The sequence below is a fragment of the Pseudomonas sp. GW821-FHT03A09 genome (assembly GCF_059421065.1).
Map to the genome: position 1 here is coordinate 186,176 of NZ_JBWKUX010000010.1, position 57,671 is coordinate 243,846.

Annotated in this window: 43 protein-coding genes and 1 pseudogene (2 of these 44 running past the window's edge); 20 read left to right on the forward strand and 24 right to left on the reverse strand. The window is 59.9% G+C overall.

Annotated elements, in window-relative coordinates; genetic code table 11:
- The 4 genes from AC07V4_RS19390 to AC07V4_RS19405 all read right to left on the reverse strand — a co-directional run.
- Nucleotides 1–961, reverse strand: the 5' portion of a protein-coding gene (locus AC07V4_RS19390) for an MFS transporter (protein WP_492636539.1). Its footprint begins 332 nt before the window's first position; 961 of the gene's 1,293 nt are visible here — the first part of the coding sequence; its start codon is at nt 959–961; its stop codon lies beyond the left edge, outside the window.
- Nucleotides 962–1,049: 88 nt separating this feature from the next.
- A complete protein-coding gene (locus AC07V4_RS19395; RefSeq protein WP_492636540.1) occupies nt 1,050–1,994 on the reverse strand; it encodes a sugar kinase in 945 nt (314 codons plus the stop codon).
- Entirely contained in the window at nt 1,987–2,769 is a 783-nt protein-coding gene (locus tag AC07V4_RS19400) for a sugar phosphate isomerase/epimerase family protein (RefSeq protein ID WP_492636541.1), read from the reverse strand. Before AC07V4_RS19400 ends, AC07V4_RS19395 begins: the two co-directional genes overlap by 8 nt.
- A gap of 85 nt (nt 2,770–2,854) precedes the next feature.
- Nucleotides 2,855–3,916, reverse strand: coding sequence for a LacI family DNA-binding transcriptional regulator (locus AC07V4_RS19405; protein ID WP_492636542.1), 1,062 nt, complete (start codon nt 3,914–3,916; stop codon nt 2,855–2,857).
- Nucleotides 3,917–4,163: 247 nt separating this feature from the next.
- Between AC07V4_RS19405 and AC07V4_RS19410 the strand changes: the two genes are divergently transcribed.
- The 3 genes from AC07V4_RS19410 to AC07V4_RS19420 all read left to right on the forward strand — a co-directional run bounded on the left by AC07V4_RS19410 (nt 4,164) and on the right by AC07V4_RS19420 (nt 10,111).
- Complete coding sequence (locus tag AC07V4_RS19410) at nt 4,164–5,447, forward strand: hypothetical protein (protein ID WP_492636543.1); 1,284 nt, start codon at nt 4,164–4,166, stop codon at nt 5,445–5,447.
- A gap of 69 nt (nt 5,448–5,516) precedes the next feature.
- Nucleotides 5,517–7,643, forward strand: a complete 2,127-nt coding sequence (locus tag AC07V4_RS19415) for a hypothetical protein (protein ID WP_492636544.1) — start codon at nt 5,517–5,519, stop codon at nt 7,641–7,643.
- A 218-nt stretch (nt 7,644–7,861) separates the two neighbouring features.
- Entirely contained in the window at nt 7,862–10,111 is a 2,250-nt protein-coding gene (locus AC07V4_RS19420) for an autotransporter outer membrane beta-barrel domain-containing protein (protein ID WP_492636545.1), read from the forward strand.
- Between the two features lie 53 nt (nt 10,112–10,164).
- Here AC07V4_RS19420 and AC07V4_RS19425 read toward each other — a convergent pair whose 3' ends face one another.
- The 4 genes from AC07V4_RS19425 to AC07V4_RS19440 all read right to left on the reverse strand — a co-directional run bounded on the left by AC07V4_RS19425 (nt 10,165) and on the right by AC07V4_RS19440 (nt 15,973).
- Nucleotides 10,165–10,626, reverse strand: coding sequence for a hypothetical protein (locus AC07V4_RS19425; protein WP_492636546.1), 462 nt, complete (start codon nt 10,624–10,626; stop codon nt 10,165–10,167).
- Nucleotides 10,627–10,832: 206 nt separating this feature from the next.
- Nucleotides 10,833–11,474 carry a DUF1345 domain-containing protein gene (locus AC07V4_RS19430; RefSeq protein ID WP_492636547.1) on the reverse strand — a complete coding sequence of 214 codons (642 nt, stop codon included), beginning with the start codon at nt 11,472–11,474 and terminating at the stop codon, nt 10,833–10,835.
- 245 nt (nt 11,475–11,719) lie between these two features.
- The gene (locus AC07V4_RS19435) at nt 11,720–14,812 is read right to left on the reverse strand and encodes a multidrug efflux RND transporter permease subunit (protein WP_492636548.1); all 3,093 of its coding nucleotides are present in this window, start codon (nt 14,810–14,812) and stop codon (nt 11,720–11,722) included.
- 6 nt (nt 14,813–14,818) lie between these two features.
- Nucleotides 14,819–15,973 carry an efflux RND transporter periplasmic adaptor subunit gene (locus AC07V4_RS19440; RefSeq protein ID WP_492636549.1) on the reverse strand — a complete coding sequence of 385 codons (1,155 nt, stop codon included), beginning with the start codon at nt 15,971–15,973 and terminating at the stop codon, nt 14,819–14,821.
- A 290-nt stretch (nt 15,974–16,263) separates the two neighbouring features.
- Here AC07V4_RS19440 and AC07V4_RS19445 point away from each other — a divergent pair, with 290 nt between their 5' ends.
- From AC07V4_RS19445 to AC07V4_RS19455, 3 genes are all read left to right on the forward strand, one after another.
- Nucleotides 16,264–16,965: a response regulator gene (locus AC07V4_RS19445; protein WP_016971864.1), complete on the forward strand. Its 702-nt coding sequence runs from the start codon at nt 16,264–16,266 to the stop codon at nt 16,963–16,965.
- A 3-nt stretch (nt 16,966–16,968) separates the two neighbouring features.
- Nucleotides 16,969–18,273, forward strand: coding sequence for an ATP-binding protein (locus AC07V4_RS19450; protein ID WP_431751175.1), 1,305 nt, complete (start codon nt 16,969–16,971; stop codon nt 18,271–18,273).
- Nucleotides 18,274–18,386: 113 nt separating this feature from the next.
- Nucleotides 18,387–19,172, forward strand: a complete 786-nt coding sequence (locus tag AC07V4_RS19455) for a sulfite exporter TauE/SafE family protein (RefSeq protein WP_492636550.1) — start codon at nt 18,387–18,389, stop codon at nt 19,170–19,172.
- On the opposite strand, the gene AC07V4_RS19460 is transcribed toward AC07V4_RS19455, so the two are convergent.
- Complete coding sequence (locus tag AC07V4_RS19460; protein WP_492636551.1) at nt 19,169–20,407, reverse strand: acyl-CoA dehydrogenase family protein; 1,239 nt, start codon at nt 20,405–20,407, stop codon at nt 19,169–19,171. The genes AC07V4_RS19455 and AC07V4_RS19460 overlap by 4 nt on opposite strands.
- A 268-nt stretch (nt 20,408–20,675) precedes the next feature.
- Between AC07V4_RS19460 and sfnG the strand changes: the two genes are divergently transcribed.
- Nucleotides 20,676–21,761, forward strand: coding sequence for a dimethylsulfone monooxygenase SfnG (gene sfnG / locus AC07V4_RS19465; protein WP_431751172.1), 1,086 nt, complete (start codon nt 20,676–20,678; stop codon nt 21,759–21,761).
- Nucleotides 21,762–21,803: 42 nt separating this feature from the next.
- On the opposite strand, the pseudogene AC07V4_RS19470 reads toward sfnG, so the two are convergent.
- A pseudogene (locus AC07V4_RS19470) lies at nt 21,804–22,241 on the reverse strand (GNAT family N-acetyltransferase); the annotation flags it as partial.
- A gap of 94 nt (nt 22,242–22,335) precedes the next feature.
- Between AC07V4_RS19470 and AC07V4_RS19475 the strand changes: the two are divergent.
- Together AC07V4_RS19475 and AC07V4_RS19480 are read left to right on the forward strand one after the other, a co-directional pair.
- Nucleotides 22,336–23,922, forward strand: coding sequence for a RimK family ATP-grasp domain-containing protein (locus AC07V4_RS19475; protein ID WP_492636552.1), 1,587 nt, complete (start codon nt 22,336–22,338; stop codon nt 23,920–23,922).
- Between the two features lie 7 nt (nt 23,923–23,929).
- A complete protein-coding gene (locus AC07V4_RS19480; protein WP_492636553.1) occupies nt 23,930–24,868 on the forward strand; it encodes a magnesium transporter CorA family protein in 939 nt (312 codons plus the stop codon).
- 34 nt (nt 24,869–24,902) lie between these two features.
- On the opposite strand, the gene map is transcribed toward AC07V4_RS19480, so the two are convergent.
- Both map and AC07V4_RS19490 read right to left on the reverse strand, forming a co-directional pair.
- Nucleotides 24,903–25,658, reverse strand: a complete 756-nt coding sequence (gene map / locus AC07V4_RS19485; RefSeq protein ID WP_492636554.1) for a type I methionyl aminopeptidase — start codon at nt 25,656–25,658, stop codon at nt 24,903–24,905.
- Nucleotides 25,658–25,819, reverse strand: a complete 162-nt coding sequence (locus AC07V4_RS19490) for a TA system antitoxin ParD family protein (protein ID WP_492636719.1) — start codon at nt 25,817–25,819, stop codon at nt 25,658–25,660. The genes map and AC07V4_RS19490 overlap by 1 nt, the downstream gene beginning before the upstream one ends.
- Before the next feature lie 289 nt (nt 25,820–26,108).
- Between AC07V4_RS19490 and ilvA the strand changes: the two genes are divergently transcribed.
- Together ilvA and AC07V4_RS19500 are read left to right on the forward strand one after the other, a co-directional pair.
- Nucleotides 26,109–27,119, forward strand: coding sequence for a threonine ammonia-lyase, biosynthetic (ilvA, locus tag AC07V4_RS19495; RefSeq protein WP_492636555.1), 1,011 nt, complete (start codon nt 26,109–26,111; stop codon nt 27,117–27,119).
- A gap of 244 nt (nt 27,120–27,363) precedes the next feature.
- Entirely contained in the window at nt 27,364–27,633 is a 270-nt protein-coding gene (locus AC07V4_RS19500) for a DUF1652 domain-containing protein (RefSeq protein WP_492636556.1), read from the forward strand.
- Nucleotides 27,634–27,706: 73 nt separating this feature from the next.
- Here AC07V4_RS19500 and AC07V4_RS19505 read toward each other — a convergent pair whose 3' ends face one another.
- The 10 genes from AC07V4_RS19505 to AC07V4_RS19550 all read right to left on the reverse strand — a co-directional run bounded on the left by AC07V4_RS19505 (nt 27,707) and on the right by AC07V4_RS19550 (nt 38,931).
- Nucleotides 27,707–27,976: a DUF2790 domain-containing protein gene (locus tag AC07V4_RS19505; protein ID WP_492636557.1), complete on the reverse strand. Its 270-nt coding sequence runs from the start codon at nt 27,974–27,976 to the stop codon at nt 27,707–27,709.
- An 83-nt stretch (nt 27,977–28,059) separates the two neighbouring features.
- Nucleotides 28,060–29,001, reverse strand: a complete 942-nt coding sequence (locus tag AC07V4_RS19510) for a carbohydrate kinase family protein (RefSeq protein ID WP_492636558.1) — start codon at nt 28,999–29,001, stop codon at nt 28,060–28,062.
- Between the two features lie 12 nt (nt 29,002–29,013).
- On the reverse strand, nt 29,014–30,495 hold the full coding sequence (gene xylB / locus AC07V4_RS19515) for a xylulokinase (protein ID WP_492636559.1): 1,482 nt from the start codon (nt 30,493–30,495) through the stop codon (nt 29,014–29,016).
- A 140-nt stretch (nt 30,496–30,635) separates the two neighbouring features.
- Nucleotides 30,636–32,111 carry a mannitol dehydrogenase family protein gene (locus AC07V4_RS19520; RefSeq protein WP_492636560.1) on the reverse strand — a complete coding sequence of 492 codons (1,476 nt, stop codon included), beginning with the start codon at nt 32,109–32,111 and terminating at the stop codon, nt 30,636–30,638.
- A 16-nt stretch (nt 32,112–32,127) separates the two neighbouring features.
- Entirely contained in the window at nt 32,128–33,231 is a 1,104-nt protein-coding gene (locus tag AC07V4_RS19525; RefSeq protein WP_492636561.1) for an ABC transporter ATP-binding protein, read from the reverse strand.
- Nucleotides 33,232–33,270: 39 nt separating this feature from the next.
- Complete coding sequence (locus AC07V4_RS19530; protein WP_016968929.1) at nt 33,271–34,101, reverse strand: carbohydrate ABC transporter permease; 831 nt, start codon at nt 34,099–34,101, stop codon at nt 33,271–33,273.
- Nucleotides 34,102–34,111: 10 nt separating this feature from the next.
- Nucleotides 34,112–35,002 carry a carbohydrate ABC transporter permease gene (locus AC07V4_RS19535; RefSeq protein WP_122305697.1) on the reverse strand — a complete coding sequence of 297 codons (891 nt, stop codon included), beginning with the start codon at nt 35,000–35,002 and terminating at the stop codon, nt 34,112–34,114.
- A 171-nt stretch (nt 35,003–35,173) separates the two neighbouring features.
- Nucleotides 35,174–36,484 (reverse strand): ABC transporter substrate-binding protein, encoded by a 1,311-nt coding sequence (locus AC07V4_RS19540; RefSeq protein WP_492636562.1) that lies wholly within the window; start codon nt 36,482–36,484, stop codon nt 35,174–35,176.
- Nucleotides 36,485–36,663: 179 nt separating this feature from the next.
- Nucleotides 36,664–37,569: a helix-turn-helix domain-containing protein gene (locus AC07V4_RS19545; RefSeq protein WP_492636563.1), complete on the reverse strand. Its 906-nt coding sequence runs from the start codon at nt 37,567–37,569 to the stop codon at nt 36,664–36,666.
- A 72-nt stretch (nt 37,570–37,641) separates the two neighbouring features.
- Complete coding sequence (locus AC07V4_RS19550; RefSeq protein WP_492636564.1) at nt 37,642–38,931, reverse strand: glycosyltransferase; 1,290 nt, start codon at nt 38,929–38,931, stop codon at nt 37,642–37,644.
- A gap of 158 nt (nt 38,932–39,089) precedes the next feature.
- On the opposite strand from AC07V4_RS19550, the gene tpx reads away from it, so the two are divergent.
- The 7 genes from tpx (at nt 39,090) to AC07V4_RS19585 (ending at nt 52,043) form a co-directional block, all read left to right on the forward strand.
- Nucleotides 39,090–39,590: a thiol peroxidase gene (gene tpx, locus AC07V4_RS19555; protein WP_492636565.1), complete on the forward strand. Its 501-nt coding sequence runs from the start codon at nt 39,090–39,092 to the stop codon at nt 39,588–39,590.
- 231 nt (nt 39,591–39,821) lie between these two features.
- Entirely contained in the window at nt 39,822–41,126 is a 1,305-nt protein-coding gene (locus AC07V4_RS19560) for an MdtA/MuxA family multidrug efflux RND transporter periplasmic adaptor subunit (protein WP_492636566.1), read from the forward strand.
- On the forward strand, nt 41,123–44,224 hold the full coding sequence (locus AC07V4_RS19565) for an MdtB/MuxB family multidrug efflux RND transporter permease subunit (RefSeq protein ID WP_492636567.1): 3,102 nt from the start codon (nt 41,123–41,125) through the stop codon (nt 44,222–44,224). Before AC07V4_RS19560 ends, AC07V4_RS19565 begins: the two co-directional genes overlap by 4 nt.
- On the forward strand, nt 44,221–47,328 hold the full coding sequence (locus AC07V4_RS19570; RefSeq protein WP_492636568.1) for an efflux RND transporter permease subunit: 3,108 nt from the start codon (nt 44,221–44,223) through the stop codon (nt 47,326–47,328). Before AC07V4_RS19565 ends, AC07V4_RS19570 begins: the two co-directional genes overlap by 4 nt.
- On the forward strand, nt 47,325–48,800 hold the full coding sequence (locus tag AC07V4_RS19575) for an efflux transporter outer membrane subunit (protein ID WP_492636569.1): 1,476 nt from the start codon (nt 47,325–47,327) through the stop codon (nt 48,798–48,800). Before AC07V4_RS19570 ends, AC07V4_RS19575 begins: the two co-directional genes overlap by 4 nt.
- Nucleotides 48,801–49,145: 345 nt before the next feature.
- On the forward strand, nt 49,146–51,242 hold the full coding sequence (locus AC07V4_RS19580) for a putative bifunctional diguanylate cyclase/phosphodiesterase (protein ID WP_492636570.1): 2,097 nt from the start codon (nt 49,146–49,148) through the stop codon (nt 51,240–51,242).
- Between the two features lie 54 nt (nt 51,243–51,296).
- On the forward strand, nt 51,297–52,043 hold the full coding sequence (locus AC07V4_RS19585; RefSeq protein ID WP_492636571.1) for an SDR family oxidoreductase: 747 nt from the start codon (nt 51,297–51,299) through the stop codon (nt 52,041–52,043).
- A 95-nt stretch (nt 52,044–52,138) separates the two neighbouring features.
- Here AC07V4_RS19585 and mapR read toward each other — a convergent pair whose 3' ends face one another.
- Complete coding sequence (gene mapR, locus AC07V4_RS19590) at nt 52,139–53,548, reverse strand: GntR family transcriptional regulator MpaR (RefSeq protein WP_492636572.1); 1,410 nt, start codon at nt 53,546–53,548, stop codon at nt 52,139–52,141.
- A gap of 102 nt (nt 53,549–53,650) precedes the next feature.
- Nucleotides 53,651–55,060 (reverse strand): cytochrome c oxidase accessory protein CcoG, encoded by a 1,410-nt coding sequence (ccoG, locus tag AC07V4_RS19595; protein ID WP_492636573.1) that lies wholly within the window; start codon nt 55,058–55,060, stop codon nt 53,651–53,653.
- A gap of 462 nt (nt 55,061–55,522) precedes the next feature.
- Between ccoG and AC07V4_RS19600 the strand changes: the two genes are divergently transcribed.
- Entirely contained in the window at nt 55,523–57,511 is a 1,989-nt protein-coding gene (locus AC07V4_RS19600) for an alpha-1,4-glucan--maltose-1-phosphate maltosyltransferase (protein WP_492636574.1), read from the forward strand.
- A gap of 153 nt (nt 57,512–57,664) precedes the next feature.
- A protein-coding gene (gene treS / locus AC07V4_RS19605) for a maltose alpha-D-glucosyltransferase (RefSeq protein ID WP_492636575.1) crosses the window boundary here: on the forward strand, nt 57,665–57,671 show its 5' portion. The gene runs 3,347 nt beyond the window's last position; the window shows 7 of its 3,354 coding nt (coding positions 1–7); the start codon lies at nt 57,665–57,667; its stop codon lies beyond the right edge, outside the window.

Consider the following 57,671-nt stretch of genomic DNA (forward strand, 5'->3'; position numbering starts at 1 on the left):
CGGCACCTAGCGCGTAGGAACCGTAGAACGCGATAGATGCAATCAGCAACGGCGGCCACACGAAGCGCTTGCGCTTTTGCAGCTTGTCCGAGCCCCAGGACACCACGAGCATGCCGATCACCGCCGCCAGGTATGGCAGGGCAGAGAGCCAGCCGGCCTCGACCATGTCCATCTGCAATCCGGCCTTGAGAATCGACGGCAACCACAGCACAAAGCCGTACACGCCGATGCTCCAGCAAAAGAACTGCAGCGCTAGCACGATCACCTTGGGCGAGCGGAAGGCCTCGGCGTAGTTCTTCACGGCCTTGATGCCCACCTGTTCGGCGGCCAGGGCGCTTTCTAGGTCCTGTTTCTCGCCGTCGCTGAGCCATTTGGCATCCTTGGGGCGCTCGTCGGCGAGCTTCCACCAGATAAACGCCCAGATCACTGCCGGCAAGCCTTCGATGATGAACATCCAGCGCCAGCTGAAGTGCTGCACCAGATAGCCCGAGACCACCGACATCCACAGCATGGTTACCGGGTTGCCGAGGATCAGGAACGTATTGGCGCGGGAACGTTCGGCACGGGTGAACCAGTGGCACAGGTACACCAGCATCGCCGGCATCACCGCCGCTTCCACCACGCCGAGCATGAAGCGGATGGCGATCAGCATGTAGGCGTTGGACACCACACCCGTCAGGGTCGCCAGGCCACCCCACAGGATCAGGCTGACAAAGATCAGCTTTTTAACGCTGCGCTTCTGCGCATAGATCGCCCCCGGCACCTGGAAGAAAAAGTAGCCGAGGAAAAACAGCGCGCCCAGCAACGACGACATGCCGGGGGTGATCATCAGGTCTTCGGCCATCCCGGAGGCGGCGGCGAAGCCGTAGTTGGCGCGGTCCAGATACGCCAGGCTGTAGGTGATAAAAACGATGGGCATGATGTACCACCAACGGCGGGTGGCGAGTTTCAAGGTGTCCATGGGGTTGCTCCTGAGCTTGTTGTAGTTGTGGCAACAGGTTGTAGTGAGCGGGCTTGCCCCGCGCTGGGCTGCGAAGCAGCCCCTTTGATTAGCCCGCTTTCTGTACCAAGGGCAGGTCTTCCCTCAATGGCAAACCTTCCATATCTCCACGGCTCTGCACGGCACGGCTGCCGATCCAGTTACCGCGCTGCACGGCTTCGGGAAAGCTGAGGTTTTCCAGCAGGGCACTGACCATGCCCACGGCAAAACCATCGCCGGCGCCCACGGTATCCACCACTTTTTCCACGGGGACTGCGGCGATAAAACCTTGGTCCATCTGGGTCCGGTAGTAAGCGCCATCCGCCCCGAGCTTGATCGCCACGGCCTCGGCGCCTTGGTCGAGGTAAAAGGCCGCGATGTCGGCCGGGTCATCGAAGCCGGTGAGCAAACGGCCTTCACTCAAACCTGGCAACACCCAGTCGGCCAGGGCGGCGAGGGCGTTGATTTCGCGGATCATCTGCGACTGGCTGGGCCACAGCGACGGGCGCAGGTTGGGGTCGAACGACACGCTGCGTCCGGCCTTGCGCATCTGCGTCATCAGCTCGTGGGACAGTTCACGGGTGACGTCGGACAGCGCGGGTGGAATGCCGGTGGCGTGCAGGTGACGCGCTTGCAGTAACGCGGGGCTGATGGCGGCGATGGACAAGTGGCTGGCGGCCGAACCTTTGCGGAAGTACTCGACCTGGGGATCGGCGCCCGTCTCTTCACGGGACTTGAACTGAAAGCCCGTAGGGTGCAGCGGATCGACCGTCACGTGGCGGCAGTCCAGGCCTTCCTTTTTCAATGTATCGACCACAAAGCGGCCCAGGGAATCATTGCCGACCCGGCTCAGCCAGGCCACCTTGAAGCCCAGGCGTGACAGGCCGATGGCCACATTGCTGTCGGCGCCGGCAATGCGTTTGTGAAACTGCGCCACTTGCGCCAGGTCGCCGGTCTGCTCGGCGACGAACATCGCCATGGTTTCACCAAACGACAGGATATCGATCTCAGACATGGGCATTCTCCATGCGGGGCTGGCCAAGGACGGCGAGGGCGGCGACCTGTTGCGTGGTGACCTGGATCAGGTCATCACCTTGCAGCGGGAATTCCACGGCCCGGGTAATACCTTGAGTCATGTGCTTGAGCAGTTGTTCCCACAGATGCAGGTCGGTGACGCCGGGTGGCAGGGCGACGAGTTTGCCGTCGGCACGACGGGCCACGGCCTTGCAATGCAGGTAGTCCACGTGTCGTCCGAGCAGGCGTGCCGCCGTGAGGGCGGACTGGTCCTGCCACTGCCAGTTGCCGATGTCGAAGGTCATCTTGACCGGCAGGCCCAGGCGCTCGACTTCGGTGAAGAAACGCTGCATGGGCTCGATACGCCCGCCGTGCAGGGTCTGGTCGTTTTCCACCAGCAGCTTGACCGAGTGACGGTTGAGCAGGGCGTGCAGGCTTTGCAGGTCGTTGGTATCAGTGAAGTAGCCCAGCGATACCTTGAGCCATTGCGAGCCAAACGCCTGGGCGCGGTCGAGGGTGGCGGCCAGCTCTGCATTGGGCTGGGCGCGTCCGGCGACCCAGAGTTCCAAGGGCGATGAGAACACCGATTCCAACTGGTGTTGCGCCGCTGCTTGAGCGAGTTCGACTGGTTGCTCGTGGGTCAACAGTTCTTCACGCCATTCGATGCGCTGGGCACCGGCAGCGGCGAGTAGCTCGACAAAACTCAATTGGCCTTGTTGGCGCACCAGGTCGGCGCCGTAGCTGGATAGGCTGATGGAGACGGGGTATTTATGCATTGTTGTGTACCTCTGAAACCGGTTTCATTTTTAAGCGAAAATCAAATCTGTGGGAGCTGGCTTGCCTGCGATAGCAGTTTCTCAGTCAATACACAGCTGACTGATCCACCGCCATCGCAGGCAAGCCAGCTCCCACATGGGATTGTGTGGAGCCTCGGATGATCAGTTCGGGCAGGAAATCCAGGGTGCGCGTTGGCTCGGTATCGCCACGCAAGCGCCTGAGCAGGCAGTCGAACGCGGTGGCGCCAATGGTGTCGGTAGGCTGGGCGAGTGCGGTGATGCCCGTGCCCACCAGCGGGTACCAATCCAGGTCATCCAGGGCGATCAGCCCTACATCCTCGAATAGGTTGCAGCCCAGCCGCTTGAGTGCGCGGGTACAGGCCAGCGCGGCAACACCGTTGGCGCAGAACAGCGCCTTGGGGCCGGGTTTGGCAATGAAGGTGTGCAGAGCGCTTTGCAGTTCGTCATCCAACGCCAGCACGGCGCCGGTCAACCCAGGGCGGCTGGCAATCTCGGCCTCGAAACTCGTCACACGTTCCAGTCGCGAACTGGTGCCATCGGTAGCTTCGCTCACCAGCATCACATCGCGATAACCCTGTTGTTCCAGGTGATCCATGGCCATGCGCACCGCCGCCGGGTTGTCCAACCCTACCAGGTCGCTGTGCAGCGGTTCGACCTTGCGGTCCACCAGTACCAGGGGCATTTCCCGTTGCAGTTCCAGCAGTTGGTCGAGGTGATGGCCGAGGGTGTTCACGATCAACCCTTCGATGTTGTACGAGCGCAATGCCGCCAGATGCTGGCGCTCTTGTTCATCATCGCGGTCGGTGTTGCACACCACCAGGCTGTAGCCGTGCTGGCGGCAGGCGGTTTCCACGCCGTGCATCACGGCAATGGAATAGGGGTTGCGGATATCCGCCACCAGCATGCCGATCAGGCGCGTGCGGCCACGTTTGAGGCCGCGGGCCATCTGGTTGGGGCGGTAGCCGAGTTCATCGATGGCTTGTTCGATGCGCAAGGCAATGGCATCGGAGAGCAGGGCGCGGTCATCGCCGATAAAACGCGAAACGCTGGCTTTGGACACACCGGCGTGTTGGGCCACGTCGAGCATGGTCACACGGCTGCGCTGGGCGGCGGAAAATGAAGTCACGGTGGAGCCTTTCTTATTGGAATTCGGATTGCACTGAAACCGGTTTCAGAAGACACCAGGCAGAGCCTGTCGTCAAGAAAATATTCGTCGGTTGATGCTGTGTTAATACCGGTTGCCCCGACGGGTGGCGAGCTTACCTGTCAGATCTGACAGTATCCGAGCGATCAGTCAGGGTGTTCAATTGCCCATAGGTAAAGCGCGTCACAGGCTTAAAACGCGTTGGACATTGGATCTACGGGAGGTTGCCATGAGCAAACTAAAGCCCATTAACTCAAAGCCTAAAAAGGCCAAGGCGGGTAGTGTTGCTTCTGGTTCAGGGACTGTCCTGGCTTTAGATGGCCCCCGGGTAATCCATGCACTGCCAGATGGGTTAGTGCCTGCACAGTACTATTTCAATGACCTTGAAGTGGAAATCGTAACGCCATGGAATTTTTTGCCCGGCATTGGCGACACTCACTATGTCGTATTTGTTTGGGATGACCACAGCGCTGCGCCTGTCGACGTGCTACCGCCCTTGCAACTGGATGGCCCGCTGACCCCGGCCGACTTCCCCATCCCTTTTTCGATTCCTCAGGCTTTCCTGTTGAACAGTGCGTTTGTCGATCTCTATTTTCGGATCCATGTCGACTCGCCCGCCTCTCCAAGTTTTGATACCTCTGAGGCGACATTGCTCAGAATCAAACGCGATGCTCCGGGGGCAGGCGGGCCGCTGCTACCGGCGATTTATCCGGTCGATCCGATCACCGACGCTTACCTGGCCGACACGCCCCTGGTGCCCATGGAAATCCCGAATGGTTATCTGGGGCGTGAGGTCGGTGATGAAATACTGATGTATTTTTCGGATATGAACACGTTGCCGACCGGTGCGCCCACTGTGATCTCACCGCCGCTGGTGAGTGCTACCGGGCAAATATTCGTCGATGTTCCCAATACGGTTTTCCAGAACTTCCCGGGTGCCGCGTTTATTTTTTGCTTCTACCGCCTGCGCGATCGCGCCTGCAATCTAAACCCGGAGTTTTCCCTGGTGGCGCAAGCTGCGTTGCAGGTGGGGCTGCCCACTCCGACGTACATACGGCCGCGCTTTCCGCAGGCTGACTCTGAGCCGCTACTGAATCCGAACCGATATATGACGTGTGCCTGTACACCCAGAATCTGGTTCGGCGTTGAAATTCGTATTGACCCGAATACAGGACCGGGCCCGGGTATCCAGCATGGGGAGTTGGTTGTGATGCACTTTCAGGGCTACCGCCAGGCCCCTGATGTGGACCCACTGCCTGGCATCGTCGATACACAAAGCCACATCTGGGACTCGGTAGCGGACGCCACGGGTTATTCCTTCTGGATTCAGGATGTTGAACGTCTGATCCGCCCGCTCAAGGAGCGTGCGGGTGGGGAGGCGAGTTACAGGGTGTACAGCGCAGGTGTACTGCAAGGCCGATCGGCCTCCAGGTTTGCACGGTTTGACCGTGTAGTGCCTTCGAGTCCGCCCACCCTGTATTGCTGGACTCACGGCAATGCGCCCGAGCCCTGAGTAAGGGCTCAGTTCACGGCATCGGGTGCGTCGAGGCCGCGTTCAGTTCAAGTAATACGAGTTTTGGCTATGCCGCTAATCAAGTGGCAGGGATGTGTGTTGCCGGGAAATGGGTACGAGGTCAATTGCACGGTTGCCGAATTCAGCCTGGCGGATGGGTGTTTTTTATCAGGAACCTACAGTGAACGAGTGTGGAGATCATCAAAAATGAGCAGCAATCCTAATGTGCCCTTGGCACCCTTGGCAAACCCGGCCGCCGTGACTATTGCGGAGGCACTCGATGATGCGACCGGAACGATTCCGGCCATTCTTGCGACTGGCCCCATCACCGCAGAATGTACAACGGGCGATATTTCAGATTACGACGACTGGTTTGAAGTCGAGATGGCGGACCTCGCACAACCGTTGTTGGTGTGGACTCGCGTAGCAGGGCCGAGGCAGTTGAGTGCGACGCCTATTCCCATCCCCGCCAAGTTCGATCTCACCATTGCGGCTCCTCCAGGCGGTTTCCGGCACGGCTTCTATCAGTTGCGCAGCCTTCAATATCGCGACTTTGGTGGTTTTCCGGGCGGGACGGCGGACATCTCGGACCCTGGCAATTTTACCGTTGACTTGATTCCACCGTATGGCGATCACAGCTTTCGTGATCAGCCTCATGCAGTACTGTGGCCCACAACGCTTCCTGCAGGTGCAGTGATCGACAATGCTTATTTGGTCATGCACGGCGGAGTGCAGTTCGGTATTCCCGATAACGACTTTGTGCCTGTACCTGGCAGGTGGGCACCTGGGGACTTTATTACTTTCTACTGGAGCCCGGTGATGTTCCCACGGCCAATGGACATCGTCAGTCCTCCCGGTGGGATTCCAATGTTGCCGACAGGCAATACGTTTTTCCTACCAGCAGCAATGATTGACGTGAGTGGGGACTACCACGCGATCTACACCATTACGGACCGGGCGGGGAATGTCAGTCGTCCTTCGTTCGTTGAAACCCGGCGTGTTGCCTTGATCGAAGATCCAGAGCGCGGAACCCCGTTTCTACCTCTGGCGCCTGCGCCCGAGAGCGGCAGTACAGACAACTTGATCGATATCGCAGATTACCTGTTGGACCCTGAGGTATGGGTCAGGACTTATAACCATCATGCCTCCTTGCTTGATCGATTGGAGGTGCAGTGGGATACGCAACCTTATGGCCCATTGGGGATGCCTTTCACGACGTTCCCGCAGGTATTCAACGGCATGCAGGCTGCAATCAGGGCAGCTTATACCCAGACCACGGTGGGGCCGCAGTCGGTGCCTGTACGCTATCGGATTTCCCGCAACGGCACGCTGTTCCCTTCCTTCGATAAAACCATCCTGCTCGATTTGTCGGTAGGGGGGGCAATCAACCCTGGTTTGCCGGGTACACCCAACATTAACCTCAACGAGGCTCACGTATTCGGTGATGGTTCGACGACTCCGGATGTGCTGCTGCCGGCTCATGCGAACCTACCGGTACGTGTGGACATCGTACTGTGGACCGTTGCAGTGGCACCGCATGTGGGGTTGTCGATCATCTTCCTTTGGGAGGATGAACGAGTCGGACCGTTTCCTATCGGTACTGCGGCGGGTGGCAGCACCTTCTCGTTCAATATCGACTGGGACGTCGTTGCTCGTCATGGCAACGACTTGAAGACCATCAAGTATCTGGTCCTCGACCCGGCGACAACCAACGAAAACGAGTCGCCATCTACCACGGTTGATGTGCAGAATGCTGTCACAGTGGAGCTGGCGAAAGCGCAGTATTTGAATCTGGTCGGGACCCGGTGGGGATGTGGGTCGTTGAAAACCCGGACACCGGGCACTCCACCTGTGCTGTTTGGCGAAGTGTATGTGCCAGGCGACCCGATGATGGCAGTTGGCGTGCCGCTGACGTTGACGCTGAGCCTTACCAATACACTGGCTGGTCGTCCACCAGGACCGTTCCCCTTGACGCTGACTCATCCAAGCTTGAGCGCAGCTGACATCGCGAACGGGATTACGTTTGAGGTCGATTACATGCCCTATCTGGCACAGGCGCCGACGGGCAATTGCGAGGCGACTTACTCGACGGTCTTGCAAAATGGTGTGACTGGACACGGGGAGCTGTCGGACGTACGTGTTCAGATGTCCAATCCTCATACCTACTGCGATGGGACCGTTCCTCCCTCACCTTGACCAAGCTTGAAACAGAAAAGGGGAGCGCAGCTCCCCTTTTCTTTGCGCAAGTATTTTCCCCCGCCCTGACCGCTGTCGGTTCACCCACATCAATAAGATAAGTCCTACAGAGCTTGGGATGTTTGATCCGTACTCTCTGCGCCGCACAGGTAAGGCTCCATTCCTTGGGAACGAGCCAAACCGTTTTCAGAGGCTCTACCCCCAGAGAGTGATCGACCATGTATGTACCAGCCAACTTCAAGCTCAAGCCCCTGAGCGCGATGATGAAAGTCCCGACCATGACCCTGCTTATGTTTGCAGCGGTTCATGGTGCTGCCCACGCCGATCAGCTGATTGGCGAAGGCAGGACCATTGATTCCTCGGAATCGTCCAAAGACTGGCAACTGGATCAGAAGTCCGAACTGACCCTTAACGGCGCCAGGGCTCAGAGTATCCTGGCCAATGATTCGGCCTTGATTGTGAACACTGGAAGTCGAGTCAATGACATCCGTGCAACGCAAGGTTCGAGCGTCAGCCTCACTGGCGCACATGTGGAGTCGAGCAACCCGACGTTCGGCGCTTTGCGTCTGGATGACAGTACTGCAACCATCACCGGCAGCACCCTGATCAGTCATACCAATTTTGGCTTGCAGGCGTTCCAGAGCGTGGGCTCCTCCAAAGGTGGCGTTGCCGAAGTATTCAACAGTGTAATCCAAGGTGTGGCTGCAGGAGCGGTTGCGCAGGGCAACAGCGAGTTGCATTTCAACCAAAATTCCTGGGTGGAAGGCACCGGTGCCGACAGTGCGGGTGTTCGGGTGGACAGTGGGGCACTCGTGACCGCCAGCCAAAGCACCCTGATCGGTGGCAAGAACGGTGTGGTCATGACCAACCAGTTGAACAGCACCGAAGCCGGCAAGCTGGTGCTGGATAACTCGCATGTCGCTGGTCGCACGGGGTCCGCGATTCTTGTGGAAGGCCGGCCGGGTCGAGTTCCGACCGTCGAGATCGATGTTCGCAATGGTTCGACCCTGACCGGTGGCAACGGCACGTTGCTCGAAGTCAACAGCGGCGCAACGGCGAACATGAATGTCGACAACAGCCGCTTGAATGGCAACGTTGTTGTCGAGGATGGCAGCACTGCGCATTTGAGCCTGCAAAACAATGCCGGCCTTATCACTAGCCTCAACGTGGGCGGCGCCTCTTTCTGGGAATTGACTGGCGACAGCCAGGTAGGCGCCTTGAGCCTGGCTGGTGGTACGGTGAAATTTGGTGATACTGATGCGTTCTATCGGTTGGACTTGGACACCCTGGAAGGTAATGGCACGTTTGTCATGGGCACCGATTTTGCCCGTGGCGTCACGGACTTCCTGAACATTGAAGGCGAAGCCAAGGGCAATCACAGCCTGTTGCTTGCGGCCAGCGGTGTTGAACCGATCAACCCTGAAGAAATCCGCATCGTGCACACCGGTGGTGGCGACGCTAACTTCTCCCTGGTAGGCGATGTGGTCGATGTGGGTGCTTACTCCTACGGCCTGAAAAAGGAAGGCACCGACTGGTTCCTTGACCCGAACAACCGTGTAATCAGCCCAGGCACCCGCTCCGTGCTGGCACTGTTCAACACCGCACCCACCGTATGGTACGGCGAGGCAACCTCATTGCGTACGCGTATGGGTGAATTGCGATTTGAACCAGGCCAGGCAGGCGTTTGGATTCGTGGTTATGGCAACAAATACAAGGTGTCCGACAGCACGGGTGTAGGCTACAGCCAGAACCAACAGGGCTTTACCCTGGGTGCCGACGCACCGCTGGCCGATAGCCAATGGCTGGTCGGTGTGATGGCCGGTCACAGTACATCGGATCTGAATCTCAAACGCGGTACGTCCGGTAACGTGAAAAGCTACTACCTGGGCGCGTATGCCACCTGGCTGGACGAGGAGAGTGGCCTGTATTTCGATGCGGTCGCCAAGGTCAACCGGTTCCACAACGAGTCCAAGGTCGGTTTGAGCGACGGCACCACGTCGAAAGGCAAGTACAACAACACCGGTGGTGGTTTGTCGGCCGAGTTCGGTCGCAACATCAAGCTCGATGACGGCTTCTTTGTTGAGCCGTATGCCCAGATGTCGACCGTGGTGATCCAGGGTGCCAATTACAACCTGGACAATGGCCTGCAAGCCAAGGGCGAGCGTACACGCTCCATCATGGCCAAGGCCGGTGCTACGGTTGGGCGTGACATCCAGCTCGACAGTGGCAGTGTGGTCCAGCCTTACCTGCGCGCGGCAATGGTGCACGAGTTTGCCAACAACAATAAGGTGTCGGTGAACAACAATGTGTTCAACAATGATCTGTCCGGCTCGCGTGCCGAGTTTGGTGCGGGTGTGGCGGTGAAGCTGTCGAAGAACCTGCAACTGCATGCTGACCTTGAACACAGCAGCGGCGGCACAGTTGAACAGCCTTGGGGTGCCAACGTGGGTGTTCGTTACACCTGGTAAATCTCGATTAGGAAAAAGCCCGTATCGCTAGATACGGGCTTTTTTTGTTTGCTTCAGGTGTGAATGTCGAAGTTAATGACCAAGGCGTGTACCTGTCCGTTCGGGTCGGTATCGGTGGTAGCAACGGCGGAGCCTTGTACCTTGATAAGCTGCGGGGAGATTTGTTGAATGGACAAGGTGCCGGTAATGCCGCGAACAGCATAGGCTTCGGTCGCTGTCTTGACCGATAGCCAAATTCTGGTGGAGGTGAATTCACTCTGCGCCAAATCGATCGTCGTGCCGGCCGGCGTGCGATCCGGAAACTGAATGTAGATTTCCCGCACTGTATCCTGGCCCTCGGTGTTGCGCCCGGTAATACCCAGAATGCGTTGGGAGGGGTCATTCACAATAGTGATGGTTTGGATGTCGATGACCTGGTTATCCAGGAACACAGAGAAGGTTCCCTCTGCCTCACGTGCCCGGGGGAACAATACGCTCTGTTGGTGGGGAGTCAGCGTTGCAGTTTGTGCTGGCATGATTGCGTCTCCATCTTTGATGAATAGGTCAACAACATGGAACGGTGCCTGGCTTTATCGACAACTGTCCTCGAATCAGCCAACGTACCTTGGTTTCAATTAGACGCGTTTTCTTGAATAAATCTACTGTCAGATATGACAGTTCAATAGGTCGGTTCTTTATTTCTTTTAGGCTTAAGCAAGTGCTCGGCACGAGGGGGTATCGCTTAGCCGAAGAGCCCTGCCGCAATATTGATCGAGAATCCCAGGATTGCTGTATTGAACAGAAACCCGATCAACGACTGCCCCAGCACCACCTTGCGCATGCTTCGCGTGGCCACACCCACATCCGAAGTCTGCACCGCCACGCCGATGGTGAACGAGAAGTACAGGAAGTCCCAATAGTTCGGCGTGAGCAGGCCTTCGGCAAAGCGCAGCGCCGGTTCCTTGCCATCCCAGGTGTAATAAAGGCGCGCGTAATGCACGCTGAAAATCACCCCGATCAGCAGCCACGAACCAATCACCGTCAACCCGGTAAAGCCGTAGTGCAATAGGCGCTCGGTGCTCGCTAGGTCTTTGCTGCCGATCAGCTCGAAGGTGATGGCGGCGAGGCTGGCGATGGCGGCGATGCACACCATGAACAGCACCAGGCCGGCGTTTTCATCCTCGATTTCAGCGATGCGTTGTACGTCCGGGGCTTTGGCGCGGATGGTCAGCCACAGCATCAAAACCAGATAGGTCCACACGCCAGCGTTCCAGCCGATGAGGATCTTGCTCAGAAGAGTGTCGGCCGGTACCAGGATGCCGACGGTAATGCCCAGCGCAGCGGCGGTGGAGAGGCGAGGGTGGGTGCGGGTGAAGAAGGGCATAGGTGCTCACGGCTGACGATGTGTCAGCAGACTCTACCTGATCATGGACGCGATCAATAACCCTGGTGGAAGTGAGCTTGTGTGGGAGCCGGGCTTGTCGAATCGTCGCACCGCCGCGATGCAGGCACCTCGGTGTGTTAGTCACACCGCGGTGATGCCATCGCAGCGGTGCGACGATTCGACAAGCCCAGCTCCCACACAAGCCAGCTCCCACATTTTTGACTGTATACCCCTCAAGAAGGGGTTTAGCGGGAGCGTTTCTTCACCAGCTTCATGACCACCACAAAGAACACCGGCACAAACACCACCGCCAGTGTGGCCGTGATCATTCCGCCAATCACCCCTGTACCAATCGCCTGCTGGCTCGCCGAACTGGCACCGGTGGCAATCGCCAACGGCACCACGCCGAGAATGAAGGCCAGCGACGTCATGATGATGGGGCGCAGGCGCAACCGTGCAGCTTTCAAGGTGGCGTCGATCAGGTCGTCCCCTTGCTGGTACAGATCCTTGGCGAACTCGATGATCAGAATCGCATTCTTCGCCGACAGGCCGATGATGGTGATCAGGCCCACCTTGAAAAACACATCGTTGGGCATACCGCGCAAGGCCACTGCCAGCACCGCGCCGAGCACGCCCAGCGGCACTACCAGCAAGACCGAGGTCGGGATCGACCAGCTTTCATACAGCGCCGCCAGGCACAGGAACACGATCAGCAGCGACAGGCCGAGTAGCAGCGGTGCCTGGGAGCCGGACAAGCGCTCCTGCAGTGACAGGCCGGTCCATTCCTGGCCCAGGCCGGCGGGCAGTTGGCTGACCAGGCGCTGGATTTCTTCCATCGCCTCGCCGGTACTGTGGCCGGGCGCCGCTTCGCCGGAAATGGCGATGGCCGGGTAGCCGTTGTAGCGCGTCAGTTGGGCCGGCCCTTGGGTCCACTTGGCTTCGACAAAGGCCGACAGTGGCACCATCTTCCCGGCGTTGTTGCGCACGTTGATTTTCATCAAGTCCGCCACTTGGCTGCGCTGGTCACCTTCAGCCTGCACCACCACGCGCTGCATGCGTCCCTGGTTGGGGAAGTCGTTGATGTAAGCCGAACCGATGGCTGAGGACAGCACGTTGCCAACGTCCGCAAAGGATACTCCCAGGGCGTTGGCTTGCTTGCGATCCACCTGCAGCTGCACTTGGGGCGCTTCGGCCAGGGCACTTTCGCGCACGTTGGCCAGGATCGGGCTTTTCGCGGCGGCTGCCAGCAATTCTGTACGTGCTGCCATCAACGCAGCATGACCGACACCACCACGGTCCTGCAGACGGAATTCGAAGCCGCTGGAGGTGCCCAGGCCGTCTACCGGTGGCGGCAGGATCGCATAGGCAACGGCGTCCTTGAGCTCGGTGAAGGCCATGTTGGCGCGGTCGGCGATCGACGCCGCCGAGTCATCGCTGCCCCGTTCCGACCAGTCCTTGAGCGTGGTAAATGCCAGTGCCGCGTTCTGCCCGGAACCGGAGAAGCTGAAGCCCATGATCATGGTGGTATCACCCACGCCAGGCTCCTCGGCGTTGTGCGCTTCGATCTGCTCGGCCACCTGCACCGTGCGGTTCTTGCTCGCACCCGGTGGCAGCTGGATATCGGTGATGGTATAGCCCTGGTCTTCCACTGGCAGGAACGAGGAGGGCAGGCGGCTGAACATCCATCCCAGGCCCACCAGCAATACCAGATAGATCAACAGGTACCGGCCGCTGCGCTTGAGGGCATAGGCCACCCAGCCTTCATAGCGATTGGTGAGGCTTTCAAAGCGCCGGTTGAACCAGCCGAAGAAACCGCCCTTGGCATGGTGTTCGCCCTTGGCAATCGGCTTGAGCAACGTGGCGCACAGGGCCGGGGTCAAGGTCAGGGCGAGAAACGCCGAGAACAGGATCGACGTGGCCATCGACAACGAGAACTGTTGGTAGATCACTCCCACCGAGCCTGGCATGAACGCCATCGGCAGGAACACCGCCACCAGCACCAACGTGATACCCACAATGGCCCCAGTGATCTGGCCCATGGCTTTCTTGGTTGCGTCCTTGGGCGACAGGCCTTCGGTGGCCATGATGCGCTCGACGTTCTCCACCACCACAATCGCATCGTCCACCAGGATACCGATGGCCAACACCATGCCGAACATGGTCAGCACGTTGATCGAGAAGCCCAGCAACAGCATGGTGGCGAAGGTGCCCATCAAGGCAATCGGCACCACCAGCGTCGGGATCAAGGTGTAGCGCACGTTCTGCAGGAACAGGAACATCACCGCAAACACCAGCGCCATCGCTTCCAGCAGGGTATAGACCACCTTGGTGATCGAGACCTTGACGAACGGCGAGGTGTCGTACGGGATCTTGTATTCCACGTTGGCCGGGAAGTAGCGCGACAGCTCGTCCATCTTCGCCCGCACCAGGGTCGCGGTGTTCAGCGCGTTGGCCCCCGGCGACAGTTGCACGCTGACGGCGGTGGACGGCTTGCCGTTCAGGCGCGTGGAAAACTGGTATTCCTGGCTGCCGACTTCTACCCGTGCCACATCACCGATGCGCACGGTGGAGCCATCCGGGTTGGCTTTGAGCACGATGTCAGCGAATTCCGCCGGCGTCGACAGTTGGCCCTTGACCAGGATCGCCGCGGTGATTTCCTGGGTCTTGGTGCCGGGCAAATCACCGATGCTGCCCGCCGAGACCTGGGCGTTCTGCGCGCTGATCGCGGCGTTGACGTCGGCCGGGGTGAGGTTGAAACCGATCAGCTTCTGTGGGTCGATCCAGATGCGCATGGCGCGCTCGGCGCCGTACAGCTGGGCCTTGCCCACACCGTCCAGGCGCTTGAGTTCGTTCATCACGTTGCGCGCCAGGTAGTCGCTGAGTGCCACGTCATCGAGCTTGCCGTCGTTGGACGTCAGGGTCACCAGCAACAGGAAGCCGGCGGAGACTTTCTCCACCTGCAAGCCTTGCTGGGTCACCGCCTGGGGCAGGCGTGGTTCCACCGCCTTGAGACGGTTTTGCACGTCCACCTGGGCCATTTCCGGGTTGGTGCCCGGCTGGAAGGTCGCGGTGATGGTGGCCGAGCCGAGGCTGCTCTGGGATTCGAAATACAGCAGGTGATCGGCACCGTTAAGCTCCTGCTCGATCAGGCTGACCACACTTTCGTCCAGGGTCTGGGCCGAGGCGCCCGGGTACACCGCGTAGATTTCCACCTTCGGCGGGGCGACGTTGGGGTACTGCGCCACCGGCAACTGCGGGATGGCGAGGGCGCCGGCCAGCAGGATGAACAGGGCGACCACCCAGGCAAAGATCGGGCGGTCAATAAAGAACTGCGGCATGGCGGGTTATTCCTTTACGAGATGGCCCGAGGCAGGGCTGTCATCCACTTCGACTTTTTCACCGGGGCGCGCGTGTTGCAGCCCTTCGACGACGATGCGATCGCCGGGCTTGAGGCCACTGCTGACGATCCAGCGGTCTTCGACCACGGCACCCAGCTCCACCGGTTGCTGGCTGACAGTCTGTTCGGCATCCAACAGCAGCACCATCGGTACACCGGCACTGTCGCGGGTAATGGCGCGTTGCGGCACGCTGATGCCTTGCTTGTCGACGGCCTGTTCCAGGCGCACCCGCACAAAGCTGCCGGGCAACAGGTCGAGGTCCGGGTTGGGGAACTCGCTGCGCAGGATGATCTGCCCGGTGCCCGGGTCGACGCTGATTTCGGCAAACAGCAATTTGCCCGGCAGCGGGTACAGGCTGCCGTCGTCCTGGATCAGCGTGGCCTTGGCCTGGTCCTGGCCGACCTGCTTCAAGCTGCCGGCGCGGAAAGCGCGACGCAGGTCATTCAGCTCGCGGGTCGATTGGGTCAGGTCCGCGTGGATCGGGTCCAACTGCTGGATGATCGCCAGTGGCGTGGCTTCGTTCTGCCCGACCAGTGCGCCCTCGGTCACCAAGGCGCGGCCAATACGCCCGGAAATCGGCGCAGTGACGGTGGCATAGCCCAGGTTCAGCTTGGCGCGTTCGACGGCGGCCTTGTTGGCGGCGACTTCGGCGTTGGTCTGGCGCAGGTTGGCGCGGGCGTTGTCGTAGTCCTGGGCGCTGATGGCGTTGCCCTCAACCAGTTGGCTGTAGCGTTGCTCTTGCAGGCGCGCCTGGAACGCATTGGCTTCGGCTTTGCTCAGGTTGGCCTGGGCGCTGTCCAGATCGGCCTTGAAAGGCGCCGGATCGATGCGGAACAGCACATCGCCTTGCTTGACGTCGTGACCTTCCTTGAACACCCGTTGCATCACAACACCGGCCACCCGTGCACGCACTTCGGCGATACGCGGCGCGGCAATACGCCCGCTCAGCTCGCTGGTGATGGAAAGGGGCTTGGCCTCAAGGGTTTCGATGCGGACTTTGGCCAGGGGCATTTCCGGCGCTTCGTCGGCCGATTTGCCGCAAGCGCTCAGGGCCAGCGTCAGGGCCAGCAGGCAAAACGGCGCAAACAGATTCTTCGACATGCTCATATCCCAATAATGACTGGTGCATCCTAAAGACACCTGCACCCTGGTGCTGTGAAGCTGTGTAGCTCGTCTGTGAAGAAATGTAAGGTGCGGCGCGCTGGGCGCCGAGGGCGTATATCCTTGCACAACCTTGCAGACACTGGAGATCCAATGTGGGAGGGGGCTTGCCCCCGATGGCGGTATATCAGTTGAAACACGCTTCACTGACCCACCGCTATCGGGGGCAAGCCCCCTCCCACATGGGATTTGTGTACGACCAATAACTGTATTTTCTGGAAACACCTTTTATGCCCAACATCCTCCTGGTGGAAGACGACGCCGCCCTTTCCGAGCTGATTGCCAGCTACCTGGAACGCAATGGCTACCACGTCAGCGTGCTCAGCCGTGGCGACCACGTGCGTGAGCGTGCACGCCTCAATCCGCCGGACCTGGTGATCCTCGACCTGATGTTGCCTGGCCTTGACGGCCTGCAAGTATGCCGTCTGTTGCGTGCCGACTCGGCAGGCCTGCCAATCCTGATGCTCACTGCCCGCGATGACAGCCACGACCAAGTGCTGGGCCTGGAGATGGGCGCCGACGACTACGTGACCAAGCCCTGCGAGCCACGTGTGCTGCTCGCCCGCGTGCGCACCTTGCTGCGTCGTAGCAGCTTGTCCGAGCCTCAGGTGGCCAACGACCAGATCATCATGGGCAACCTGTGCATTGACCTGTCTGAACGCACGGTGACCTGGCGCGAGCAGCCGGTGGAGTTGTCCAGCGGTGAATACAACCTGCTGGTGGTACTGGCTCGACATGCCGGGGAAGTACTCAGCCGAGACCAGATCCTGCAACGCCTGCGCGGTATCGAGTTCAATGGCACCGACCGCTCGGTGGACGTGGCCATCTCCAAGTTGCGCCGTAAATTCGATGACCATGCCGGTGAGGCCCGCAAGATCAAGACGGTGTGGGGCAAGGGTTACCTGTTCAGCCGTTCCGAGTGGGAATGCTGATTCATGTTTCGTGTGCTGATTCGTCTCTACCTGATCACCATCATCACCTACAGCGCGGCGATCTTCCTGATTCCCAAGCTGGTGATCCAACTGTTCGAACACCGCTATACGAACTACAACGTCGAACAGACCCGTGGCCAGCAGAAGCTGATAGTCAAACAGTACCTACGGGCGCCGGTGGAGCGTTGGTCCCAGGTCACCGAACAACTGAACCGCGACTTTGCTCCGCTCAAGGTGCAATTGCTGCTACGCCAGGACGCCAGCTATACGCCCGAAGAGGAGAAGCTGCTGGAGCAGGGCAAGCCAGTGATCCGCCTGGGGGAGTGGGGCTGGATGGAAGACATCAGTTCACCGATCAACCAGCAGTTCGTGGTCAAGTTGAGCGTACCGCCCGACCCGCTGGACATGAACCTGCTGTACTGGTCGATGAATGTGTTGATCGTCGGCGCATTGTTGGCCTGCCTGCTGGTGTGGCTGCGCCCGCACTGGCGTGACCTGGAACGCCTGAAAACCACTGCCGCGCAGTTGGGCAAGGGCAACCTGAGCGAGCGTACGCGCATCCCGGCCAGCTCCAGCATTGGCAGCCTGGGCGCTGTGTTCGACACCATGGCCGACGATGTCGAACACTTGCTCAACCAGCAACGCGACCTGCTCAATGCGGTCTCCCACGAGTTGCGCACGCCGCTCACGCGCCTGGATTTCGGCCTGGCGCTGGCCTTGTCCGAAGACTTGCCCCAGGCCAGTCGCGAGCGCCTGCAAAGCCTGGTGGCGCACATTCGCGAGCTGGACGAACTGGTGCTGGAATTACTCTCCTACAGTCGCCTGCAGAACCCGGCGCAATTGCCCGAGCAGGTGGACGTCGTGCTCGATGAGTTTGTCGACAGTGTATTGGGCAGCGTCGACGACGAGTTGGAAAACCCCGAGATTGTCATCGACGTGGCGCTTGACTGCGCCGTCGAGCGCTTCACCCTCGACCCACGGCTCACCGCCCGCGCTTTGCAGAACTTGCTGCGCAACGCCACGCGCTATTGCGACAAACGCATTCAGGTTGGGGTGAAGGTGTGCCCCAAGGGCTGTGAAATCTGCGTGGATGACGATGGCATCGGTATTCCGGTGGACCAGCGCGAGCGCATTTTCGAGCCGTTCTACCGCCTGGACCGCAGCCGTGACCGTGCCACCGGTGGTTTCGGCCTGGGGTTGGCCATCAGCCGTCGCGCAGTCGAAGCCCAAGGCGGTACGCTGACTGCGCTGGCGTCACCGTTGGGCGGCGCGCGGTTCCGGTTGTGGTTACCGGCGGCCGGGGCATGACCGAGTGCATGGTTCCAACCAAAAGGCATAAACTCAGATGATATTGGTATAAGTCGTTATAAGAAAAATCGCTATCCTGCCGCCAGAAATTTATAAGGCCGCAGGTAGTTGTAATGGATGTGGGTAATTTTGGTTTTGTGGTGGCTGGCCTGATCGTAGGTTTTATCGTCGGCATGACCGGTGTCGGCGGCGGTTCTTTGATGACGCCGATCCTGCTGTGGTTCGGCATCAACCCGGCGACCGCCGTAGGCACCGACCTGTTGTACGCCGCCATCACCAAATCCGGCGGCGTGCTGGTACACAGCAAGAACAAGAACATCGACTGGACCATCACCGGCTGGCTCACCCTGGGCAGCGTTCCGGCCGTGTTGATGACCTTGTGGTTCCTCGCCAGCCTGCACACCGACCCCAGCGCGATGAACGTGGTGATCAAACAAGCCCTCGGCGTGGTGTTGCTGCTGACCGCCCTGGCGATTCTGTTCAAGAAAAGCCTGCTGGCCTTCGCCCAGCGCCATGCGGGTGATGACTATCACATGAGCCCGCGCAACCTGAACGTACTGACGGTGGTCACCGGCGCGATCCTCGGCACCATGGTGGCCCTGACCTCCATCGGCGCCGGTGCCCTCGGTACCGTGGCGCTGTTCATCCTCTATCCCTTCCTGGCCACGCGCCGACTGGTCGGCACCGAGATTGCCCACGCCGTGCCCCTGACCCTGGTGGCGGGCCTGGGCCACGCCAGCATGGGCAACATGGACTGGCACCTGCTGGGCTTCCTGCTGATGGGCTCGTTGCCAGGTATTTACCTCGGCAGCCACATGACCGGCAAAGTCCCGGATGGCGTGCTGCGTCCGTGCCTGGCGATCATGTTGATGACCATCGGTTACAAGCTGGCCTTCTAAGCCTTGACCGGGCCGTTGCCGATCTGCCACACAAACGGCGGCTCCGTGCCATTGATCACCCAATCACCGACAATCCGTGCCTTGTAGATCACCGGGTTGTGGGACGACACCGTGCGAGCGTTGCGCCAATGCCGGTCAAGGGCCTTGCCTTGGCGCACATCCGACGCGCCCAGCGCGTTGAACAGTTCGGTGGTGGCACGCTGGATCAATGCCGACACCACCACCTGGGCCGTCGCCGATTCAATCTCCGCCGCCACATTGGCTTCCCGCTCCGCCACTTCATCTCCCGCAAAGCGCGCCAGGTAGGCCCGTTGCGCTGGTACGGCGGCTTTCAAGGCGCTGGCTTCGGCGGCATACACCAGCGCTGCGACGTCACCCACCACTTGCTGGACCTGCGCATCCTGGCTCACATGGGCCGCGTTGCCATGGCTATAGATTCGCTTGCGGTTGCGCACCTGCTGGGCCACGTCATTGAGCGCCGCTCGGCCGATCCCGGCCAGGCTCGCCAGCAGCACCAACTGGTAGAACGCGGTCTGGTATTTGAAACGGGTGGAAAAGTCGATGATGTTCTCGGCTTCCACCACGGCATCGGTAAAGCGCGTGGTGCCGCTGCCGGTGGTGCGTTGGCCAAAGCCGTCCCAGTCATCGCTTTGCACCACGCCAGGTTGGTGGGTGCGGGTAGCGGCGATCACATCGGCGCCGGTATCGCTGCGCTGGGCGTACACGTCGATCCAGTCCGAGAACAGGCTGCCGGTGCTGTAGAACTTTTCACCGTTGAGCTTCCACTGGTCGCCGTCGGGGCTGACCTGGGTGACCACATCGCCAATGGCCACATTGCCGATTTCGGTCCAGGCGCAGCCGACGATATCGCCGTCGACAAAGCGCTTGAACCATAGGTCGCGCCCGGCGCTCGGCGCGGCATTCAGGCGATCCTCGGCAAAGGCGAAATGCCCGCGCAAGGCTTGCGGCACGTTCGAATCGGCAGCGGCCAGTTCAATCAGCAGTTCAAACAGCTGGGGTAACGAAGCGCCGCCACCACCGTATTCCACCGGCACCCGCACGGCGCCAAAGCCGGCTTGCTTGAGCCACTGGATCGGCTCATAGGGCAGGGCGCGGGTGTGTTCGCGCTCAACCGAGCCCTCGGCGATACGCTGGAAAATCGGCCGGAAACGTGCGGCCAATGTGGGGTAGTCGACGCCGATGGACAGCGGGTTGATGACGTGTTGCTCAGTCATGGGGAACGGCTCCTTGGCAGTGATCAAGTCTTGAGGGGAATGCACAGTCCGTGCCGTGCCTTTTGGCCCGTGTTTACGGGGCAGGGGTGGCGGCTCGCTGTTGCTCCAGCAACAGCAGATCCGCAAATCGACGTGATCCCTCACATTAGCGGCCACGCATCCCAACCCTGTGTTTTGCGCCGTAATGCCTGTAGCGCGGGCCTTTGGTCCAGCCTGGCATGCTTGCTGCTCAAGCCTATGTACATCCTTTTGTGCGAGGTACAGCCAGATGAGTCAGCAAGCCGTGAAATTTGCCTATTGGGTGCCCAACGTCAGCGGTGGATTGGTGGTGAGCAAGATCGAGCAGCGCACCCATTGGGGTATCGACTACAACCGCAAACTCGCGCAACTGGCCGAAGCGGCCGGTTTTGAATATGGCCTCACGCAGATTCGCTTTACCGCCGGTTACGGCGCCGAGAATCAGCATGAATCCGTGGCATTCAGCCATGCGCTGCTTGCCGCGACGACCAAGCTCAAGGTGATTGCGGCGATCTTGCCTGGCCCCTGGCAACCGGCGCTGGCGGCCAAGCAATTGGCGACCATCGACCAGCTCACCAATGGCCGTATCGCGGTCAATATCGTCAGCGGTTGGTTCAAGGGGGAGTTTCAGGCCATCGGCGAACACTGGTTGGAGCACGATGAACGCTATCGTCGCTCGGAGGAGTTTATCCGTGCCTTGAAAGGCATCTGGACCCAGGACGATTTCACCTTCAAAGGCGATTTCTACCGCTTCAACAATTACACCCTCAAACCCAAGCCCCTGGGCCAGCCGGAAGTGTTCCAGGGCGGCAGCTCGCGGGCCGCACGGGACATGGCGGCGCGGGTGTCGGACTGGTACTTCACCAACGGCAATACCCCGGAAGGCATCAAGGCTCAGGTCGACGACATCCGCGCCAAGGCCGCCGCCAATCATCATTCGGTGAAAGTCGGCGTCAACGCCTTCGTGATCGCCCGTGACACCGAAGAAGAAGCCCGCGCCGTGCTGGCGGAGATCATCGACAAAGCCGATCCGGAAGCGGTGAATGCCTTTGGCGATGCGGCCAAACAGGCGGGTAAGGCTTCACCTGAAGGCGAGGGCAACTGGGCCAAATCCAGTTTCGAGGACCTGGTGCAGTACAACGACGGCTTCAAGACCAACCTCATCGGCACGCCACAGCAGATTGCCGAGCGCATCGTGGCGCTCAAGGCCGTAGGCGTGGACTTGGTGCTGGCGGGTTTCCTGCACTTCCAGGAAGAAGTCGAGTACTTCGGCAAACGTGTGCTGCCGCTGGTACGCGAACTGGAAGCCAAGGCGGCGATCAAGCAGGTGGCTTAACCTGATCTGTAGTGAGCGGGGCAAGCCCGCTCACTACAGATATTTCTCTAGGCGCAGGGCAGGGGTGTGGTCTTGGTAATAGTCGGTGATCAGGGCAAAACGTCGGTAGCCGTTGTGTTCGTACAGGGCGAGGGCGCCGGGGTTGTCGGTGCGTACTTCCAGGCGCAGGCGGGCACATTCATGTTCCAGGGCGCAGGCCTCGATACGCGCCAATAGCTGTTTACCCAGGCCTATGCCCCGTGCGTGCTCGGCGATGGCGATGGAGTACAGCCGCGCCAGCGAGGTGCCACGGCGAAACAGCACCAGCGCATAACCCAGCAATTGCTGCTCATTCTCCGCCACCAGCAACTGGCCATGGGCGTGGCTGACCATCCATTGGAAACTGCGCGGCGAGAGCCGGTCGGTGTTGAAACAGTGCTGTTCCAGTGCCATCAGTTCGGGCACATCAGCGGGGGTTGCAACGCGAAAGGAAAGAGCCATATGACCGCCGTAAAAGTGTCGTAACGAAACGGGACTTCTCTAAAAGATCGTGCTTAATAGAAAAGGTCGAGTTCTCTAAAGCGGATCAAATATTATGTCGGCGGTACAAAGTCATTGGCGTGAAGTATCCGAGCAAACTCTTGCGGCGACAATCACTAATAAAGGTTATTTTTCCGCGCCGCCAAAAGCCACCAGTCAAGTTGTGATCATTGTCGAGCGCAAGGAAGATTGGGCCTCTTACTTCCCCAGCGAAGACATCGTCACCGCCCAGGAATACCTGGAGCAGACCCGGGAAAACGAGAGTGGCAAGCGCGTGCAGGTGATCAACCTGTGCCGCAGCTACAAGTACCTGGGGCACGGCTACTACTGCTCGCTGCTGGCCGAAGCCCGTGGGCACAAGGTGATTCCGTCGGTGCGCACCATCAGCGAGCTGACAAGAAAGTCGCTGTACGGCCTGGCTCTGGACGACCTGGATAAAACCCTCGATAAAGCCTTGAGTCACCACCTTTACAGCAATACTGAAGGTTTTACCCTGACCCTTTACTTTGGCCGGACCAATATAGAGCCGTTGCAGGATCTGGCCCGCCAATTGTTTGAAACCTTCCCGTGTCCGATTCTGTTAGTTGATTTCAAAAAGAATAACGGTTGGCATATCGAAGGCGTTAAGTCGGGCGTGTTGCACAAGTTGCGCGATGACCAGGAAGATCAATTCGCCCACGCCCTGGACAACTTCAGCCGCAAGATCTGGCGCCAGCCGCGTTCACGTCGCCTGGCCCGTTATGACCTGGCCATCCTGCACGATCCCCTGGAGCAATTGCCGCCGTCCAACGCCAAGGCCCTGGATAATTTCATCCGTGTCGGCAAAGGCCTGGGCATTGATGTGGAGTTGATCGAACGCAAGGACTATTCGCGCTTGGCCGAGTACGACGCCTTGCTGATCCGCGAGACCACCAGCGTCGACAACCACACCTACCGCTTCGCCAAGAAAGCCGAAAGCGAGGGCCTGGTGGTGATGGACGACCCGGCGTCGATCCTGCGTTGCACCAACAAGGTCTACCTCACCGACCTGCTCAACAGCCACCAACTGGGCATGCCCGCCACCGAGATTCTCTATAAGGAACGACCGGAAGATTTCGAACGCGTCGGCGAGCGCCTGGGCTTTCCGCTGGTACTGAAAATTCCCGACGGCTGTTTCTCCCGTGGGGTGATCAAGGTGGAAAGCCAGGAAGCGCTGCTCAAGGCTACTGCCGAGCTGTTCGAACATTCGGTGCTGTTGCTGGCCCAGGAATTCTTCTACACCGAGTACGACTGGCGCATCGGCGTGCTCAACCGCAAGCCGATCTTTGCCTGCCAGTACTTCATGTCCAAAGGGCATTGGCAAATCTACAACCACAAGGCCATCGGCCAGGACATCAACGGCGAATGCCGCACCCTGGCGGTCCACGAAGCGCCCAAGGCTGTGGTGGAGCTGGCCGTGAAGACCGCCAACCTGATCGGCGATGGCCTCTACGGCGTCGACCTCAAGCAGTCCGGCGACAAGGTGGTGGTGATTGAAGTGAATGACAACCCCAACCTGGACGCAGGCATCGAAGATGCCTATCTGCAGGACGACCTCTATGGACTGGTACTGGAGGAGTTCGTGCGGCGCCTGGAGTTGAAGCGCCAGGGCCAGGTCTGGTGATCCGTCGATGATCCAGCGTTTCGATCTGATCGATGGAAAGCTGCACAGTGGGGAACATGACGATGCCCCGATCATGCTGTTCAACAACCCTGACCTGGCCGAACGAGAGTGGCTGCGTGACCACCACAAGCTGGACGAACACGCCCTGGCCTCGGCGCTGGACCCCGACGAGGTCTCGCGCATCGAGTTTCACCCCGACAACTTGTTCCTGATCTGGAAGCGTCCTGAAAACTACTCCGGCGGCGGCAATCTGGTGTTTGAGGTGTCTTCTTGCGGCCTGCTGTTTTCGCCCAGTCGCTTGTTGGTGATCGCTACCGACGAAACCCCTCTGACGGGGCTTGGCAAGCGGCACCCATTGCACACGCCGCTGGATGTGCTGCTCGACCTGTTGCTCAACAACATCCACCACTACTTGGGCCACCTGAAGGTGATCAAGTTGGTCGCACGGGAATTGCAGCAGCAGTTCAACGCGTCCATGAGCAACCACCACCTGATGCAGATGTTCAGCCTCAGCGAAAGCCTGATCTATTACATCAACGCGCTGCACAGCAACGGCGCTGTGCTGTCGCGGTTGCGCAACCACGCGCAGAAGGAGCATTTCAGCGCGCAGAGCCTGGCGCTGATCGACGACCTGATCATTGAGAACCATCAGTGCTACAAGCAGGCCGAGATCTATTCCAACGTGTTTTCCGGGTTGATCGACGCACGCGGCAACCTGATGAACAACAGCATGAACAACCTGTTGCGCAAACTCACCTTGATCAACGTGGTGTTCCTGCCGCTCAACCTGATTGCGAGCATTGGCGGCATGTCGGAGTTCAGCATGATGACGGCGGGGACACCGTGGTGGGTGTCGTACCCGTTGTTTCTGGCGGCGATAGGGCTGGGTGGGGGATTGATGGTGTTGGGCCTCAAGCGAATAGCCGGCGGCTCGAATGTCGTGTGAACACGGATCACCTGTGGGAGCGGGCTTGCGTCGCTCAGGTGGACGGTTGCAGTGTCAACACCTCAAAACCATCCGCCGTCACCGCCACGGTATGTTCCCACTGCGCCGACAGGCTGTTGTCCTTGGTCACTACCGTCCAGCCGTCCTTCAGGCTGCGTACTTTCGAGCTGCCCTGGTTGAGCATCGGCTCGATGGTAAACACCATGCCCTCACGCAATTCCAGCCCGGTGCCGGGGCGGCCGAAGTGCAGGACCTGCGGTTCTTCATGCATCTGTCGGCCGATGCCGTGGCCGCAATACTCGCGTACCACGCTGTAGCCGTTGGCTTGCGCATGGCTTTGGATAGCATGGCCAATATCGCCCAGGCGTGCGCCGGGCTTGACCTGGCGGATGCCGGCCCACATGGCTTCGAAGGTTTTTTCGACCAGGCGCTGGGCCTTGGGGGCGACGGTGCCAATCATGTACATCTTGCTGGAGTCGGCAATAAAGCCGCCTTTCTCCAGGGTGATGTCGATATTAATGATGTCGCCGTCCTTGAGGATCTCCTTGGCGCTGGGCATGCCATGGCACACCACCTCGTTGATCGAGGTGTTGATGCAAAAGGGGTAGTCGTATTGGCCCAGGCTGGCGGGGCGGGCCTTGAGGTCGTTACGGATGAAGGCTTCGACGGCGGCGTCCAGTTCCAGGGTGGAACGGCCGACGGTGACAAAACCGTCGAGCATGGTGAAGACCTGGGCCAGCAGGCGCCCGGATTCACGCATCACGGCCAGTTGTGCGGCAGTCTTGATCATCAACTGTGCCCTCGGATCAGGTCGGGCTTGTCCAGCAACAGTTTGTTGATCAACTCGTTGTAGGGCAGGTGGGGGTTGAGTTCGGCGAGCAGGCCGATCTTGATCCAGAATTCGGCCTGGGCGTTGATGGAGCGGTCCATCGCAGCGCTGGCCAGGCGCAGTTATTCGTGCAGTTGGTCGGTGATCTTGACGATGCCCATGGGGTTCACTGTATGAATTTAATATACAAAGCGTATATGTTTCGTATGTCATGAGTAAACCCCCATTGACTTGCCCCGCAACTGCCGGTTAATTTCGTCGCATGACATTTCAAACCTTTCGCAGCCAGCCGAGCATTATTACCGCCATTCCTCATTTGGCGGGATAGCACACGGCTGCACCCAAACCCGCCCTAGAGGCGGGTTTTGTTTTTCCGACTCCTGGGCCCCTGCAAAACACCAGGAGACACTCATGAGTACCCAAAACACCGACACGGGCCTGCTTGAGCACTACGTGAAAAAGATCCTCGCGGCTCCGGTCTATGACCTAGCGGTGCGTACGCCTTTGCAACTCGCGCCGGCGCTGTCGGCGTTGCTGGGCAACCAGGTGTTGCTCAAGCGCGAAGACCTGCAACCCACGTTTTCCTTCAAGATTCGGGGTGCCTACAACAAGCTGATGCAACTCACGGCGGAACAGAAAGCCCGGGGCGTGGTGACCGCGTCGGCGGGCAACCACGCCCAGGGTGTGGCGCTGGCAGCGCGGGAATTGGGGATCAAGGCGCGCATCGTCATGCCGTGCACCACGCCGGAGTTGAAGGTGCTGGGTGTGCGCTCCCGAGGCGCCGAAGCGGTGTTGCACGGGGAGAGTTTCCCGTTTGCCCTGGCCCATGCGCTGCAACTGGCCGAGATGTCGGGTAGCACGTTCGTGTCGCCCTTTGATGACCCCGATGTGATCGCCGGCCAAGGCACGGTCGGTATGGAAATATTGCGTCAGCAGCAGGGCCCTTTGGACGCGATTTTCGTGCCGGTGGGCGGCGGTGGCTTGATCGCCGGCATCGCGGCGTACGTGAAATACCTGCGGCCTGATGTGCGTATCGTCGGGGTCGAGCCCGAAGGCTCCAGTTGCCTGTTGGCAGCCCTGCGTGCAGGTGAGCGGGTGGTGCTACCCGGCGTCGACGGGTTTGCCGATGGCACCGCAGTGGCACAAATCGGCGCATATGGGTTTGAGATCTGCCGGGATTGGGTGGATGAGGTCATCACCGTGAGTAATGATGAACTGTGCAGTGCCATCAAGCTGATCTACGACGACACCCGTTCCATCACCGAACCTTCCGGTGCGTTGGCGGTGGCCGGTATCCGTCGATACGTCCTGCAGCGTGGCGTGCGCGAACAAACCCTGGTGGCGGTGAATTCAGGGGCGAATATCAACTTTGATAGTTTGCGACATGTTGCTGAAAGAGTCGCTGCACAAGGTGCCGTTTAATAAAATAACCATAATTAAACGTTTAATCGGCGCATTTCGCCGATGATTTACACGACGTAAGCGCAAGGCCGCCTAACTTATATAACTCACTGGAGTACTTATGAGGAAAGGTTACAACGAGACTGGAATTTGCCGAGTAGGCTCATGAGGGTAAGCGTCTTCCAGGGTCGGCAAGACGTGGCAGGCACGCGCCTGCCAGACACACAATAACCTGTTGGCAGTCTCATAAAAGGAGAGGTTGACCATGCTTTCGGAATTAGAACTTCGCAGCATTATTGAAGGAAGTTTCCTGCCCAAACGGTGCGAGTGCACCAAAGCCGAAGATGCTTCGCTGACGATCAAAGTCTTTGACGACCGCGACCGTGACCGGGTGGATTTGGAAGTCAAAGGGATAAACGCGGACAAGCTCGACAGCAGTCGAGCCATTTGCAACCTGATCAGCGGATTGCGCGAAGACCTCAAGCACTCCCACGCACCCGCGCTGCAACGCGCAGGTGGACGCGGCTATTACTAGGTTGACGCCTGAGGTTGTGTCACTGAAGACCTGTGGGCCTGGATGAGCGCCAGGCCCAATATCTCCCAACGGTTCAATTCTGGAAATCGCAGGCTTCGGACATTTTCCGGTAGCCGACGTCTTGCACTTTGCCGGCCTTGTCCACGAACTTGATATCCGCGTTGATGACCTTGCACTCGTTGGTGTCGGTTTCGTGCATTGCGATCACTTTGTCGATGTTCAACGGCATTCCGTATTGATAAGGCACGGGTTTGGTTGCCGCCTGTTGGGTATCGGCTTGTGCCAGACCTGAGAAAGCTGCCAAGGCCAGTGTGCCGGTGAGTAATAAGCTACGAAGTTTCATGATGGTGCTCCGCAAAGGGTTCGACTTCACTGTCGACCGACGCGATTAACCATCGATTAATTTTTCCCTGGCTGACAAAACCTTCATGAATCCAATTGGTGGCGGTAGGGCAGGTCCGGCCCGGTCTTGCTGCACGTCAGGGCAGCGGCGCGGATGGCAAAACCGAGCATGCTGTCGATCTGTGGGCGGGTCAGCTGTTGCAGGCCTTCCACCGAATCCAATTGCTGCTCGGTCAACCAGGCAATCAACGCCGCCTGGAAGGTATCTCCAGCACCCACCGTATCAGCCATCACCACCTTGACGGCCGGTTGCGACCAACTGCCGTGCTGGCGGCTGAACACACTGGCGCCGTTACCACCACGGGTGAGGAACACCAACTGGCAACGATGTTGCAGCCAGCCCTGCAGCACGCTTTCCGGCGACTGGTCGGGGTAGAGCAGGTGCAGGTCTTCGTCGCTGACCTTGATCAGGTCGGCATGCTTGACCAGCTCAGCCACGCGGTCGCGCCACAGCTGGATATCCGGCTGCGGGTTGAGCCGCACGTTGGGGTCGAGGCTGATCAGGCGCTTGCCGCTTTCGCGTTTGACCAGGCTCAGCAGGGTATCGCCGATGGGTTGTACCACCAGCGAGAACGAACCGATGTGCAGCCCGCGAATATCAGCGCTCAGCGCGGGCAGGTGGGCCATTTCCAGCAACCGGTCGGCACAGCCTTCACCGCGAAAGTTGTACTGCGGTGAGCCGTTGGCGCCCACGGCAACCATCGACAGGGTGGTGGGCGCGGCGAATTCCACCAGGAAGTCCTCGCGTACGCCTTCGTCCTTGAGTACCTGCAACAAGCGGCGCCCGAGGAAGTCGGTCGACAACCCGCCGAACAGCCCCGCCTCGATGCCGAGACGGCGCAGGCCCACCGCCACGTTGAACGGCGAGCCACCGGCAATCGCCTTGTAGTTGACCTTGGACGCCTGCCCGCTGGCCTCTTCTTCGCTGAAAAAATCGAACAGCGCTTCGCCACATACCAGATACATAGTCGTTCGCTCTTAAAGGGTTGCCACGAGTTGTTGATAGCGCTCGTAGGCGTGTTGATAGGCGCTCACACGGTCGGCTGACGGCTGCGTGCGGCTGGCCGGGTCGATGCTCACACATTTGTCGCACAGGCTGGCCAGGGATTCGCCGGACTGGCTCCACGCCGCCTGGATCGCCGCACCCAGCGCCGCCGCTTCGCTTTGTTCGGTACAGACCACTTCGGTGTTCATGATATCGGCGACCATCTGCCGCCACACCGGGCTTTTCGAGCCGCCGCCGATCAAGCGGATGCTTTGGCTTTGCAGACCAGTCTGGCGCAGCAGGTCCAGGCCATAACGCAAGCCGAAGGTGGTGCCTTCCACCACGGCCCGGCACAGGTTGGCGCGGGTCAGGTTGGTCATGTTCAGGCCATGCAGGCTGCCGGTGGCATGGGGCAGGGCGGGCACGCGTTCGCCGTTGAGGAACGGCAGCATGCTCACGCCGTCGGCGCCGATGGGGGCTTGGGCGACCAGGGCGTTGAACGCCGGCAAGTCGAGGTCGAACAACTCGCGAATCACACCGGTCGCGTTGGTCAGGTTCATGGTGCAGATCAAGGGCAACCAACCGCCACTCGATGAGCAGAACGTCGCGACCGCTGCCTGTGGGCTCACGTTCGGCTGGTCGGCAAATGCGTAGACGGTGCCCGATGAACCCAGGCTCATGGTGATCACGCCAGGGGCGATATTGCCGGTGCCGATGGCGCCCATCATATTGTCGCCGCCGCCGCTGGAGACCACTGCATGGGGGTTGATGCCCAGGCGTTCGGCGATGGCGGGCAAAATCGTGCCCACACTTTGATTCGCCTCGACCAACGCCGGCAGTGCAGCTTCCAGGCGACCGCTGGGGTCGATATGCCTGAGCAGTTCCACATCCCACTCACGGGTGCGCACATTGAAATAGCCGGTGCCCGAGGCGTCACCGTATTCCGCGACAGCGTGGCCGGTGAGCCAGTAGTTGAGGTAGTCATGGGGCAGCAGGACATGGGCGATGCGCGCGAACAGGTCTGGGTGTTGTTCGCGGGTCCATAGCAGTTTCGACACGGTGTAACCCGGTGCAATCGCCACGCCGAGGCGTTCCAGTGAGCCATGTTCGCCGCCCAGATACGCCAGCAGGCGGTCGTTCTCAGGCGTGGTTTCGGTGTCGCACCACAGCTTGGCCGGGCGCAGCACCTGGTCCTGTTCATCGAGCAATACCAGGCCATGCTGCTGGCCGGAGACGCCGATGCCGAGAATGTCCTGGCCGTCCACGCCGGCTTGTTGCAGGGCGCGATGGGTCGCTTCGGTAAAGGCATCCAGCCATTCCTGGGCGTGCTGCTCGCGACGGCCATTGGTGCCGCTGAGCAACGTGTGTGCAGCGGCGCCCAGGCCCAGCACCTTACCGCTGGAGGCATCGAGGACGATGGCCTTGGTGCCCTGGGTGCCGCAGTCGATGCCGAGGAACAGGTTTTGCTGGGTCATAGTGGGGTGCTCAGCAGTTTTATTGTTTGAATTGGCAATGCAGTCAAATGTGGGAGGGGGCTTGCCCCCGATAGCAGTGGGTCAGATAAGAATGTATTGACTGATGCGCCGCTATCGGGGGCAAGCCCCCTCCCACAGGTTTAAGCCAGTTTCTTCAGCAGGTTTTGCAGTGTTTGGGTGACGCCGTTATCGCGCAAACTCACAAAACACCGCTCAAACGCTGCCACAAACTCAGGCGAATTGGGAATGGCGGTGCCGAAAATCTCCTCCACGCCCAGCAACCGTTGGCCGATCAGCGCGTCATCACTCACCAGCCCCTGGCAGAATTCCGCCCGTGGGTCGGGAATCCTGTAGCTCACGCCGTTCTCATCCACGCCTTTCAAATAGAAGGCCCAGGCTGCAACCACCAGCGCTGCACGCTCAGTCTCGCGGCCATCGGCAATCAAGCGATTGATGGTCGGCACGGTGAACTTGGGAAACTTCGACGAGCCGTCGGAACACACGCGCTCCAATTGGTCGGCAATCGCCTGGTTGGAAAAACGATCCACCAGGGTCTGCTTGTAGTCGGTCAGGTCGATGCCCGGTACGGGAGCCAGGTTCGGCGTGACGTCCAGGTCCATGTACGCACGCATGTAGGCGACAAATACCGGGTCGTTCATGGTCTCGTGTACAAACCGATAACCCTTGAGGAAACCCAGGTAAGTCAGCGCCAGATGGCTGCCGTTGAGCAGGCCGATTTTCATTTCTTCATAGGGCGTCACGTCGTCGGTGAACTGCACGCCGACCTTCTCCCACGCCGGGCGTCCGTTGACGAACTTATCTTCCAGCACCCACTGCACAAAGGGTTCGCACACCACCGGCCAGGCATCGTCGATGCCATGTTCATCATGCAGTTGCAGGCGGTGGGCGGTGCTGGTCATGGGCGTGATGCGGTCGACCATGGCGTTGGGAAAGCTCACGTTGGCCTTGATCCAGTCATGCAGTTCGGCGTTGTGCAAGGCGGCAAACGCCAGCAGCGCCTTGCGGGTGACCGCGCCATTGTGCGGCAGGTTATCGCAAGACATGACGGTGAATGCCGCAATACCCGCCGCACGGCGTTTAGTCAGCGCCGCGCAGATAAAACCGAACACGGTTTTCGGCGCGTTCGGGTGCGCCAGGTCGTGCTGGATCTGCGGCAGGTGGGCCATGAACTCGCCGTTGCTGTCGTCGATGCAGTAGCCGCCTTCGGTGATGGTCAGCGAGACAATGCGAATCTCGGGGCTGGCCAGTTTGTCGATCAGTGCCTCGGCACTGTCCTCGGCCAGCAGCATGTCGCTGATCGAGCTGATCACCCGCACTTCGGTGTCGTCGGTGTCACCCAGTTCATACAGGGTGAACAGGTAGTCCTGGCCGGCCAGGTCGTCGCGGGCCTTGCGGTCCTCGGCACGCAGGCCGACGCCGCAGATACTCCAATCAAGGCCCACGCCCTTATTCATCAGCGCATCGGTGTAATACGCCTGATGCGCACGGTGAAAACCGCCGACGCCGATATGGGCAATGCCCTGGGAGGTGTGGGTGTAAGTCGGCAGCTGTACTTCGGGTGCCAACTGAGTGAGATTTTGTTTATTCAGTTTCATCACAGGTCTCGCGAAATCAGGCGGCAGCGCGCAGTGGGCGGGCCACGGCTACACCGTCGGTGTCGAACAGATGGCAGTGCGCCGGGTCGAGGTGCAGGTGCAGTGTTTCGCCGTATTGGCTGGCCATGTCGCCGCGAATCCGCATGGTCAGCGGCTCGCCATTGGCGGTGATGACATGGCAGAACGTGTCGCTGCCCAGGCGTTCGCCCACATCGGCGGTGACGGTGAGGCTGGTTTGGCCGGGCGCAGCGATTTCCAGGTGCTCCGGACGAATCCCCAGGGTCACTGCACTGCCCACGCTCAAGCTGGCACCGCTCAACGGCAGGCTGATCAAGGTGCCGGCGTCCAGTTGCACTTCACAGCCCTGGCTTTCGACACGGGTGACCTTGCCCTTGAGGAAGCCCATTTTCGGTGTACCCAGGAAGCCTGCTACAAACAGGTTGGCCGGCTGGTGATACAGCTCCAGGGGCGAACCGACCTGTTCGATGCGGCCACTGTTGAGCACCACGACTTTGTCGGCCAGGGTCATGGCTTCCACCTGGTCGTGGGTCACGTAGATCATGGTCGCCTGCAGCTCTTTATGCAGGCGCGCCAGTTCCAGGCGCATCTGCACGCGCAGGGCGGCGTCGAGGTTGGACAGCGGTTCGTCGAACAGGAAGATTTTCGGGTTGCGCACAATCGCACGCCCAATCGCCACCCGCTGGCGCTGACCGCCGGACAACTGCTTGGGCTTGCGCTCCAGCAGCGGGCCCAGTTCCAGGATGCGTGCGGCTTCGCTGACTTTGCTTTCCACCAGCTGCTTGTCCACGCCTGCCAGGTCCAAGGCAAATGACATGTTCTTGCGCACGCTCATGTGCGGGTACAGCGCGTAGGTCTGGAACACCATCGCCAGGTCGCGCTTGGCCGGGGTCACTTCGGTGATGTCACGACCATCCAGTTCGATGGTGCCTTCGGTGACTTCTTCGAGGCCGGCGATCAGGCGTAGCAGGGTGGATTTACCGCAGCCCGATGGGCCGACGAACACCACGAACTCCTTGTCGTTCACTTCCAGGTCGATGCCCTTGATGATGGAAAAGCCTTCGAAGCCTTTTTGCAGATTCTTGATTTTCAGGTTGGCCATGATGGGCCTCCGCATTCAAATTTTTTTATTAGGAAGCCGTTATTTCACGGCGCCGAAGGACAAACCGCGTACCAGCTGTTTCTGGCTGATCCAGCCAAAAATCAGGATCGGCGCACAGGCCAGCGTCGACACGGCGGACAATTTGGCCCAGAACAACCCTTCGGGGCTGGAGTAGGAGGCGATCAGCGCGGTCAGCGGCGCGGCGTTGGACGAGGTCAGGTTCAATGACCAGAACGCCTCGTTCCAGCACAGGATCAGCGACAGCAACACAGTAGAGGCCAGGCCGCCCTTGGCGATCGGCAGCAGCACCCGGACCATTTCCTGCCACAGGGTGGCGCCATCCAGGCGGGCGGCTTCGAGGATGTCCTTGGGGATGTCCTTGAAGTAGGTGTAAACCATCCAGACCACAATCGGCAGGTTGATCAGGGTGTAGATGATGATCAGCGCAATGCGCGTATCCAGCAGGCCAAAGCTCTTGGCCAACAGGTAGATCGGCATCAATACGCCCACTGGCGGCAACATCTTGGTCGACAGCATCCACAGCAGCGTGCCTTTGGTACGCTGGGTTTCGTAGAACGCCATCGAGTAGGCGGCCGGCACCGAAATCAGCAGGCACAAGGCGGTGGCGCTGAAGGAAATCACCACGGAGTTCCAGGCATACGCGAAGTAGTTGCTGCGCTCATTGATGTGCAGGTAATTCTCCAGCGTTGGCGTGAAGATGAACTGCGGTGGCGTGGCGAACGCGTCGATTTCGGTCTTGAAACTGGTCAGCACCATCCAGAAGATCGGGAAGAAGATCAGGATCGCGATGGCCCAGGCCAACGTGCCGAGCAACAGGCTTTGCAGGCGGCGGGATTGTTGAAGCGTCATGGCGCGGCCCTCAAGGCTTGTCAGTCAGGTTTTTGCCGATCATCCGCACCAGGATGATCGCCGCGATATTGGCGATGACCACGGCAATCAAGCCGCCGGCCGAGGCCATGCCCACGTCGAACTGCACCAGCGCCTGGTTGTAGATCAGGTAGGCGAGGTTGGTCGACGCATAGCCGGGGCCACCGTTGGTGGTGGTGAAAATTTCGGCGAACACCGAGAGCAGGAAGATGGTTTCGATCATCACCACCACGGCAATCGGGCGGGCCAGGTGGGGCAGGGTCAGGTGCCAGAAGATCGCGATGGCGCCGGCACCGTCCAGGCGCGCGGCTTCCTTTTGCTCCTGGTCGAGGGACTGCATGGCGGTCATCAACAACAGGATGGCGAAGGGCAGCCATTGCCATGACACGATGATGATGATCGAGAGCAGTGGGTAGTGCGCCAGCCAATCCACCGGCTCGGCTCCGAACAGCTTCCACACGGCGGCGAGAACACCGGACACCGGGTGAAAAATCAGGTTCTTCCAGATCAGTGCACCGACGGTGGGCATGATGAAAAACGGCGAAATCAACAACACCCGCACCAGGCCGCGACCGAAGAACTCACTGGCCTCTAGCAGCGCGCTGATCAATACGCCGAACACCACGCTGATCAGCAGCACGCTGCCGACCAGCAACAGGGTGTTGGTAGCGCCGGGGAGGAAGCCCGAGTCGGTGATGAAGTAGGTGAAGTTCTCCAACCCCACGAACTGGTTTTCACCGGGGTAGAGCAGGTTGTAGCGGATCAGCGAAAAGTACAGGGTCATGCCCAATGGCACGATCATCCACAGCAGCAACAAGGCTACCGAGGGGCTGACGAGGAACCAGCCGGGGTTGGCCAGGCGGTTTTTGGGTGGTGTATTCATGGTAATCAAGGCCAGTACAGAGCAAGAATCGGAGTGCGATCAATGTGGGAGCTGGCTTGCCTGCGATAGCGGTGTGTCAAGAAACAGATTCATCAACTGACACACCGCTATCGCGGGCAAGCCCGGCTTCCACATAAAGCGGGTTCCCACATTTACAGTGGAAGGCTCACCTTATTTGGGATAACCGGCCCGCTTCATCTCACGCTCGGTGGTGGTCTGCGCGGCGGTCAAGGCTTGATCCACCGTTTGTTGACCCGTCAGCGCGCCGGAGAAGAACTTGCCGACCTGGGTACCAATCGCCTGGAACTCAGGAATGGTCACCAATTGGATACCCACATACGGCACCGGCTTGAGCGTCGGTTTGGTCGGGTCGGCGACTTTCAGCGATTCCAGGGTGACCTTGGCGAACGGCGCGGCCTTCATGTACTCGTCGCTGTAGGTCGACGTACGAGTGCCTGGCGGTACGTTGGCGATGCCGTCGGTCTTGGCCACCAGTTGGCTGTATTCCTTGGAGGTCGCCCAACTGGTGAACACCTTGGCGGCGTCCTTGGCTTTGGAACTGGTCGGGATCGCCAGGCTCCAGGAGTACAACCACGAAGTCCCTTTGTCGGTCTTTTCGTGGGGGGCAAAGGTGAAACCGACATGTTCAGCTACCTTGCTTTGGGTCTTGTCGGTGACGAACGAACCGGCCACGCTGGCATCCACCCAGATTGCACACTTGCCGCTGTTGAACAGTGCGAGGTTTTCGTTGAAACCGTTGCTGGAAGCGCCCGGCGGGCCGGATTTCTTCATGTTGTCGACGTAGAAGTTCAGCGCGTCCTTCCATTCAGGGCCGTTGAATTCCGGCTGCCATTTCTCGTCGAACCAGCGCGCGCCGTAGCCGTTGGCCAGGGTGGTGATCAGCGCCATGTTCTCGCCCCAACCGGCTTTGCCGCGCAGGCACAGGCCGTATTGTTCTTTGGTCTTGTCGGTGAGTTTGGCGGCGAATTCGCCGATCTGGTTCCAGGTCGGATGTTCGGGCATGGTCAGCCCGGCGTTCTTGAACAAATCGGTGCGGTAATAGGTGATCGAGCTTTCGGCGTAGAACGGCAGGGCGTATAGCGAGCCTTTGACCGAGAGGCCATCACGTACCGAAGGGAACACGTCGTCGAGGTCGTAGGACGCTGGCAGATCGGTCATCGGCTCCAGCCAGCCTTTGCCACCCCACAGTGCAGCTTCGTACATGCCAATGGTCAGCACGTCGAACTGCCCACCCTGGGTGGCGATGTCGGTGGTCAGGCGTTGGCGCAGTACGTTCTCTTCGAGCACCACCCAGTTCAGCTTGATCTCCGGATGCTCGGTCTCGAAGGTTTTCGAGAGCTTCTGCATACGGATCATGTCGCTGTTATTGACGGTGGCAATGGTCAGGGTTTGCGCGCCTAGGCTGACGGCGCTGAGGGTCATGCAGGTGCAAGCAAGCAGGGCTTTTGCTGTGAACTTCATCGCGCACTCCATCTCCGTGCCCAGGGGGCTACAGAAGGACAGTTATTGTTGTTGTGTCTTCCTACGAGCGGTCAGGAAGAGTGTGCGTTGATTACAGCCTTGAAATAAGGTTGTGACAAATCCTTGGGCGCACTGGCACTGATACTTTTTTGCACTCGGCAACAAGGCGCCTGAAACCTTTAAGCCAGGTTCTGCTCAGTCAGCCGCTGCACCGCCAGGCGGCGGTAGTGGGAAGGGGTCATGCCCTTGAGTTGCTGGAAGCGCCGGTTGAAGTTTGAGATGTTGTTGAAGCCCGACTCAAAGCACACATCCGTTACGGCTTTATCCCCGTCGGCCAACAGTTCGCAGGACTTACTGATGCGCAGCCGATTGACGAATTCGATAAAGGTGCGTCCGGTGGCCTGTTTAAACACCCGCGAGAAATACGTCGGTTTCATGCCCAGGTATTCTGCAACTTCCTCCAGCGGCAGCTCCCGTGCGTAATGGGCAAAGATATAGTCCACCGCGCGGTTGGTACGGTCGATGCTATGTTCGTCCGCCAATTGCGGCGTAGTTGCGCCCGATAGCAATTGGTAGTCCTCGCAGGCACTCAGCGCTTCGAGCAGGATAAAGAAATGCCCAAGCCGCGCCATGCCTTGGGCGTCTTCGATGCGTTGCATCAAGGTCACGGCCTGGGCGATGGTCTTTTTGCAGCGGAATTCGATGCCGTACTGCGCCCGTTCCAACAGCGGCGCCAGGCTCTTGAGTTCGGTAAAAACCTGGCTGCCACCCTCAAGCAATTCGTCGGTGAAATTAACCAGCATGTCGCGCTTGGGGACCACTTCATCTTCTTCCACCTGGCTGATCCAGTTGTGGGGCAGGTTGGGGCCGGTGAGGAATAGGCTTTCCGGGTAGAAGTTGCCGATGTAATCGCCGATAAACACCTTGCCGGAACTGGCGACGATCAGGTGCAGCTCGTACTCCTTGTGGAAGTGCCAGCGCACCAGCGGGCAGGGGAAGCCATGCTGGCGATAGATGATGGACAGGCCGTTGTGGTCGTCCATCAGCTCGTAGGAAGGGTCGGTGATGCGCGTTGCTCGGGTCATGCTGCCGTCGCTTTATTGTGGTTGCTGCGTAGGATAATGCCCCCTTGCGTGCAACCTCGCCAGCGTCGGCGTTTAAAGCACGCGGTTTTTCGCCTCGATCCACTGGGACATGTACTGAGTACTTTTGTGGGCATGATGACGCAGCATGCTGCCGGTGAAGTTGTCGCGGCGATGCTCGGCAAGGCGGCTGCGGCAGTGCTCGAGGCACGCCACCAATGCCGGCCCGTGAACGTCCTGGTCGTAACGCCGGGCCAGCAGTTGGCGACCGTTTTCCTGGGCCTGGGTCCAGCGCTCGCGATCCTGGTACAACGCCACGGCCGCCGCTGCCAGGGCGGGAGCGTTGTGTTCGATCATGCCGGGCCATGGCTGTTCGTCGCCCATGGCTTCGGCGCCGATGGGCGTCGTGACATTCGGTGTGCCGCAGAGCATGGCATCCGCCAACTTGCCTTTGATCCCGGCGCCGAACCGCAATGGCGCCAGGCAGATGCGCGCCGCGGTCATCACTTGCAGGGCATCTTCGGCCCAGTTCATCACATGGAAGCCTTGCGCCGGGTTGTGCAAGGCCGTGGCCTTGGGCGGGGTGTAGGCGCCGTAGATATGCAGCTGGGCGCCGGGCAGTTGCTGGCGGATCAACGGCCAGAGACTGTTTTTCATCCATAGCACCGCATCCCAGTTCGGCGCGTGACGGAAGTTGCCGATGCTGAGGAAGTGTGCACGGTCTTCAAAGGGCGCAAAAGGTTCGGTGGGCGGCTCCATCATTAAAGGGCACCAGTGGAGCAGGGCAGGCGGCACCTTGAACTGTTCGGTGAGCAGGCGGATTTCCACGTCGGAAATCATCAGGCTGATGTCGCACCGGTAAATCGCGGCGATTTCACGCTTGGCCAGGTCAGTGTCGGCCATTAGTTCGAATTCCTGCTGGAGGGCAGGGGTAAAGAGCGCGCTGAAGTCATCACTGTCGGGATTGGCCTTGAGGCAGTCCTTGAGGCGTTGATGGCGTGCATCGCGCAGGCTTTGCAGGTCGGAGGTTTCCAGGACACGCAGAGCATCTGGGCAGCATTTCTCGACGCGCCAGCCGAACTGTTCCTCCATCATAAAGCGGTCGAACAGGACGATATCCGGGGCAAGCTCGCGGATAAAGTCATCGAAACTGCTGTTATTCAACTCGATGGCGCATTCGCTGATGCCTAAGGCGGGCAAGTCGGCCTTGTGCTCGCCGATGGTCGCTGGGCTGCTGAAGGTAATGTCCCAACCTTGTGTAAGAAAGCTCTCGAGAATTTGCATCATATGCCCGCCTGCGGCCGAGGAACGGGGTTCCGGCCAGACGTAACCAATGACCAGGACTTTGGTGGCGGGTTGATTCATCAACAACGGCTTCCTTGAGGTGCGGGCAAAAAGCGCGCAATTAAACCACAACCGCGTGGCATGACAATTTGTGTTCGGCGGTAGGTAGCGACGGCACTTTGTGGTTAACTCCTGCCTCTCGAATTCGTTTAATCAAACCCAGCATAAGGATTCTGTTCATGGCTCAAGTCACCCTTCGCGGTAACCCTGTCCAAGTTGAAGGCGAATTGCCACAAGTCGGCTCCCAGGCTCCAGACTTCACCCTGACTGCCGGTGACCTGTCTGACGCTACCTTGGCGACCTTTGCCGGCAAGCGCAAAGTGCTGAACATCTTCCCAAGCGTCGACACCCCGACCTGTGCCACGTCGGTGCGCAAGTTCAATGCCCAGGCCAACGATGTGGCCAACACCGTTGTACTGTGCATCTCTTCGGACCTGCCATTTGCCCAGGCGCGCTTCTGCGGTTCCGAAGGCCTGGAAAACGTGAAGAACCTGTCGGACTTCCGCAGCGCGGCGTTCTCCGAAGACTACGGCGTGAACATCGTTGATGGCCCACTGCGCAGCCTGACCGCCCGCGCCGTCGTGGTGCTGGATGAAAATGACAAAGTGCTGCACAGCGAACTGGTTCCAGAAATCGGCCAAGAGCCGAACTACGAAGCAGCCCTGGCTGTTTTGAAGTAACTGTTTCTGCGTATTACTGTCGTTTTGCAGTAACACGCGTGATGCATGCTTGCGGCCTGGCCTAGTCCAGGCCGTTTTTATTTGTGCCTCAAATGCTTAGCGAAATAGCGAGCAGACTAAGATCAGAAGTTAAAAGTTGTAAGTCCAAGGTAAATAGCCGGTAAAGGCGCTTTTCTTAATGTGCCCCAGTGCTTATCTTTCAGCCTCCCAAAGAAGAAGCTCTCGCGCCCAATGGTTGATCAATCCATGCAATCCTCCCCCCGTAAGTCCCGCCGCTGGCTGTTCGGCCTGCTTGTGCTGCTGGTTATCGCCGGCCTGTGCTGGAAATTCTGGCCTGGCAGCCACAAGGACGCCGCGGCACAAAAGCCGGAAGGCCGTGCCGGCAAGTCGGGGATGATGCGCCCGGGCTTCGGTGGCTCCACCGGCCCGATCCCGGTGCGTGTGGCGCCGGCGGTGCAGGGGGAATTCCCGGTGTACTACAAGGCATTGGGCACGGTGACTGCGCTCAATACCATTAATGTACGCAGCCGGGTGGGTGGTGAGCTGGTGAAGATCGCCTTCGAAGAAGGACAGATGGTCAAGGCCGGTGACCTGCTGGCGGAAATCGACCCGCGCAGCTACCAGAACGCCTTGCTCCAGGCCCAGGGCACGTTGTTGCAGAATCAGGCCCAGCTGAAAAACGCCCAGGTCGATGTGCAGCGTTATCGTGACCTGTATGCCCAGGACAGTATCGCCAAGCAGACCCTGGACACCGCGGAAGCGCTGGTGCTGCAATACCAGGGCACGGTCAAGACCAACCAGGGCGCGGTGGACGACGCCAAGCTCAACCTCGAATTCACCAAGATCCGTGCACCCATCAGTGGCCGGGTAGGCTTGCGTCAGGTCGACGTGGGCAATCTGGTGGCGGCCAATGACACCACCTTCCTCGCGGTGATCACCCAGACCCAGCCGATCAGCGTGGTCTTCACCTTGCCGGAAAACACCCTCGACACCGTCCTGGCCCGTTACCACGCCGGTAACAAGCTGCCCGTGGAAGCCTGGGACCGTGGCGATGTGAAAAAGCAGGCGGTCGGTGTCTTGCAGAGCCTGGACAACCAGATCGACGTCACCACTGGCACCCTGAAATTCAAGGGGCGTTTCGATAACAAGGACCAGGCGCTGTTCCCCAACCAGTTTGTCAACGTGCACCTGCTGGCCGACACCCTGCACAACGTGGTGCTGGCACCGTCCGCCGCGATCCAGTTCGGCAATAACGGAACCTTCGTCTACAAGCTCGACGGTGACAAGAAGGTCAAGATGCAGCCCTTGGTGGTCGGCGATTCCGATGGCGACAACACGGTCATCAAGGAAGGCCTGTTAGCCGGTGACCGCGTGGTACTGGAAGGCACCGACCGCCTGAAGGACGGCAGCGAAATCGAAGTGGTCAACGACAGCAGCGAAGTCTTGACGACCCCGACCGAGCACTTGCAAGGCAAGCCTGCGGCAAAAGAGCAGACCGGCGCTGACGCCGGCAAGGCGCAAAAGGTCGGTTCATGAACCTGTCGCGGCTGTTTATCCTTCGCCCGGTTGCCACCACCCTGAGCATGCTGGCCATTGTCTTGGCCGGCATTATTGCTTATCGGTTGTTGCCGGTATCGGCGCTGCCCCAGGTGGATTACCCGACCATCCGGGTGATGACCCTGTACCCTGGCGCGAGCCCGGACGTGATGACCAGCGCGGTCACCGCGCCCCTTGAGCGCCAGTTCGGCCAGATGCCCGGGCTGACCCAGATGGCGTCTACCAGCTCCGGCGGTGCGTCGGTGCTGACCCTGCGCTTCAACCTCGACATCAACATGGATGTCGCCGAGCAGCAGGTGCAGGCCGCGATCAACGCCGCCACCAACCTGCTGCCCAAGGACCTGCCGGCGCCGCCGGTGTACAACAAGGTCAACCCCGCGGACACCCCGGTGCTGACCCTGGCAATCACCTCCAAGACCATGTTGCTACCCAAGCTCAATGACCTGGTCGATACGCGCATGGCGCAGAAAATCGCCCAGATCAGCGGCGTCGGCATGGTCAGCATCGCCGGTGGTCAGCGTCAGGCCGTGCGTATCAAGGTCAACCCCGAGGCCCTGGCGGCCAATGGCTTGAACCTGTCGGACGTGCGCACCCTGATCGCCGCGTCGAACGTCAACCAGCCCAAGGGTAATTTTGACGGGCCGACCCGGGTGTCGATGCTCGACGCCAACGACCAGTTGGTCTCGCCCCAGCAGTACGCCGAGCTGATCCTGGCCTACAACAACGGCGCGCCGCTGCGTCTTAAAGACGTGGCGCAGATCGTCGACGGTGCCGAGAACGAACGTCTCGCCGCCTGGGCCAATGAAAACCAGGCCGTGTTGCTGAATGTCCAGCGCCAGCCCGGTGCCAACGTGATCGAAGTGGTGGACCGCATCAAGGCGTTGCTGCCGAGCATCACCGATAACCTGCCGGCCGGTCTCGATGTGACAGTGCTCACCGACCGTACCCAGACCATCCGTGCTTCCGTTACTGACGTACAACACGAATTGCTGATTGCCATTGCCTTGGTCGTGATGGTGACGTTCCTGTTCCTGCGCCGCTTCAGCGCCACGATCATTCCGTCCATCGCCGTGCCGCTGTCGTTGGTCGGCACCTTCGGCGTGATGTACCTGGCAGGTTTCTCCATCAATAACCTGACACTGATGGCCCTGACCATCGCCACCGGTTTTGTGGTGGACGATGCCATCGTGATGCTGGAGAACATCTCGCGTTATATCGAGGAAGGCGAGACGCCGCTGGCCGCAGCGCTCAAGGGCGCCAAGCAGATCGGCTTCACCCTGGTGTCCCTGACCCTGTCGCTGATTGCGGTACTGATTCCGCTACTGTTCATGGCCGATGTGGTCGGGCGATTGTTCCGCGAGTTCGCCATCACCCTGGCGGTGGCGATCCTGATTTCCCTGGTCGTCTCCCTGACGCTCACGCCGATGATGTGCGCGCGGTTGCTCAAGCGCGAACCCAAGGAAGAAGAGCAGGGCCGTTTCTACAAGGCCAGCGGCGCCTGGATCGACTGGTTGATCGAAGCCTATGGCCGCAAGTTGCAGTGGGTGCTCAAGCACCAACCGCTGACTTTATTGGTGGCCATCGCCACCTTGGGCTTGACGGTATTTCTGTATCTCGTGGTGCCCAAGGGCTTTTTCCCCGTGCAGGACACCGGGGTGATCCAGGGCATTTCCGAGGCGCCGCAGTCGATTTCCTTTGCGGCCATGAGCCAGCGTCAACAGGAGTTGGCCAAGATCATCCTGGCCGATCCTGCGGTGGAAAGCCTGTCGTCCTACATTGGTGTGGATGGTGATAACGCCACCCTCAACAGCGGCCGTCTGCTGATCAACCTCAAGCCCCACGGGAAGCGTGATCTGAGCGCGGCCCAGGTGATCACCCGGCTGCAACCGGAAATCGACAAGCTGGTGGGCATTCGCCTGTTCATGCAGCCGGTGCAGGACCTGACCATCGAAGATCGCGTCAGCCGCACCCAGTACCAGTTCAGCATGTCCTCGCCGGACGCCGAGCTGCTGGCGCTGTGGAGTGACAAACTGGTGCACGCCCTCAGCCAGTTGCCGGAGCTCACCGACGTCGCCAGCGACCTGCAGGACAAGGGCCTGCAAGTATTTCTGGTGATCGACCGCGATGCAGCCTCGCGCCTGGGCGTCAGCGTCTCGACCATCACCGATGCGTTGTACGACGCCTTTGGTCAGCGGCAGATTTCCACCATCTACACCCAGGCCAGCCAATACCGCGTGGTGCTGCAGGCGCAATCCGGTGAAAGCCTCGGCCCTGCGGCCCTGAACCAGATCCACGTGAAAACCACCGACGGTGGCCAGGTGCGGCTGTCGAGCCTGGCCCATGTGGAGCAGCGCCAGGCCCAACTGGCGATTGCCCATATCGGCCAGTTCCCGGCGGTGATGATGTCGTTCAACCTGGCCCCTGGCGTGGCGCTGGGCAAAGGTGTCGAGCTGATCAACCAGACCCAGAAAGACATTGGCATGCCGGTGGGCGTGCAGACCCAGTTCCAGGGTGCGGCACAGGCTTTCGAAGCTTCGCTGTCGAGCACCTTGCTGCTGATCCTGGCAGCGGTGGTCACCATGTACATCGTGCTGGGCGTGCTGTACGAGAGCTACATTCACCCGATCACCATCCTGTCGACTTTGCCGTCGGCGGCGGTAGGGGCGTTGTTGGCGTTGCTGCTCAGCGGCAATGACCTGGGCATGATCGCAATCATCGGCATCATCCTGCTGATCGGTATCGTGAAAAAGAACGCGATCATGATGATCGACTTCGCCCTTGACGCCGAGCGTAACCAAGGCCTGGACCCGCAGACCGCCATCTACCAGGCGGCGCTGTTGCGCTTCCGGCCGATCCTGATGACCACTCTGGCCGCGCTGTTCGGCGCGGTGCCGCTGATGCTGGCTACCGGGTCCGGTGCAGAACTGCGTCAGCCGCTCGGGCTGGTGATGGTCGGCGGTTTGCTGGTAAGCCAGGTCTTGACCTTGTTCACCACACCCGTGATCTACCTGTACTTCGACCGTCTTGGCCGTCGCTGGCGCAAAGAGCCGCAAAGCCTGGAGCCGGTTGAGTCATGAACCTGTCCGGACCTTTCATTCGCCGGCCGGTCGCTACCATGCTGCTGAGCCTGGCGATCCTGTTGCTCGGCGGCGTGAGTTTCAATCTGTTGCCGGTGTCGCCGTTGCCACAGATCAATTTCCCCGTGATCGTGGTGTCGGCCAGCCTGCCCGGCGCGAGTCCCGAGGTAATGGCGTCTACGGTAGCGACACCGTTGGAGCGCTCATTCGGCTCGATTGCCGGCATCACGACCATGAGCAGCAACTCCAGCCAGGGTTCCACGCGGGTGATCCTGGCGTTCGATTCCGACCGGGACATCAATGGCGCGGCGCGAGAGGTGCAGGCGGCCATCAACGCTTCGCGCAACTTGTTGCCCAGTGGCATGCGCAGCATGCCCACCTATAAGAAGGTCAATCCGTCCCAGGCACCGATCATGGTGCTGTCGTTGACGTCGGACGTGTTGAAGAAGGGGGAACTCTACGACCTGGCTTCCACCATCCTTTCCCAAAGCCTGTCCCAGGTGCCAGGGGTCGGTGAAGTGCAGATCGGTGGCAGCTCCCTGCCGGCGGTACGCATTGAACTGGAGCCCAAGGCGCTCGACCAGTACGGCGTGGCGTTGGACGATGTGCGCAACACCATCGCCAATGCCAACCAGCGGCGTCCCAAGGGTTCCCTGGAAGACAGTGAGCGCAATTGGCAGATCCAGGCCAACGACCAGTTGGAAAAGGCCAAGGACTACGAACCGCTGCTGATTCGCTACCAGAACGGCGCCGCCCTGCGCCTGGGGGATGTGGCAAAGATCAGTGACGGTGTGGAGGACCGCTACAACAGCGGCTTCTTCAACAACGATGCGGCGGTGTTGTTGGTGATCAACCGTCAGTCCGACGCCAACATCATCGAAACGGTCCGGCAGATCAAGGCCCAACTGCCAGCGTTGCAGGCGGTGCTGCCGTCCAGCGTCAAGCTCAACCTGGCCATGGACCGCTCACCGGTGATCACCGCGACCTTGCATGAAGCCGAGATGACGTTGCTGATTGCGGTGGCCCTGGTAGTGCTGGTGGTGTACTTGTTCCTGGGTAACTTCCGCGCCTCGTTGATCCCGACCCTGGCGGTGCCGGTGTCGTTGGTGGGCACCTTCGCGGTGATGTACCTGTACGGCTTCTCCTTGAACAATTTCTCGCTGATGGCCTTGATCCTCGCCACAGGGTTGGTGGTAGACGACGCCATCGTGGTGCTGGAGAACATTTCCCGGCACATCGACGACGGCGTGCCGCCGATGAAGGCGGCGTACCTGGGGGCCAAGGAGGTCGGTTTTACCTTGCTCTCGATGAACGTGTCGCTGGTGGCGGTGTTCCTGTCCATCCTGTTCATGGGCGGCATCGTCACCAACCTGTTCCGCGAGTTTTCCGTGACCTTGTCGGCGGCGATCATCGTGTCGCTGGTGGTGTCGCTGACGTTGACCCCGATGCTCTGCGCGCGCTGGCTCAAGCCCCATGTCAAAGGCCACATGACTGGTTTGCAGCGCTGGAGCCATAAGGTCAACGACCGGATGGTCGCGGTGTATGCCACTAGCCTGGACTGGGTGTTGCGTCATCGTCGCCTGACCCTGCTAAGCCTGTTCATCACCGTGGGGGTGAACATCGCGCTGTATGTGGTGGTACCGAAGACCTTCATGCCGCAGCAGGACACCGGCCAGTTGATCGGCTTTGTGCGCGGTGACGACGGGCTGTCGTTCGGCGTGATGCAGCCAAAGATGGAAACCTTTCGCAAGGCCGTCCTCAAGGACCCGGCCGTGCTCAGCGTGGCCGGTTTCATCGGCGGCAACAACGGCACCAACAACGCGGTGATGCTGGTGCGCCTCAAGCCCATCGCTGAACGCAAGATCTCGGCCCAGGCGGTGATCGAGCGTATCCGCAAGGAGGTACCGCTGGTGCCGGGTGGACGGCTGTTCCTGATGGCCGATCAGGACCTGCAATTCGGCGGCAGCCGCGACCAGTCCAGTGCGCAGTACTCCTACATCCTGCAAAGCGGAGACTTGGCGGCGTTGCGCCTGTGGTACCCGAAAGTGGTTGCCGCCTTTCGCGAGCTGCCGGAGCTGACCGCCATCGACGCCCGTGAAGGCCGTGGCGCCGCCCAGGTGACACTGGTGGTCGATCGCGATCAGGCCAAGCGCCTGGGCATCGACATGAACATGGTCACGGCGGTGTTGAACAACGCCTACAGCCAGCGGCAGATTTCCACCATCTACGACAGCCTCAACCAGTATCAGGTGGTGATGGAGGTCAACCCGAAATACGCCCAGGACCCGATCACCCTGAACCAGATGCAGGTGATCACCTCCACGGGCGCGCGGGTGCCGTTGTCGACCATCGCACACTATGAGAACAGCCTGGCGAATGATCGCGTCAGCCATGAAGGCCAGTTCGCCTCGGAAAGCATTGCGTTCGACATGGCACCTGGGGTGACGGTGGAGCAGGGCACTGCCGCTATCGAGCGGGCGATTGCCAAGCTCGGTTTGCCTGAGGACGTGATCGCCAAGATGGCCGGCACCGCCGATGCCTTCGCGGCGACCCAGAAGGGACAGCCGTTCATGATCCTCGGTGCGCTGGTGGCGGTGTATCTGGTGCTGGGTATTCTGTATGAAAGCTACATTCACCCGTTGACCATCCTTTCGACCTTGCCGTCGGCGGGTGTGGGCGCATTGCTCTCCATCTACCTGCTGGGCGGCGAGTTCAGCCTGATCTCTTTGTTGGGGTTGTTCCTGCTGATTGGCGTGGTGAAGAAAAACGCGATCCTGATGATCGACCTGGCCTTGCAACTGGAGCGCCATGACGGCATGAGCCCGTTGGAATCGATTCGCAGCGCCTGCCTGTTGCGTCTGCGGCCGATCCTGATGACCACGCTCGCGGCCATCCTTGGCGCCTTGCCGTTGCTGCTCGGCGCCGGCGATGGTGCGGAAATGCGCCAGCCGTTGGGCCTGACCATCATTGGCGGCCTGGTGTTCAGCCAGATCCTGACCCTTTACACCACCCCGGTGGTCTACCTCTATCTCGACCGCGCGCGCCATCGTTTCAACGCCTGGCGCGGCGTGCGTACCGATGCTGCCTTGGACACTGCGCTATGACCGATTCAACGTTTGCCAAATTGGCCATTAGCATGCCCCGTGGTTCCCGCGTGGCCAGCTTGGTGCTGTGTGGTGCCTTGCTCAGCGCTTGCGCCATCGGCCCCGACTACAAACGCCCGGAAGTGGCCGAACCTGCACAATTCAAGCAAGCCCAGGGCTGGCGCCAGGCCACGCCGAGCGACTCCCTGGCCCGTGGCGCGTGGTGGGAGCTGTACGGTGATCGCCAGCTGAATGAATTGGTCGAACGCCTGAACAACTCCAACCAGACCGTGGCCCAGGCCGAAGCGCGCTTTCGCCAGGCCCAGGCCCAGGTACGCAGTGCCCGGGGGGCGTTTTTCCCGACGGTGGACCTGAGTGCCGGGAAAACCCGCGCCAGCCAAGGCACCGGCAGCAGCAACGCCAGCCTCAGCAGCTCCAGCAGTGGTATCCGCGACACCCTCAATACCCAGTTGGGCGTGAGTTGGGAGGCGGATGTCTGGGGCAAGCTGCGCCGTGGCCTGGAAGCCAACGAAGCGACCGCCGAGGCCAGTTCGGCGGACTTGGCGGCAATGCGTTTGAGCCAGCAATCGGAACTGGTGCAGGACTACCTGCAACTGCGCGTCATGGATGAACAGACCCGCCTGTTGCAAGCCACGCTGGACACTTACCAGCGCTCGTTGAAAATGACCGAAAACCAATACCGCGCCGGTGTGTCGGACAAGGCGGCCATCGCCCAGGCGCAAACCCAGCTCAAGACCACCCAGGCCAGCCTGATTGATCTGATCTGGCAGCGCGCCCAGCTGGAAAACGCCATCGCCGTATTGATCGGCGAGGCCCCGGCCAATTTCAACCTGGCTGTGAGCAAGACCATTCCCACATTGCCGCAGGTTCCAGTCAGCGTGCCATCGCAGTTGCTTGAGCGCCGTCCGGACATCGCCTCTGCCGAACGTTCGGTGATTGCCGCCAATGCCAATATCGGGGTGGCGAAAGCCGCTTATTACCCGGATCTGACCTTGAGCCTGGCGGGTGGCTATTCCAGCAGCACCTACGCCGACTGGATCAGCCTGCCGAACCGGTTCTGGTCGGTGGGGCCAAAACTGGCCATGACCTTGTTCGACGGCGGGCAGCGTTCGGCGGAAGTCGACCGTACCGTGGCCACTTATGATGAGACCGTGGCCAAGTACCGCCAGACTGTGCTCGATGGTTTCCGTGAAGTGGAAAACTACATGGTGCAGTTGAAGGTGCTGGAGGACGAGGCGGTAGTCAGCAATGAAGCGTTGGCATCGGCGCGTGAATCGTTGCGGCTGACCGAGAACCAGTACAAGGCGGGGTTGATTGCGTATCTGGATGTGGTCACGGTACAGGCCACGGCCCTCAGCAATGAGCGTACCGTGTTGACGCTGTTGCAGACGCGGTTGGTGGCGAGTGTGCAGTTGATCGCGGCGCTGGGTGGGGGATGGGATGGGCACACGTCGGTAGCGGACAAGGACTGATTGGGGTTTCAAGCAGCACCAGAGCCGATTGCTATCTCCCTGATGCAAGGAGATCAAAATGTGGGAGCGGGCTTGCCCGCGAATACGGTGGTTCAGCCAAGTATTCGGTGACTGACATACCGCCATCGCGGGCAAGCCCGCTCCCACATTTTTGATCGAGTTCTGCCTCCAGGATCTCCGTCAGGGCGGAGCCAAAAAACACCCTTGCAAGCCGGTAGATTGACGTCAAAATGCCTATAATGGCTTTCTGATAATTAATCAACCCCACCATAATTATTCTCGCTACAATCGCCCACTTTGCCATCTGGTACGGGCGTTTCAGGCCCGTCGGTTCTGAGAAACCCCATGCTTATCGGTAGTTATTCCCCCTCTTTGGTCGTGATCTCCCTGTTCGTGGCGATCCTGGCATCCTATACCGCGTTGGACCTGGCAGGCCGCATCGCGACCACCAAGGGCCGTGCGGTTTATTTGTGGATTGCCGGCGGCGCATTGGCGATGGGCGTGGGGGTGTGGTCCATGCACTTCATCGGGATGTTGGCGTTGCGCCTGCCGTTTGCGCTGGGGTTCGACGTAGGCATCACCGCGTTGTCGTTGCTGATCGCGATATTGTCCAGCGGCTTTGCGTTATGGCTGGTCAGCCAGCAACGTCTACCCCTGTGGCAACTGGCCTTCGGCGCGTTGGTGATGGGCGCTGGCATCAGCAGCATGCACTACACCGGCATGGCGGCCATGCGCATGACGCCGGGCATTGACTACGACCCTGCGCTGTTTGGTGCGTCGTTGCTGATTGCGGTGGTGGCCTCCGGCGCTGCGTTGTGGATTGCTTTCAACCTGCGACGCAGCACGCCTTATGTGCGCTTCACACGTGCGGGCGCGGCCGTGGTCATGGGCGTGGCGATCGTCGGCATGCACTACACCGGCATGGCGGCCGCTCAGTTTGCCGACGATAGTTTTTGTGGCGCTGCCTTGTCGGGGTTGAGTGGCAAGGGCTTGGACTATCTGGTACTGGTGACCAGCCTCTCGGTGCTGATCATTGCCCTGTTGACCTCCTTGCTGGATGCCCGCTTGGAGGCGCGCACCGCCGTGCTTGCAGACTCCCTGACCCTGGCCAACCAGGAACTGACCCACCTGGCTTTACACGACATGCTCACCGGCCTGCCCAATCGCACGTTGCTTTCCGACCGTATCCAGCAAGCGATGCAGGCGGTGACGGAGCAGGGTAGCTGCTTCGCTTTGATGTTTATTGACCTGGACGGTTTCAAACCGGTCAACGATGCCTTCGGTCATCACATGGGTGATCAGTTGTTGCGTGAAGTGGGATTGCGCCTGCGCGAGGACTTGCGCAGCCAGGACACCCTGGCCCGTATCGGTGGCGATGAGTTCGTGCTGCTGGTGCAACTGATGCAGCCGGACGACGCCATGGGCCTGGCTGAACGTCAGGTCGGCCTGATCAACCGCATGTTTACAGTGGCCGAGCATGAGCTGAAGATCTCCGCCAGTATCGGTATTGCCCTGTTCCCGGGCAATGGCAATAACCCCGAAGAACTGCTGATGAACGCCGATGCCGCCATGTATCACGCCAAGAGCATGGGCAAGAATGGCTACAGCTTCTTCGATGTGTCGATGAATACCAATGCGCGCAAACAGTTGCAGTTGTTACAGGACTTGCGCAACGCCCTCGAACATCAGCAGTTCTGCCTGCATTACCAACCCAAATTCGATGCCATCAGTGGCCGCGCGGTGGGTGCTGAAGCGTTGCTGCGTTGGGAGCACCCGCAACAGGGCTTGTTGTTGCCTGTCACGTTTATCGAATTGGCGGAAAAGACCGGCTTGATCATTCCCATCGGTGAGTGGGTGCTCAATGAAGCCTGTCGCCAGATGGCCATTTGGTATGCCCAGGGCTACAAAAACTGGCGGATCGCGGTGAACCTGTCGGCGTTACAATTCTGTCATGCCGGATTGGTCAAAAGTGTCGCGGCAGCCCTGGCCAGCCACCAGTTGCCGGCCAACAGCCTGACCCTGGAAATCACCGAGACCACCGCCATGAGCGATGCCGATGCCAGCATGACGGTATTGCAGCAGCTCTCGGACATGGGCGTGGACCTGTCCATCGATGACTTCGGCACCGGCTACTCCAGCCTGATGTACCTCAAGCGCCTGCCGGCCAACGAGTTGAAAATCGACCGCGGTTTCGTGCGCGACCTGGAGCACGACAGTGACGACGCGGCCATCGTGTCGGCCATTGTTGCGCTGGGCCAGGCCCTTGGGCTGCGCATCGTTGCCGAAGGGGTGGAGACCGACGTCCAGCAAAGTTTTCTCACACGCCTGGGGTGCAACTCCCTGCAGGGCTACTTGTTGGGCCACCCTTTGCCGGCGGATGGCTTCATGGCCGATATCCAGCGTGCCGAAGACGCAGCAGCGCCTGACAAAAACGACGTGTGACGGGTATTCTTGGACTCAACCCTAAACGTTTGGTTGATTCAGGAGGCAGCACCCATGGATAAAGTCGTCATCATCACCGGAGGTAGCCGTGGGATCGGCGCCGAGACGGCACTGTTGGCTGCCCGGCAGGGCTATCGCATCTGCATCAACTATCAGTCGGATGAAGAGGCGGCCCAGCGCGTGCTGGAGCAGGTGCGTGCATTGGGTGCACAGGCTATCGCCGTACGGGCGGATGTCAGCATCGAGGATGAAGTGATCGCGCTGTTTCACCGCGTGGATACCGAGCTGGGCCGTGTCACGGCGTTGGTCAATAACGCCGGCACCGTGGGGCACAAATCGCGGGTCGATGAGATGTCCGAGTTCCGTATCCTGAAAATCATGAAAACCAACGTGTTGGGCCCCATCCTGTGTGCCAAGCATGCGCTGTTGCGCATGTCGCCAAGGCACGGCGGGCAGGGCGGCAGCATTGTCAACGTGTCGTCGGTGGCGGCGCGGCTGGGCTCGCCGGGCGAATATGTCGACTACGCAGCGTCCAAAGGCGCCCTGGATACCTTCACCATTGGTTTGTCAAAAGAAGTGGCGGGCGAGGGGATTCGCGTCAACGCGGTGCGTCCCGGTTATATCTTCACTGACTTCCATGCCCTGAGCGGCGATCCGGACCGGGTCAGCAAGCTGGAGTCCGGTATTCCGATGGCCCGTGGTGGCCGCCCGGATGAAGTGGCGGAAGCGATAATCTGGTTGTTGTCGGACAAGGCTTCCTACACCACCGGTACGTTCCTCGATTTGGGCGGTGGTCGTTAACGCCTTCGCGGGCAAGCCCGCTCCCACATTGGAATGCATTTTAAATGTGGGAGCGGGCTTGCCCGCGAAAGCGCCAGAGGGGGCGACTCAGTCATTTAAAACGAGCGCACAATCCGCCCCAATGTCTCCATGGCTCGCTCCGATGCTTCGGTCCACGGGCTGCCGTAATTCAAGCGAATGCAATTCCTGAAGCGCTGGGTTGCCGAGAAAATCGGCCCTGGCGCGATGCTGATGCCTTGGGCCAAGGCCATCTGGAACAGCTTGAGCGAGTCAGTCTGCTCCGGCAGTTCCAGCCACAGGAAATACCCACCGGCCGGCTGGCTGACCCGCGTCTGTGCAGGGAAGTAACGGGCGATGGCAGCGAGCATGGCGCTCTGTTGTTCTTCCAGGGCATAGCGCAGTTTGCGCAGGTGCCGATCATAGCCGCCATGTTGCAGGTAGTCGGCAATTGCCGCCTGTGCCGGCATGGACGGGCACAATGATGTCATCAGCTTCAAGCGCTCGACCTTCTGCGCAAAGCGCCCGGCTGCCACCCAGCCGACGCGGTAGCCCGGCGCCAGGCTCTTGGCAAACGAACCGCAATGCATCACCAGCCCTTCGGTGTCGAAGGCCTTTGCCGGTTTTGGCGCCTGTTGCCCGTAGTACAACTCGGCGTACACATCGTCCTCGATCAATGGCACCTGGTGGCTGCGCAGCAGTTCCACCAGCGCCTGTTTCTTGGCTTCCGGCAGCGTAGCGCCCATGGGGTTCTGGAAGCTGGTCATAGTCCAGCACGCTTTGATCGGGTAGCGTTCCAGGCTTTGTGACAAGGCATTGAGGTCGATGCCATCACGCGGGTGCACGGGAATTTCCACGGCCTTGAGCTTGAGGCGCTCCAGCACTTGCAGGCAGGCATAGAACGCCGGGGCTTCGATAGCCACCAGGTCGCCGGGTTCGGTCACGGCTTGCAGGCACAGGTTCAGGGCTTCGAGGGCGCCGTTGGTGATCAGCAGTTCTTCCATGGGCAGCATCAGCCCGCCAACCATATAACGCAGGGCAATCTGCCGGCGCAGTTGCGGGTTGCCCGGCGACATGTCGGTGACCACCAGGCGCGGGTCCATTTCGCGGCCGGCGCTGGCCAGGGAGCGGGCCAGACGTGGCAGCGGGAACAGCATGGGGCTGGGGAACGCCGAGCCGAAGGGCACGGTGTTCGGGTCCTTGATGGAGTCGAGTACCGAAAACACCAGTTCGCTCACATCCACTTCGGTGGACTCGTGCACCTGCTCGCTCACCACCGGCTCGGAAAACGGGCTGGGGGCATGGGTGTTGACGAAGTAGCCCGAGCGTGGCCGTGCGCGGATCAGCCCTCGACGTTCCAACAGGTAATACGCCTGGAACACCGTGGACGGGCTGACGCCATAGGCCTGGCTGGCATAGCGTACCGACGGCACCCGCTGGCCGGGGCCGAGGACGCCGGAGCGGATCAGTTCTGCAATGTCATCAGCGAATTTTTCGTAGCGTTTCATTGGGGCCTTAAACAAATTCTTTGGTCTGAACACGGTTGAAAATGTGGGAGGGGGCTTGCCCCCTCCCACAGTAGATCTCCAGTGTTTTCGCAATGGCAATTCTTAGCGGTTCAGCGGTGCTACAAAACGGCTGTCGGCGGCGCTGTAGACCCACGGCTCATCCACATCCGTCACCTTGAAACGCAAGGTCTGGGAACTGCTGGCCGGTTTCTCCGCCAGCAGCACCACCGACACCGGTATATCGCTGATTTCCCCCGGCGCCAGGCTGATCTCGGTCTTGCCTTGTAGCTGGAAGCCTGCGGCGTCTTCCAGTTCCAGGCGGTAGTCCTGGCGTTGCTGGGTCTTGTTGATGACCTTGAGGCTGTAGATGTTTTCGATCAAGCCCTGGCTGTTCTCGCGGAACATGCCGCGGTCCTTGGTCACGTCCAGCGACACCATCGGCCGGCCCACCAGGGCCACCACCAGCGCGGCGATCATCACCAACAGCACGGCACTGTAGCCGATCAGGCGTGGCCTGAGCAGGTGGGTTTTGCCGCCTTGCAATTGATGTTCGGAGGTGTAGCTGACCAGGCCGCGGGCATAACCCATTTTGTCCATGATCGAATCACAGGCGTCGATGCACGCCGCGCAGCCGATGCATTCCATTTGCAGGCCGTCGCGGATATCGATGCCGGTAGGGCAGACCTGCACGCACAGTTGGCAGTCGATGCAGTCACCCAGGCCGACCTCGGCGGGTTTCACCTCGCGTTTGCGCGGGCCACGGTGTTCGCCACGGGCCACATCGTAGGAAATGGTCAGGGTGTCTTTATCGAACATCACGCTCTGGAAGCGCGCATACGGGCACATGTGCATGCACACGGCTTCGCGCAACCAGCCGGCGTTGATGTAGGTCGCGCCGGTAAAGAACAGCACCCAGAACAAACTCACGCCGCCCATTTGCCAGGTCAGCAGTTCGGCGGCCAGAGGACGAATCGGCGTGAAGTAACCGACAAAGGTCAACCCGGTCAACACACTGATGCCCAGCCACAAGGTGTGCTTGGCCGAGCGTCGCGCCAGTTTATTCAGGGTCCAGGGCGCTGCTTGCAGTTTGATGCGTTGGTTGCGTTCGCCTTCGGTGACCTTTTCGCACCACATGAACAGCCAGGTAAACGAGCTTTGCGGGCAGGTGTAGCCACACCACACGCGACCGGCAAACACGGTAATCGCAAACAGGCCAAAGGCGCAGATGATCAGCAGCGCCGACAGCAGGATGAAATCCTGGGGCCAGAAGGTCGCGCCAAAAATATGGAATTTGCTTTCGGCCAGATCCCATAGCACGGCCTGGCGCCCACCCCAGTTCAGCCACACGGTGCCGAAAAACGCCAGGAACAGAAAGCCAGCACCCGTCACACGCAAGGTGCGGAACAGGCCGGTAAAGCTACGGGTATGGATCAGGTTGTCGCTGGATTTGGCCTTCACCTTCTTTGGGTGTATCGGCTCAAAGGTTTCCACGGTTGGGATTCGTTCGCTCATGGTCGTTCGCTCATCAGCCTCCATCAGGCAGAGCAACTATGAGCGTCGGTCTGTTTGCATAACAGACTCAGCTATGGCGATAAAAAGCGGATCAGATGGGTTTTGACGCCGTGACTGCGACAATGTGCTGCACCCCGTGGCGCCTGGGGTGCAGCTAAATCTGGGGTGTGCTGATACAGATCAACCGAATCGCCGAACCAGGCTCTGGGACCTTCTGGTACTGGCATCCATCGGTTGCACCCGCAACGGGATATTCATCGGTGTGGCCTCCTTTGTGCTTTGCTCTATCGGTGGGTAGCCATTGCGGCGAATTGATTCCCCGCCCGATGGCGGCCTATCCACCTGAACTTTTAACCCAGGCTCGGGCTCGGACCTATGACGGCCCGGCTCAGGAAGAGCACTGCCGTATCAGAATTCGGATCAAGCAAAGAGCGTCCACAGGGCGTAAGGGGAAGATGCTCGATGACTGCTGAAACACGGGTTCCAGACGACGCCCGATTGCCGCTGTCCCAGGCCTTGTTGCTGCCCAGGATCGCGATCGAAAGCACCACACCTGTGGTCGACGGCGGCGAGTTCGCCGTGAAAGCCGTGGTCGGGCAACGGGTCAATGTCACCAGCAAGGTATTCGCTGACGGCCACGACCAGCTCGCGGTGCTGATTCGCTGGCGCGCGTTGCATGAAGAAAGTTGGCACAGCGTGGTCATGACGGATGTCGGCAATAACGGCTGGGAAGGTGCGTTTACCGTCACGGCCCAAGGCCCCCATGAGTTCTGCGTCGAAGCCTGGATCGATACCTTTGCCAGCTTCTGCTACGAGTTGCGCAAAAAACATGAGGCCGGGGTGCCGGTCAGCCTTGAGCTCCAGGAAGGCCGCAGCCTGGTGTTGCAAGCCGCCGAACGCAGTGACAATGAGCTGCGCGACCGTCTGATGCGGTTGCATCATGAACTCTCCGGCCTGCTGGAAACCGAGCAGGTTACGCAATTTCTGCACGAAGACAGTGCACACCTGATGGCCCAGGCCGACCACCGTGCGTACCTGAGCATCAGCACCGTGTACCCCATCGATGTGGAACGCGAAGGCGCACAGTTCGCCAGTTGGTACGAGCTGTTTCCCAGGTCGATCACTGATAACCCAATGCGCCACGGCACCTTCAATGACGTGCACGCCCGGCTGTCGATGATCCACGACATGGGCTTCGACGTGCTGTACTTCCCGCCGATTCACCCGATTGGCCGCAGTCATCGCAAGGGCAAGAACAATGCGCTCACCGCAGGCCCCGATGATCCCGGCAGCCCTTACGCGATTGGCAGCGAGGAGGGCGGACACGAGGCAATCCACCCGCAGTTGGGCAGCCGCGACGACTTCCGCCGCCTGGTCAAGGCCGCCGCCGACCATGGCCTGGAAATCGCCCTGGACTTCGCCATCCAGTGTTCCCAGGACCACCCGTGGCTCAAGCAGCATCCGGGCTGGTTCAACTGGCGCCCGGACGGCACGATCAAATACGCCGAGAACCCACCGAAAAAATACCAGGACATCGTCAACGTCGACTTCTACGCCGCCGATGCGATTCCAAGCCTGTGGACCGAGCTGCGTGACATCGTGGTGGGCTGGGTGGAAGAGGGCGTGAAGACCTTTCGTGTCGACAACCCGCACACCAAGCCACTGCCGTTCTGGCAATGGTTGATCAGCGATGTGCGCGGCAAGTATACCGAAGTGATCTTCCTGGCTGAAGCCTTCACCACACCCGCGATGATGGCGCGCCTGGGCAAGGTGGGTTACTCCCAGAGCTACACCTATTTCACCTGGCGCAACACCAAGGCTGAACTGAGCGAATACTTCACACAGTTGAATACGTCGCCGTGGCGCGAATGCTTTCGGCCGAACTTTTTCGTCAACACGCCGGACATCAACCCCGGCTACCTGCACGAGTCCGGACGCCCGGGTTTCTTGATCCGCGCCGCGCTGGCGACCATGGGCTCCGGGTTATGGGGTATGTATTCGGGCTTCGAACTGTGTGAGGCCGCGCCCATACCGGGCAAGGAAGAGTACCTGGACTCGGAGAAGTACGAGATCCGCCCACGGGATTTCAGTGCGGCCGGCAACATCATTGCCGAAATTGCCCAGCTCAACCGCATCCGCCGCCAGAACCCGGCGCTGCACAGCCACTTGGGCTTGAAGCTGTACAACGCCTGGAACGACAACATCCTGTATTTCGGCAAGCGCAGTGAGGACGGCGGCAACTTTATCCTCGTGGCGGTCAACCTCGACCCCTACAACGCCCAGGAAGCGCATTTCGAACTGCCGCTGTGGGAGATGGGCCTGCCGGACGACGCGCAGACCCAAGGTGAAGACTTGATGAGCGGGCACCGCTGGACGTGGTACGGCAAGACCCAGTGGACGCGCCTGGAGCCGCAGATGCCGTTTGGCATTTGGCGTATCACCGCTTCCTGAGTCGAGTGAAGATCAACTGTGGGAGCTGGCTTGCCTGCGATCGCGGTATATCAGCACCGCAAGTGTTAGCGGATGCACCGCTATCGCAGGCAAGCCAGCTCCCACATTAGACCGCGTTCATTCAGGCGGTTTTCAGTATTCCAGGAGTTTCCAATGGCGA

What these genes read in the sequence shown, in the direction of transcription:
- AC07V4_RS19500 (WP_492636556.1), top strand. Translation starts at nt 27,364, where the DNA reads ATGCTTTCGGAATTAGAACTTCGCAGCATTATTGAAGGAAGTTTCCTG.
- AC07V4_RS19400 (WP_492636541.1), bottom strand. Translation starts at nt 2,769, where the DNA reads ATGCATAAATACCCCGTCTCCATCAGCCTATCCAGCTACGGCGCCGAC.
- ccoG (WP_492636573.1), bottom strand. Translation starts at nt 55,060, where the DNA reads ATGAGCGAACGAATCCCAACCGTGGAAACCTTTGAGCCGATACACCCA.
- AC07V4_RS19575 (WP_492636569.1), top strand. Translation starts at nt 47,325, where the DNA reads ATGACCGATTCAACGTTTGCCAAATTGGCCATTAGCATGCCCCGTGGT.
- xylB (WP_492636559.1), bottom strand. Translation starts at nt 30,495, where the DNA reads ATGACCCAGCAAAACCTGTTCCTCGGCATCGACTGCGGCACCCAGGGC.
- AC07V4_RS19460 (WP_492636551.1), bottom strand. Translation starts at nt 20,407, where the DNA reads ATGACTGAGCAACACGTCATCAACCCGCTGTCCATCGGCGTCGACTAC.
- AC07V4_RS19415 (WP_492636544.1), top strand. Translation starts at nt 5,517, where the DNA reads ATGCCGCTAATCAAGTGGCAGGGATGTGTGTTGCCGGGAAATGGGTAC.
- AC07V4_RS19510 (WP_492636558.1), bottom strand. Translation starts at nt 29,001, where the DNA reads ATGTATCTGGTATGTGGCGAAGCGCTGTTCGATTTTTTCAGCGAAGAA.
- map (WP_492636554.1), bottom strand. Translation starts at nt 25,658, where the DNA reads ATGATCAAGACTGCCGCACAACTGGCCGTGATGCGTGAATCCGGGCGC.
- AC07V4_RS19585 (WP_492636571.1), top strand. Translation starts at nt 51,297, where the DNA reads ATGGATAAAGTCGTCATCATCACCGGAGGTAGCCGTGGGATCGGCGCC.
- AC07V4_RS19535 (WP_122305697.1), bottom strand. Translation starts at nt 35,002, where the DNA reads ATGAATACACCACCCAAAAACCGCCTGGCCAACCCCGGCTGGTTCCTC.
- AC07V4_RS19565 (WP_492636567.1), top strand. Translation starts at nt 41,123, where the DNA reads ATGAACCTGTCGCGGCTGTTTATCCTTCGCCCGGTTGCCACCACCCTG.
- AC07V4_RS19550 (WP_492636564.1), bottom strand. Translation starts at nt 38,931, where the DNA reads ATGAATCAACCCGCCACCAAAGTCCTGGTCATTGGTTACGTCTGGCCG.
- mapR (WP_492636572.1), bottom strand. Translation starts at nt 53,548, where the DNA reads ATGAAACGCTACGAAAAATTCGCTGATGACATTGCAGAACTGATCCGC.
- AC07V4_RS19600 (WP_492636574.1), top strand. Translation starts at nt 55,523, where the DNA reads ATGACTGCTGAAACACGGGTTCCAGACGACGCCCGATTGCCGCTGTCC.
- AC07V4_RS19430 (WP_492636547.1), bottom strand. Translation starts at nt 11,474, where the DNA reads ATGCCCTTCTTCACCCGCACCCACCCTCGCCTCTCCACCGCCGCTGCG.
- AC07V4_RS19570 (WP_492636568.1), top strand. Translation starts at nt 44,221, where the DNA reads ATGAACCTGTCCGGACCTTTCATTCGCCGGCCGGTCGCTACCATGCTG.
- sfnG (WP_431751172.1), top strand. Translation starts at nt 20,676, where the DNA reads ATGAGTCAGCAAGCCGTGAAATTTGCCTATTGGGTGCCCAACGTCAGC.
- AC07V4_RS19580 (WP_492636570.1), top strand. Translation starts at nt 49,146, where the DNA reads ATGCTTATCGGTAGTTATTCCCCCTCTTTGGTCGTGATCTCCCTGTTC.
- AC07V4_RS19480 (WP_492636553.1), top strand. Translation starts at nt 23,930, where the DNA reads ATGATCCAGCGTTTCGATCTGATCGATGGAAAGCTGCACAGTGGGGAA.
- AC07V4_RS19505 (WP_492636557.1), bottom strand. Translation starts at nt 27,976, where the DNA reads ATGAAACTTCGTAGCTTATTACTCACCGGCACACTGGCCTTGGCAGCT.
- AC07V4_RS19540 (WP_492636562.1), bottom strand. Translation starts at nt 36,484, where the DNA reads ATGAAGTTCACAGCAAAAGCCCTGCTTGCTTGCACCTGCATGACCCTC.
- AC07V4_RS19530 (WP_016968929.1), bottom strand. Translation starts at nt 34,101, where the DNA reads ATGACGCTTCAACAATCCCGCCGCCTGCAAAGCCTGTTGCTCGGCACG.
- AC07V4_RS19440 (WP_492636549.1), bottom strand. Translation starts at nt 15,973, where the DNA reads ATGTCGAAGAATCTGTTTGCGCCGTTTTGCCTGCTGGCCCTGACGCTG.
- AC07V4_RS19475 (WP_492636552.1), top strand. Translation starts at nt 22,336, where the DNA reads ATGTCGGCGGTACAAAGTCATTGGCGTGAAGTATCCGAGCAAACTCTT.
- tpx (WP_492636565.1), top strand. Translation starts at nt 39,090, where the DNA reads ATGGCTCAAGTCACCCTTCGCGGTAACCCTGTCCAAGTTGAAGGCGAA.
- AC07V4_RS19435 (WP_492636548.1), bottom strand. Translation starts at nt 14,812, where the DNA reads ATGCCGCAGTTCTTTATTGACCGCCCGATCTTTGCCTGGGTGGTCGCC.
- AC07V4_RS19425 (WP_492636546.1), bottom strand. Translation starts at nt 10,626, where the DNA reads ATGCCAGCACAAACTGCAACGCTGACTCCCCACCAACAGAGCGTATTG.
- AC07V4_RS19520 (WP_492636560.1), bottom strand. Translation starts at nt 32,111, where the DNA reads ATGAAACTGAATAAACAAAATCTCACTCAGTTGGCACCCGAAGTACAG.
- AC07V4_RS19455 (WP_492636550.1), top strand. Translation starts at nt 18,387, where the DNA reads ATGGATGTGGGTAATTTTGGTTTTGTGGTGGCTGGCCTGATCGTAGGT.
- AC07V4_RS19420 (WP_492636545.1), top strand. Translation starts at nt 7,862, where the DNA reads ATGTATGTACCAGCCAACTTCAAGCTCAAGCCCCTGAGCGCGATGATG.
- ilvA (WP_492636555.1), top strand. Translation starts at nt 26,109, where the DNA reads ATGAGTACCCAAAACACCGACACGGGCCTGCTTGAGCACTACGTGAAA.
- AC07V4_RS19450 (WP_431751175.1), top strand. Translation starts at nt 16,969, where the DNA reads ATGTTTCGTGTGCTGATTCGTCTCTACCTGATCACCATCATCACCTAC.
- AC07V4_RS19545 (WP_492636563.1), bottom strand. Translation starts at nt 37,569, where the DNA reads ATGACCCGAGCAACGCGCATCACCGACCCTTCCTACGAGCTGATGGAC.
- AC07V4_RS19445 (WP_016971864.1), top strand. Translation starts at nt 16,264, where the DNA reads ATGCCCAACATCCTCCTGGTGGAAGACGACGCCGCCCTTTCCGAGCTG.
- AC07V4_RS19395 (WP_492636540.1), bottom strand. Translation starts at nt 1,994, where the DNA reads ATGTCTGAGATCGATATCCTGTCGTTTGGTGAAACCATGGCGATGTTC.
- AC07V4_RS19410 (WP_492636543.1), top strand. Translation starts at nt 4,164, where the DNA reads ATGAGCAAACTAAAGCCCATTAACTCAAAGCCTAAAAAGGCCAAGGCG.
- AC07V4_RS19525 (WP_492636561.1), bottom strand. Translation starts at nt 33,231, where the DNA reads ATGGCCAACCTGAAAATCAAGAATCTGCAAAAAGGCTTCGAAGGCTTT.
- AC07V4_RS19560 (WP_492636566.1), top strand. Translation starts at nt 39,822, where the DNA reads ATGGTTGATCAATCCATGCAATCCTCCCCCCGTAAGTCCCGCCGCTGG.